The organism is Labrys sp. KB_33_2 (assembly GCF_052114505.1).
Classification (GTDB): Bacteria; Pseudomonadota; Alphaproteobacteria; order Rhizobiales; family Labraceae; genus Labrys.
On sequence record NZ_JBFREW010000009.1, the window covers coordinates 1 to 57,671 of the forward strand.

At 62.0% G+C, this 57,671-nt stretch carries 46 protein-coding genes, 3 tRNA genes and 1 pseudogene (1 of these 50 running past the window's edge); 9 read left to right on the forward strand and 41 right to left on the reverse strand.

The window, feature by feature from the left end; all coding sequences use genetic code 11:
* The 3 genes from AB4037_RS16685 to AB4037_RS16695 all read right to left on the reverse strand — a co-directional run.
* Positions 1-152, reverse strand: a 152-nt coding sequence (locus tag AB4037_RS16685) for a GTP-binding protein (RefSeq protein ID WP_441772415.1), incomplete at its 3' end; no start/stop codon positions are given.
* Between the two features lie 139 nt (positions 153-291).
* Positions 292-365: transfer RNA gene (locus tag AB4037_RS16690), tRNA-Gly, on the reverse strand.
* A 27-nt stretch (positions 366-392) separates the two neighbouring features.
* A tRNA-Tyr gene (locus tag AB4037_RS16695) sits at positions 393-477 on the reverse strand.
* A gap of 214 nt (positions 478-691) precedes the next feature.
* Here AB4037_RS16695 and AB4037_RS16700 point away from each other — a divergent pair.
* Complete coding sequence (locus AB4037_RS16700; protein ID WP_434956981.1) at positions 692-1,465, forward strand: TrmH family RNA methyltransferase; 774 nt, start codon at positions 692-694, stop codon at positions 1,463-1,465.
* A gap of 51 nt (positions 1,466-1,516) precedes the next feature.
* On the opposite strand, the gene AB4037_RS16705 is transcribed toward AB4037_RS16700, so the two are convergent.
* From AB4037_RS16705 to pyrE, 9 genes are all read right to left on the reverse strand, one after another.
* A complete protein-coding gene (locus AB4037_RS16705) occupies positions 1,517-2,038 on the reverse strand; it encodes a hypothetical protein (protein WP_434956982.1) in 522 nt (173 codons plus the stop codon).
* 65 nt (positions 2,039-2,103) lie between these two features.
* Positions 2,104-2,835: a DNA repair protein RecO gene (gene recO, locus AB4037_RS16710; protein WP_434956983.1), complete on the reverse strand. Its 732-nt coding sequence runs from the start codon at positions 2,833-2,835 to the stop codon at positions 2,104-2,106.
* A gap of 49 nt (positions 2,836-2,884) precedes the next feature.
* Positions 2,885-3,799, reverse strand: a complete 915-nt coding sequence (gene era / locus AB4037_RS16715; protein WP_441772277.1) for a GTPase Era — start codon at positions 3,797-3,799, stop codon at positions 2,885-2,887.
* A gap of 396 nt (positions 3,800-4,195) precedes the next feature.
* Positions 4,196-4,909 (reverse strand): ribonuclease III, encoded by a 714-nt coding sequence (gene rnc / locus AB4037_RS16720; RefSeq protein WP_434956985.1) that lies wholly within the window; start codon positions 4,907-4,909, stop codon positions 4,196-4,198.
* The gene (lepB, locus tag AB4037_RS16725; protein ID WP_441772278.1) at positions 4,906-5,577 is read right to left on the reverse strand and encodes a signal peptidase I; all 672 of its coding nucleotides are present in this window, start codon (positions 5,575-5,577) and stop codon (positions 4,906-4,908) included. Before lepB (AB4037_RS16725) ends, rnc begins: the two co-directional genes overlap by 4 nt.
* Positions 5,577-6,377: a signal peptidase I gene (gene lepB, locus AB4037_RS16730; RefSeq protein ID WP_434956987.1), complete on the reverse strand. Its 801-nt coding sequence runs from the start codon at positions 6,375-6,377 to the stop codon at positions 5,577-5,579. Before lepB (AB4037_RS16730) ends, lepB (AB4037_RS16725) begins: the two co-directional genes overlap by 1 nt.
* A gap of 297 nt (positions 6,378-6,674) precedes the next feature.
* The gene (gene acpS, locus AB4037_RS16735; RefSeq protein ID WP_441772279.1) at positions 6,675-7,073 is read right to left on the reverse strand and encodes a holo-ACP synthase; all 399 of its coding nucleotides are present in this window, start codon (positions 7,071-7,073) and stop codon (positions 6,675-6,677) included.
* A complete protein-coding gene (locus AB4037_RS16740) occupies positions 7,070-7,837 on the reverse strand; it encodes a pyridoxine 5'-phosphate synthase (protein ID WP_441772280.1) in 768 nt (255 codons plus the stop codon). The genes acpS and AB4037_RS16740 overlap by 4 nt, the downstream gene beginning before the upstream one ends.
* A gap of 2 nt (positions 7,838-7,839) precedes the next feature.
* On the reverse strand, positions 7,840-8,430 hold the full coding sequence (gene pyrE, locus AB4037_RS16745; RefSeq protein WP_434959657.1) for an orotate phosphoribosyltransferase: 591 nt from the start codon (positions 8,428-8,430) through the stop codon (positions 7,840-7,842).
* 234 nt (positions 8,431-8,664) lie between these two features.
* Here pyrE and AB4037_RS16750 point away from each other — a divergent pair, with 234 nt between their 5' ends.
* Positions 8,665-9,009 carry a hypothetical protein gene (locus tag AB4037_RS16750; RefSeq protein ID WP_441772281.1) on the forward strand — a complete coding sequence of 115 codons (345 nt, stop codon included), beginning with the start codon at positions 8,665-8,667 and terminating at the stop codon, positions 9,007-9,009.
* A 55-nt stretch (positions 9,010-9,064) separates the two neighbouring features.
* On the opposite strand, the gene AB4037_RS16755 is transcribed toward AB4037_RS16750, so the two are convergent.
* The gene (locus AB4037_RS16755) at positions 9,065-11,257 is read right to left on the reverse strand and encodes a RelA/SpoT family protein (protein WP_434959658.1); all 2,193 of its coding nucleotides are present in this window, start codon (positions 11,255-11,257) and stop codon (positions 9,065-9,067) included.
* Between the two features lie 177 nt (positions 11,258-11,434).
* The gene (rpoZ, locus tag AB4037_RS16760; protein ID WP_434956991.1) at positions 11,435-11,812 is read right to left on the reverse strand and encodes a DNA-directed RNA polymerase subunit omega; all 378 of its coding nucleotides are present in this window, start codon (positions 11,810-11,812) and stop codon (positions 11,435-11,437) included.
* A gap of 433 nt (positions 11,813-12,245) precedes the next feature.
* On the opposite strand from rpoZ, the gene AB4037_RS16765 reads away from it, so the two are divergent.
* Positions 12,246-12,914 carry an NYN domain-containing protein gene (locus AB4037_RS16765; protein WP_434956992.1) on the forward strand — a complete coding sequence of 223 codons (669 nt, stop codon included), beginning with the start codon at positions 12,246-12,248 and terminating at the stop codon, positions 12,912-12,914.
* 212 nt (positions 12,915-13,126) lie between these two features.
* Complete coding sequence (locus AB4037_RS16770; protein ID WP_441772282.1) at positions 13,127-13,771, forward strand: uracil-DNA glycosylase; 645 nt, start codon at positions 13,127-13,129, stop codon at positions 13,769-13,771.
* A 32-nt stretch (positions 13,772-13,803) separates the two neighbouring features.
* On the opposite strand, the gene smpB is transcribed toward AB4037_RS16770, so the two are convergent.
* Both smpB and dapA read right to left on the reverse strand, forming a co-directional pair.
* Positions 13,804-14,277: an SsrA-binding protein SmpB gene (smpB, locus tag AB4037_RS16775; protein ID WP_434956994.1), complete on the reverse strand. Its 474-nt coding sequence runs from the start codon at positions 14,275-14,277 to the stop codon at positions 13,804-13,806.
* Between the two features lie 134 nt (positions 14,278-14,411).
* Positions 14,412-15,302, reverse strand: coding sequence for a 4-hydroxy-tetrahydrodipicolinate synthase (dapA, locus tag AB4037_RS16780; protein ID WP_441772283.1), 891 nt, complete (start codon positions 15,300-15,302; stop codon positions 14,412-14,414).
* Positions 15,303-15,808: 506 nt separating this feature from the next.
* Here dapA and AB4037_RS16785 point away from each other — a divergent pair.
* Entirely contained in the window at positions 15,809-17,887 is a 2,079-nt protein-coding gene (locus AB4037_RS16785; protein WP_441772284.1) for a transglycosylase SLT domain-containing protein, read from the forward strand.
* A 9-nt stretch (positions 17,888-17,896) separates the two neighbouring features.
* Here AB4037_RS16785 and AB4037_RS16790 read toward each other — a convergent pair whose 3' ends face one another.
* From AB4037_RS16790 to AB4037_RS16835, 10 genes are all read right to left on the reverse strand, one after another.
* Positions 17,897-19,087 (reverse strand): porin, encoded by a 1,191-nt coding sequence (locus tag AB4037_RS16790; protein WP_441772285.1) that lies wholly within the window; start codon positions 19,085-19,087, stop codon positions 17,897-17,899.
* A gap of 301 nt (positions 19,088-19,388) precedes the next feature.
* The gene (locus tag AB4037_RS16795) at positions 19,389-20,702 is read right to left on the reverse strand and encodes a porin (RefSeq protein ID WP_441772286.1); all 1,314 of its coding nucleotides are present in this window, start codon (positions 20,700-20,702) and stop codon (positions 19,389-19,391) included.
* A 930-nt stretch (positions 20,703-21,632) separates the two neighbouring features.
* Entirely contained in the window at positions 21,633-22,931 is a 1,299-nt protein-coding gene (locus AB4037_RS16800) for a porin (protein ID WP_441772287.1), read from the reverse strand.
* Between the two features lie 809 nt (positions 22,932-23,740).
* The gene (locus AB4037_RS16805) at positions 23,741-24,454 is read right to left on the reverse strand and encodes a glycosyltransferase family 2 protein (RefSeq protein WP_441772288.1); all 714 of its coding nucleotides are present in this window, start codon (positions 24,452-24,454) and stop codon (positions 23,741-23,743) included.
* Positions 24,455-24,836: 382 nt separating this feature from the next.
* Positions 24,837-25,814, reverse strand: a complete 978-nt coding sequence (locus AB4037_RS16810) for a phosphotransferase (protein WP_441772289.1) — start codon at positions 25,812-25,814, stop codon at positions 24,837-24,839.
* Between the two features lie 21 nt (positions 25,815-25,835).
* Positions 25,836-27,002 (reverse strand): iron-containing alcohol dehydrogenase, encoded by a 1,167-nt coding sequence (locus AB4037_RS16815; RefSeq protein ID WP_441772290.1) that lies wholly within the window; start codon positions 27,000-27,002, stop codon positions 25,836-25,838.
* 81 nt (positions 27,003-27,083) lie between these two features.
* Positions 27,084-28,469: an aldehyde dehydrogenase family protein gene (locus AB4037_RS16820; RefSeq protein ID WP_441772291.1), complete on the reverse strand. Its 1,386-nt coding sequence runs from the start codon at positions 28,467-28,469 to the stop codon at positions 27,084-27,086.
* A gap of 195 nt (positions 28,470-28,664) precedes the next feature.
* Positions 28,665-30,038, reverse strand: coding sequence for a glutamine synthetase family protein (locus AB4037_RS16825; RefSeq protein WP_434957006.1), 1,374 nt, complete (start codon positions 30,036-30,038; stop codon positions 28,665-28,667).
* 98 nt (positions 30,039-30,136) lie between these two features.
* Entirely contained in the window at positions 30,137-31,729 is a 1,593-nt protein-coding gene (locus AB4037_RS16830) for an amino acid permease (RefSeq protein WP_441772292.1), read from the reverse strand.
* A gap of 114 nt (positions 31,730-31,843) precedes the next feature.
* Positions 31,844-32,647 (reverse strand): N-formylglutamate amidohydrolase, encoded by an 804-nt coding sequence (locus AB4037_RS16835; protein WP_434957008.1) that lies wholly within the window; start codon positions 32,645-32,647, stop codon positions 31,844-31,846.
* Between the two features lie 119 nt (positions 32,648-32,766).
* Between AB4037_RS16835 and AB4037_RS16840 the strand changes: the two genes are divergently transcribed.
* Entirely contained in the window at positions 32,767-33,639 is an 873-nt protein-coding gene (locus tag AB4037_RS16840; RefSeq protein ID WP_434957009.1) for a MurR/RpiR family transcriptional regulator, read from the forward strand.
* Positions 33,640-33,659: 20 nt separating this feature from the next.
* Here the strand turns inward: AB4037_RS16840 and AB4037_RS16845 are convergent, their stop codons facing one another.
* The 9 genes and pseudogenes from AB4037_RS16845 to AB4037_RS16885 form a co-directional block, all read right to left on the reverse strand.
* Entirely contained in the window at positions 33,660-34,490 is an 831-nt protein-coding gene (locus AB4037_RS16845) for a carbohydrate ABC transporter permease (RefSeq protein ID WP_434957010.1), read from the reverse strand.
* Positions 34,487-35,350, reverse strand: a complete 864-nt coding sequence (locus AB4037_RS16850) for a carbohydrate ABC transporter permease (RefSeq protein ID WP_441772293.1) — start codon at positions 35,348-35,350, stop codon at positions 34,487-34,489. Before AB4037_RS16850 ends, AB4037_RS16845 begins: the two co-directional genes overlap by 4 nt.
* A 155-nt stretch (positions 35,351-35,505) precedes the next feature.
* Positions 35,506-36,840, reverse strand: coding sequence for an extracellular solute-binding protein (locus AB4037_RS16855; RefSeq protein WP_441772416.1), 1,335 nt, complete (start codon positions 36,838-36,840; stop codon positions 35,506-35,508).
* A 34-nt stretch (positions 36,841-36,874) separates the two neighbouring features.
* Positions 36,875-38,352: pseudogene (locus AB4037_RS16860) on the reverse strand (putative N-acetylmannosamine-6-phosphate 2-epimerase).
* A gap of 159 nt (positions 38,353-38,511) precedes the next feature.
* Complete coding sequence (locus AB4037_RS16865; RefSeq protein WP_441772294.1) at positions 38,512-39,327, reverse strand: GntR family transcriptional regulator; 816 nt, start codon at positions 39,325-39,327, stop codon at positions 38,512-38,514.
* Positions 39,328-39,398: 71 nt separating this feature from the next.
* Positions 39,399-39,542, reverse strand: a complete 144-nt coding sequence (locus AB4037_RS16870) for a hypothetical protein (RefSeq protein WP_434957014.1) — start codon at positions 39,540-39,542, stop codon at positions 39,399-39,401.
* 14 nt (positions 39,543-39,556) lie between these two features.
* A complete protein-coding gene (locus AB4037_RS16875) occupies positions 39,557-40,708 on the reverse strand; it encodes a LysM peptidoglycan-binding domain-containing protein (protein ID WP_441772295.1) in 1,152 nt (383 codons plus the stop codon).
* A gap of 141 nt (positions 40,709-40,849) precedes the next feature.
* Complete coding sequence (pbpC, locus tag AB4037_RS16880) at positions 40,850-42,970, reverse strand: penicillin-binding protein 1C (RefSeq protein ID WP_441772296.1); 2,121 nt, start codon at positions 42,968-42,970, stop codon at positions 40,850-40,852.
* Between the two features lie 11 nt (positions 42,971-42,981).
* A complete protein-coding gene (locus tag AB4037_RS16885) occupies positions 42,982-48,207 on the reverse strand; it encodes an MG2 domain-containing protein (protein ID WP_441772297.1) in 5,226 nt (1,741 codons plus the stop codon).
* 352 nt (positions 48,208-48,559) lie between these two features.
* Here AB4037_RS16885 and AB4037_RS16890 point away from each other — a divergent pair.
* A tRNA-Phe gene (locus AB4037_RS16890) sits at positions 48,560-48,635 on the forward strand.
* 290 nt (positions 48,636-48,925) lie between these two features.
* Here AB4037_RS16890 and AB4037_RS16895 read toward each other — a convergent pair.
* From AB4037_RS16895 to AB4037_RS16920, 6 genes are all read right to left on the reverse strand, one after another.
* The gene (locus AB4037_RS16895) at positions 48,926-49,684 is read right to left on the reverse strand and encodes a hypothetical protein (protein ID WP_441772298.1); all 759 of its coding nucleotides are present in this window, start codon (positions 49,682-49,684) and stop codon (positions 48,926-48,928) included.
* A gap of 324 nt (positions 49,685-50,008) precedes the next feature.
* A complete protein-coding gene (locus AB4037_RS16900; RefSeq protein WP_434957019.1) occupies positions 50,009-51,058 on the reverse strand; it encodes an ABC transporter permease in 1,050 nt (349 codons plus the stop codon).
* Positions 51,059-51,196: 138 nt separating this feature from the next.
* The gene (locus tag AB4037_RS16905; RefSeq protein ID WP_441772299.1) at positions 51,197-52,729 is read right to left on the reverse strand and encodes a sugar ABC transporter ATP-binding protein; all 1,533 of its coding nucleotides are present in this window, start codon (positions 52,727-52,729) and stop codon (positions 51,197-51,199) included.
* A 142-nt stretch (positions 52,730-52,871) separates the two neighbouring features.
* On the reverse strand, positions 52,872-53,801 hold the full coding sequence (locus AB4037_RS16910) for a sugar ABC transporter substrate-binding protein (protein WP_434957021.1): 930 nt from the start codon (positions 53,799-53,801) through the stop codon (positions 52,872-52,874).
* A gap of 178 nt (positions 53,802-53,979) precedes the next feature.
* Positions 53,980-54,810 carry a TIM barrel protein gene (locus AB4037_RS16915; protein ID WP_441772300.1) on the reverse strand — a complete coding sequence of 277 codons (831 nt, stop codon included), beginning with the start codon at positions 54,808-54,810 and terminating at the stop codon, positions 53,980-53,982.
* A gap of 291 nt (positions 54,811-55,101) precedes the next feature.
* Positions 55,102-56,127 carry a LacI family DNA-binding transcriptional regulator gene (locus AB4037_RS16920; protein ID WP_441772301.1) on the reverse strand — a complete coding sequence of 342 codons (1,026 nt, stop codon included), beginning with the start codon at positions 56,125-56,127 and terminating at the stop codon, positions 55,102-55,104.
* A 155-nt stretch (positions 56,128-56,282) separates the two neighbouring features.
* Here AB4037_RS16920 and AB4037_RS16925 point away from each other — a divergent pair, with 155 nt between their 5' ends.
* Together AB4037_RS16925 and AB4037_RS16930 are read left to right on the forward strand one after the other, a co-directional pair.
* Entirely contained in the window at positions 56,283-57,398 is a 1,116-nt protein-coding gene (locus tag AB4037_RS16925) for a fatty acid desaturase family protein (RefSeq protein WP_441772302.1), read from the forward strand.
* 36 nt (positions 57,399-57,434) lie between these two features.
* On the forward strand, positions 57,435-57,671 hold the 5' portion of the coding sequence (locus AB4037_RS16930; protein WP_434957025.1) for a MocE family 2Fe-2S type ferredoxin. It continues 78 nt past the right edge of the window; the window shows 237 of its 315 coding nt (coding positions 1-237); the start codon lies at positions 57,435-57,437; its stop codon lies beyond the right edge, outside the window.

The window sequence follows — 57,671 nt, forward strand, 5'->3', positions numbered from 1 at the left end:
ATCATCTGGTCATACGCCGTGAACGTCGCACCGCCCGTCTCGGCAAGCACCTTCGTGATCGCCGCTGTCAGCGACGTCTTGCCATGGTCAACGTGACCAATCGTGCCGATGTTGCAGTGCGGCTTGTTGCGTTCAAATTTCTCTTTGGCCATAGCCCCGTTTCCAGCATTGGAGGATTGGGTATTTCGCCGGTGCGAAATATCGGGCGGCTCGATAGGGGTTTTTGCGGCAACGCGCAAGAAGAGAATGGAGCACGGCGCGTGTGCGGCCCAAAATCCGACCGGAAGGGAGTGGAGCGGGTGAAGGGAATCGAACCCTCGTATTCAGCTTGGAAGGCTGCTGCTCTACCATTGAGCTACACCCGCGACCAAGCACAGTATTCTTTGGACGTTTGGTGGAGGGGGTTGGATTCGAACCAACGTAGGCTGAGCCAACGGATTTACAGTCCGTCCCCTTTAACCACTCGGGCACCCCTCCAAAACGTCCTTCCGCAACGCTGTGACACCGCTGCGAAATCGAAGCGGCCAAGTGGCGCGACCGCTTCGTTCAGAGGGCGCCGTTATGGTGAGGGGATCGGTGCCTGTCAACCTAAAAGGCGAAGATTGACGACGAGTTTTTACACTTAATCGCGGACGGGGCTTTTTTTGGCGCGCCGGGCATGTCATGGGCAGTCTCCGGAACGGAGAAAAACATGAAGGACAGGGACCGCAGAGGCCATCGCGGCCACCATCGGGGCTACGCTGGCGAAGCGACGCCGGAAACCGTGGTGATCTATGGCTGGCACCCGGTGCGTGAAGCGCTGCAGAACCCCAACCGCAAGCTCAAGCGGCTACTCGCCACCGAAAATGCCCTGAAAAGGCTGGCCGACGAGAAGGTCGAGACGAGAATCAAGCCAGAAACCGTCCGTCCCGGCGACATCGACCGTCTGCTCACGCCCGATTCGATTCACCAGGGCCTCTATCTGGAGGCGGCTCCCCTGCCCGCTCCCGCCTTCGGCGAGCTCGGCGCGCAAGATATCGTCCTGGTGCTCGACCAGATCACCGATCCCCATAATGTCGGCGCCATCATCCGCTCGGCCGCCGCCTTCAAGGTGGCTGCGATCATCACGACCGAGCGCCATTCACCAGCCGCCACCGGCGTGCTCGCCAAATCGGCCTCGGGCGGCCTCGAACATGTGCCGGTCGTTTCCGTACGCAATCTCGGCGACACGCTGGATGAAATGGAAGCGAGCGGCGTGACGCGAATCGGTCTCGACTCGGAAGGACCGGCAACATTGGAAGGCACCGTGTTCGCCGGGCCGCTGGCCCTCGTGCTCGGCGCCGAGGGCAAGGGCCTGCGTCAGCGCACCCGTTCGCTCTGCGATGCCTTGGCCCGGCTCGACATGCCCGGCGAGATCAAAAGCCTCAACGTCTCGAATGCCGCCGCCCTCGCACTCTATGTGGCTCGAACGAAGATACCGGCCTGAACGCTTTTACTATTTGACCGATCACCGGGAGCCGTAAGGACGAGCGCTGTTCTATTTCGCGGGCTCGAAATCCATACTTTCGAGATTCGGCCGCGGCACCGGCAGGGCTCTTGCCTCCTGAACCGGCTCGGGGCGCGGTTTGGGCGCAGCAGCGAGCGGCAGAGTTTTGGCCGGTTCGAGCTTTTTCGGTGCAGACAGGGCTGCGCTGCGCGGTTTGGGCAGAGCCGGACGCGGCAGGCTTTGCGGCGTCCCGACAAGACGGCGGGGCGGCCGCAGCGGTCGCATCGCCGGGCCACGCTCCTCCGGCAGGACGTCATAGGGGGCGTCGAGATCCGGAGCATAGGCCGGCCCCCTCACCCACGGGCGCGGATAGAAGCTGCGGGTCTCGTAGCCTCCATCATCCTCGCGATAGATGGGCCGCGGGTGATAGGGGCGCATGGGCGCCTCGAACTCGCCGCCCCATCCTCCGTCGTCGTAAAAGGGAGCGTCACGCCAGCCCGCCTGGGCCTGTGTCATCGGCAGAGTGACGAGACAGAACGTAATCGCCAACAAGGAAACAGGACGGATCGTCACGGCGGCATCCTCGAGAACTTCATCCCGGCGGTCGTAGCCAACGACTTTGGCGGAATAAGGATTGGTTAACCTTTTTCTTTCGCCACCACCAGGTCTTCCAGCAGCACACGCCTACCCTCGGGCATGGCAAGACCGCGCGGCGCAAAGACATCGCGCTCCAGGAAATATTGGGTGAGGCGCAAGCCATCCGCGATGTCGCCAGCGCCAGGCACGCCTTCCTCTCCGCGCAGAAAGGCTGGCAAGCGCAACAGCCTGTCATGCCAGGGAGTTCCAGCTTCCCGGCAGACCGCCCGCCCACTCTTGGGCGAGACATAGATCAGGTCGTCCCGCCGGCCGGTGACGGCGCAGGCGGCCAGATCGAGGCCGAAGCCGAGGTCCGACAGGATTTCAAGTTCGAATCTTGCGATCAGCGCCGGCGCCAAGGCGGGGTCTCCAAGCACCTCTATGAGGTGGCCGAAGGCCTCGTGGAGCCCTGGATGTGGATCGCGCTCGGGCAGCAGGCGGACCAGGGCCGCCACATGGGTCATGGCGAACAAGGCCAGCCGGGAGGACAGGAACCGAGCAGCATGCAAGGTCAGTCCCTCGACGGCGAAATGACCGAGATGACCTTCGATCCGGGCGCGCCAGGTGAGTTGCACCTCGTTGCCAGGCTGCAGCACAGGCTGCAAAGTCCGCGAGCGCCCTCCCCGCACCATGCCGAGATGACGGCCGTGATCCCGGGTCATAGCCTCCAGGATCACGCTGGATTCGCCGTGGCGGCGCACGCCCAATATGTAACCGCTGTCGATCCATTCCATCGGGTTGGTATTTTCGTCAAATCGCAAAACGCATTGGAAGGCGCCTGCCTCAGGGTTTCTCCACCGGGAAGTCCAGGCCCATTTCACGATAGCGCTCGGGGTCGTCAGACCAGTTCTCGCGCACCTTCACGAACAGGAACAGATGCACCGGCGCCTCGGCCATGGCCGCGATTTCCTTGCGTGCCGCCATCGAGATCGCCTTGATGGTTTCGCCACCCTTGCCGATGACAATCTTCTTGTGTCCCTCGCGCGTGACATAGATCGTCTGCTCGATGCGGGCGGAACCATCCTTCATCGACGTCCACGCCGTGGTTTCCACCGTCGATTCGTAGGGCAGTTCATCATGCAGTCGCAGGAACAGCTTCTCGCGCGTGATCTCGGCCGCCAGCGAACGCAGGGGCGCATCCGAGATCTGGTCCTCGGGATAGAGCCAGGGTCCGGCTGGCATGATGGAGCCGAGATGACGGGTGAGATCTTCCACGCCGCTGCCGGTCAGCGCCGATAGCATGAAGGTCTGTTCGAAGGGCAGCCGCGCATTGACGGCCTGGGCAAGCTCCAGCAGCTTTTCGCGCTTCACCGCATCGATCTTGTTGAGGATGAGGATGCGCTTCTGCTTGGTTGCCGAAAGCTTTTGCAGGATGGCCTCATTGCCTTCGTCGAGCCCGCGCTGGGCATCGACCAGCAGGCAGACGGCATCGGCATCGGCCGCTCCGCTCCATGCGGTAGTGACCATGGCCCGATCGAGCCGGCGCCTGGGCTGGAAGATGCCAGGCGTGTCGACGAAGATGATCTGTGCTTCGCCTGTGATGGCGATGCCGCGCACGATCGCACGCGTCGTCTGCACCTTATGGGTCACGATCGACAGCTTGGCGCCGACGATGGCGTTCATCAGCGTGGACTTGCCGGCATTGGGTGCGCCGATCAGGGCGACGAAGCCGCATCTTGTTTGCGTAGTCTCGTTCATTTGCTCTTTCTAGGGAAAACTGCGATTTCTTCGCATCGCAATTTTCCCTAACTCTTTGTTTTAACGCATTTTCTCAATCGAACAGTCTATCGACTCTTCCGGAAAATGCTCTTGGATCAATCCGGCTCAAGCAGAATGTCCGAACGCGTCCGCGAGGAACGGGCTCGGACATTCTACCATTGTCGACGTTCTAGCAGACATTCGCGCTCCGAAATACGGCGCGATACGCCCTGGAACAAAGTTCGATTTTACCGAATCGCACTTTGCTCCAACTCATCGTTTCGACGCGTCTTTGTGGTTTGACCCGTTTCCGACAAACCACAAAACGCTCCGGGCCGCCGCAAGCCGGTTTTGTTCATGTCCCGGGCAGGCCAGTCGGCCATATCCGCCGAAAGTTCAGCTCCGCCGCCCCTCCAGAGAGATGCCTTCGCGTGCCATGAAGGCGGTGGCGGCGGCCTGCTCGGCCAGGCGCTTGGACTTGCCTTCGCCCTCGGCCGAGGCCAGCGTCTCGATATCGACGGCGATTACGAAACGTGGATTGTGATCGGGCCCGGTACGCGAAACCAAGCGATAGGTCGGGGCCTTCAACGCACGGCCCTGCGCCCATTCCTGCAAGGCGGTCTTGGCATCGCTCGGCGGCCTGACCGGAGCGTGAAGCCGCTCGCGCCAGGCGTTCTCGACCACGGCGCGCGCTTTATCATAGCCGGCGTCGACGAAGACGCCGCCGATCAAGGCCTCGCAGACATCGCCAAGCGTGGTGACACGCTTGCGCCCGCCCGAATGGGCCTCGCCAAGGCCGAGCTTGACATGCGGGCCTACCCCCCAGTCGTTTGCGACGGCAGCGCAGGTCTCCTTGCGCACGAGGTCGGAAAGCCGGCGCGACATTGCGCCCTCCTCGTCATCGGGGAAGACGCTGTAAAGCATGTCGGCAACCGCCAGCCCGAGCACACGGTCGCCGAGAAACTCCAGGCGCTGATAACTCTCCAGCCTAGCCGGCCCGTCGAGAAAGCTGATATGCGTCAACGCTCGCTCCAAGACAGAGCGATCGGCAAAGACATGGCCGAGCGCGGCTTCCAGAGTTTCAAGCGGAGGTTTCTTCTTCGAGCTCATTGTACGATCTTAAACAGGCGCATTTGTCCCTTGGCCGTCGAGAACAGGACCCGCCAGGGTTTGCCCACGAAATTCTCAAGCGGAATATAGCCGACACCGGCGAGATCGCGCGAGTCATCGGAATTGTCGCGATTGTCGCCCATCGTGAAATAATGGCCGGCCGGAACGACATATTCATCGGTATTGTCGTAAAAGCCAATGTCTTCACTGACCTCGATGACTTCATAATTCCGTCCGTTCGACAAGGTCTCCCGATATTTCGGCACCTGTTTGTCGACGCTAAACGCCATCTCCGCTTTGTAGCTGCCGGCCGGCTCGCGCGGCACCCTGCTTCCGTTGATGAACAGACGGCCATCGCGCATCCGGATGCGATCTCCCGGCAGGCCGATCACCCGCTTGATGAAATAGGTGGAGCGATCCTTGGGCAATCGGAATACCGCCATGTCACCACGAGCGGGGGCCCCGACTAAAGGTCCCTCGCCGAAGGGCAACACCATCACGACGTCACCCACGAGCAGCGTAGGAATGTTGGAACCACTCGGCACCGAGAAATTGCGGCAAGAGGCGAGCAGCAGCAAAGCGCCACCAGCAAACAGCAATCCGCTGGAGCGGCTCGCATGAGGCCAAATTCGGCGCAACACTCCGTCAGACGTGGTCTGATCCGCCATTATCGAATGAGCGAGAACAAACGGCTGCCGCGCACGGTCCACGGCCACTGCCAGAAAGCGAGAGGCGAGGCGTCATCGGCGACGGAGAAGAAGATGATCTGGCCCTTGCCGACGAAATTATCGAGCGGCACGTAACCGACGGCGGCAAGATCGCGCGAATCATCGGAATTGTCGCGGTTGTCACCCATCATGAAGTAGTTGCCCGGCGGCACGACATATTCATCGGTGTTGTCGTAATAACCGCTGTCGCCCTGGATTTCGATGACCTCGTGCTTCACGCCATTGGGCAGGGTTTCGATATACTTCGGCACCTGCTTGTCGCGCCCGAATTCGTCCTTGACCAGATAGGTGCCCGCCTGTTCGCGCTGAACCATGGTGCCGTTGATGAACAGTCGGCCCTGGCGCACCTGGATCCGATCGCCGGGCAGGCCGATGACGCGCTTGATGAAATCGGTCGAATTGTCCTTGGGCAGCTTGAACACGGCGATGTCGCCGCGCTTCGGCCCCTCGCCCGCCCACAAGCGGCCGGAGGGCAGGAAGCCGGAAATCACCGGCACCGAATAGCGCGACCAGCCATAGCTGTATTTCGAGACCATGACGTAGTCGCCGACCAGAAGCGTCGGGATCAGCGAACCGGACGGAATGTTGAACGGCTGGAACAGGGCCGTGCGGACCACCAGCGCAATGATAAGGGCGTGAATGATGATCTTGATCAGTTCGCCGATACCGCCATCCTTCGACGTCTTCTTGGCGGCGCCGCTGGTGTCGGGCGTCTTGTTCGGTTGGCTGGCCACGCTCATCGGTCTTCCATCTTTGGAGGCGGTCCTTGGCGGGACCGGAGCCTCGGAATATCGCTCCGGTCCAAGATTCCACAAGAACCTTGAAATTACGCAAAGCTTCCGGAGTCGGCCTTGAGGCAAGCTCCGGAAGCTTTGTAACGAAACAACTCTGTTGCGGCTGCTATAACCCCTGCGGATTGAGGGTGCAACGCCGGAGCCTGCCTTCGAGATGCCCTGACGAGGTCAATCATTCACAGGCCACGTCCGCCACAAACAGCATGATTTCGGCAATTGCGCGGCAAACGGCCAGCCCCGCGTTCAAACACGCAGTCGGGCCTCGATCACCACGAAGGCCTGCGCCAGAGGATGCTCGTCGGTCAGGCTAAGATGAATATGGGCTTCATGTCCTGCCGGCAGCAGGCTGTCGAGCAGTTGCAAAGCCGCGCCGGTCAGCCGCAATTCGGGCCGGCCGCTCTCCGCATTGAGGATTTCCATGTCATGCCAATGGATTCCGCTGATGCCGGTCCCCAGCGCTTTCGAGCATGCCTCCTTGGCAGCGAAGCGTTTGGCCAGCGTGCCGGCCTTGTCGGCACGGCCGGCCGCCTTGGCGCGCTCGCCCTCGGTGAAGCAGCGCTGTTGAAAACGCTCGCCATAGCGCGCGAGGGCAGCCTCGATCCGTCTGATGTCGCAAAGATCGCTGCCGATGCCGATGATCATCCGGCCCGGCTCCGTCCGGCCGCCATCGCCGCCTTGACGGTACGGATGCTCTCCGCGAGCCCGACGAATATAGCCTCTCCGATGAGGAAATGCCCGGTATTGAACTCGGCGAATTCGGGCACCGCAGCCAGGATTTCGGAGGTCTCGAAATCAAGCCCGTGCCCGGCATGCACTTCCAGCCCGAGCCCGGCAGCGATGGACGCACCAAGCTTCAGACGCTCGAACTCCGCGGCGGCGTGGCCGGTCTCCCCCGAGGCGACCGCTTCGCACCAGGTTCCCGTATGCAGTTCCACGATATCGGCACCCAGAGCGGCGCAGGCCTCCAGTACCGCCCTGTCCGGTTCGACAAACAGGGAGACGCGGATGCCGCTTTCCTTGAGCTGTGGGATCGCCGCTCTCAGATTGGCTTCGGCCGCTCTGACGTCCAGTCCTCCCTCGGTGGTGCGCTCCTCACGCTTTTCCGGCACCAGGCAAACAGCGTGGGGCTTCACCTCCAGCGCGATTGCCAGCATTTCGTCGGTCACCGCCATTTCGAAATTCAGCGGTGCCTTCACCTCGGTGCGGATGCGGCGGATGTCGGCATCGCGGATATGGCGCCTATCCTCGCGCAGATGCGCGGTAATGCCGTCAGCACCAGCCTCGACCGCCAGATGCGCGGCGCGGACGGGATCGGGCCAGGGGCCGCCGCGCGCATTGCGCACGGTGGCGACGTGGTCGACATTGACGCCGAGACGAAGAATCTTGGGCAGAGCGGCGGAGGTCATTTTCAAGCCTGTCCCGCAAGAGCGCGGCTGCCGGGCTTGACGGCCGGCTGGTTGGCGAGTTCCGGCGGCAGCTTGTCGGCCTCGAAGGTCGGGATGTCGAGGGTCGCCAGGGCCACCAAGGGTTTGCCGAGATCGGCCTTGCCGCCCGAGCGGTCGATCAGGCAGGCCGCGCCCACGATCTCGCCGGGCTGGTTGGCGATGGATGCCAGGCATTCGCGCGAGGACAGGCCGGTGGTGATGATGTCCTCCACCATCACAACGCGCGCACCCTTGGGAATGGCGAAGCCGCGCCGCAACTGGAATTGGCCGTTCTCGCGTTCCACGAACACCGTCTTGGCGCCGAGCGCACGCGCGGTCTCGTAGCCCGGCACGATGCCGCCCACGGCCGGCGACACCACCATGTCGATGGGCCCGAAGGCGGCACGGATGCGCTCGGCCAGGGCGCGGCACAGACGCTCGGTGCGGGGGGGATCCATGAAGACGAGATTCTTCTGCAGGTAGACCGCCGAATGGCGCCCCGACGTCAGGATGAAATGTCCTTCGAGCAATGCTCCCGCCGCCCGGAATTCCGCCAGCACCTCATCCTGCGTCATCATCATCTCCTGGTTTTTCCGGCTGTACGGGCTACGCTTCCAGGGCGTGCAGATCAATGGCCGATACTGGTCGGAGGGCGAAAATTTCGCGAAAAGTCAACAACGGTGCCCCCGCCTTTCGGTTGCTGACGGGAGATCTTAGACGTGGCTTTGCGATTCCGAGAGACTTCATCTAATCGCAACACGGTTTAGCCGCCAATTTCCCGTTTTCTCGAGGTATGGAGTGCGAGTGCTGTGAGAAAGTTGATCTTCTGCCTATCGCTGCTGCTCAGCGGATGCGCGATCGGCGATGGCGGAATCCGGCCGCTGTTCTCGATGGGCTCGTCGGAACAGGCCTTCGTCGAGCGCTACGGCAAGCCGGATTTTCGCGCAGAGGAAGGTGGCACCATTCGTCTGGTCTATCTGGGCAATCGCCTCGACTTCCGCCAGCGCGGCGACACGCCACCCATCCCGCTGCCCGAGCAGAAGCGGATCCTGGCTCGCTACGGCCTTGCCTACGACCGCACCTGCGCCGTCCTCGTCAGCCTAATGTTCGGGCGCGTAATCGGGATGACCAGCATCGGTGGGCAATGCAGATGATCGCGTAGCGCCGAACGCCCGCAGATGAAGGTCCTATCAAAGGTCGAGCCGGCCGTCAGATCACCCGTTGCACCTCGCTCACCACCTTGCGGGCCCGCAAGCCGTCGATGATGGCCAGCAGATGCTTGAGGTCGTAGACCTCGAGATCGATGATCATCTCGGTCATGTCGAAGGAGCGGCGCTGCATGGCGAGATTGTCGATGTTGCCGTCGGTCTCGGCGACAACCTGGGCGATCTGGGCAAGCGTGCCGGGCTCATTGATCGACACCACCTGGACCCGGGCGGGATAGCGCTCGGCGCGGGCCGCTTCCAGATCCCAACGCACGTCGAGCCAAAGCTCGGGCCTGTCTTCGAAATCGGCCAGCGCCTGCGACTGAATCGGATAGATGGTGATCGCCTCGCCCGGGGTGAGGATGGCCACGATACGGTCACCCGGCACCGCCCCGCCTTCGGCAAAACGCACCGGCAGATCACCCATCAGGCCACGCACGGGGATGGCGGCCTTGGCGGGATCACCGCCACCTTGCAGCTTGAAGCGCAGATTCTGTCCGCCCTGCAGGCCGAACCAGGTCTCGTCGAGCCCGGCAGCGGCATGGCTCGACTGTTCGAGCTTGAAGTCGGGGAACACCGCCCGCACCACATCCTGCGAACGCATTTCGCCACGGCCGACGGCTGTGAGCACATCGTCCACGCTTTTGCGGGCGAGGCGCTTGAGCGCTCCCTGCAAGGCATCGGGGCTGTAGGTCTTCTCCAACCGCTCGAAGGCGCGTTCGATGATGCGTTGGCCGAGCCCGGCATATTGCGCCCGCACCGCCGTGCGCGTGGCACGGCGAATGGCGGCGCGCGCCCGGCCCGTGACCACCAGCGTTTCCCAGGCCGCCGGGGGCGTCTGCTGCTTGGCGGTGATGATGGCGACCTCGTCGCCATTGTAGAGTTCGGAGACCAGCGGCGTAGTACGGCCGTTGACGCGGCAGCCCACCGCCGTGTTGCCGACGTCGGTATGCACGGCATAGGCGAAATCGATGGCATTGGCCCCGCGTGGCAAGGTGATCAGCTTGCCCTTCGGCGTGAAGCAGAACACCTGGTCCTGGAACAGCTCAAGCTTGGTATGCTCGAGGAATTCTTCGGGGTTGTCGCCCTCGGCAAGCATCGCCATGGTCCGGCGCAACCAGGCAAAGGCCCGGCTCTCTCCTTCCAGGCGCAGACTGTCACCAGCCTTGTTCTCCTTGTAGAGCGCATGGGCGGCAATGCCGAGTTCGGCGATGCGGTGCATCTCCTCGGTTCGGATCTGCAACTCGACGCGCTGATGACCCGGTCCGATCACCGTGGTGTGCAGGGACCGGTAATCGTTCTGCTTGGGTGTGGAGATGTAGTCCTTGAAGCGCCCAGGCACGAGCGGCCATTTGGTGTGGACGAGCCCGAGGGCGCGATAGCAATCCTCCACCTTGTTCACCAGCACGCGGAAGGCGAAGATATCGGAGAGCTGCTCGAAGGCGACCTGCTTCTGCTCGGTCTTCTTGAAGATCGAATAGGGCCGCTTCTCCCGTCCTTTCACCGTCGCTTCGATGCCGCGCTCCTGCAGCCTCTCGCGCAGATCGTTCTCGATCTCGGCAATCAGCGCGCCATTGCGGCGCTTCAAGCCTTCCAAGCGGCGTACGATGGTTTCGTAATGGGCCGGTTGCAATTCGTGGAAGGACAGGTCCTCCAACTCCTCGCGCATATCCTGCATGCCCATGCGCCCGGCCAGCGGTGCATAAATGTCCAGCGTCTCCTGGGCAATGCGGGCGCGCTTTTCCGCCCTCATGAAGTTGAGCGTGCGCATGTTGTGCAAGCGATCCGCCAGCTTGACGAGGAGAACGCGAACGTCCTCGACGATGGCCAGCAAGAGCTTGCGCAGGTTTTCGGCCTGCTTGGCTTCCTTGGAAACCAAATCGAGCTTCTTGATCTTGGTCAGCCCGTCGACGAGAGCCGCAATTTCCTTGCCGAAGCGACGTTCGATCTCGCCGCGCGTGGCATCGGTATCCTCGATGGTGTCATGCAACAAAGCGGCTGCGATGGTGGCATCGTCGAGCTTCAGATCGGTAAGAAGCGAGGCTACCTGAAGGGGATGGGAAAAATAGGGATCACCAGAGGCACGAAATTGCGCGCCGTGCTGCTGCATGGCGTAGACATAGGCAGCGTTGAGCAGATCCTCGTTAACAGCAGGGTTATACGCCCGCACCTTGTCCACGAGTTCATATTGCCGCATCAGGCGAAATGGCGCCGTCACTCACAGTCTCCCGCCGGCCGCCTTCAAGCGCCCGGCTTCATCATTGCCAGCTCCCGGCCAAACCGAAGCATGGCGCTATTCAATACGTCCGCGGCACAAAAGAAAAGCGGGCCGGCAATGCCGACCCGCTGAAATCTTCGGGATCGATGGAGGAGTTTATTCCTCGTCGTCCGAACCGTTGTTGGCTGGCGGAACCAGGCCTTCCAGGCCGCGCAGCAGATCCTCTTCCGACATGCGGTCAAAGGCGACGTTGTCGTCGGAATCACCGGAAGCAAGAGCCGCCGGATCCGATTCGGGCTCGTCCACCTCGACGTATTTCTGCATCGAGTGGATCAGGTCTTCCTTGAGGTCATCCGGGGTCAGGGTCTCGTCCGCGATCTCACGCAGAGCCACCACCGGGTTTTTGTCACGATCGCGATCAATTGTCAGTGCAGCGCCGCCGGCAATCATGCGGGCGCGATGGCTGGCCAGCAGAACCAGCTCGAAGCGGTTCTCGACCTTGTCGATGCAATCTTCCACCGTGACGCGGGCCATGGCGACGCCTTTCTGTACCGTGTTTTGGGATCAAGCGCGCCAACTACACCGCCAAGCGAGTTTGTGCAACCCTAAAAGACCGAACCGTGGTATCCTTCCGCCTCCGAGGCAGAGAGATTGACCGCAAGTTCTACCTCATTCGACTTACATATCGAGGCTGCTCGTCTCGATATTGCAATAATCCTGTAAACACTCTCATTGGAATACGCTCAATCTAATGATAATGCAGACGAACTTGACATTCTATACCGCGATGGGCACAAGCTAGTTGCATCGGACCTAAACTTGTCGTTGCTACCATTCCGCTGACGTTACACAGAGAGGCCTTTCTCGATGTGGTCCTTGGGATTAATATTAGACTGTAATTTAGACCGATTTCAATCGTATTCAAACAGACCGATCATCAGCAGAACGAACCCTAACTGGCAGAAGAATGAACAACACCCAGGAACGCATCGCTCTTTTTATTGATGGCGCCAATCTTTACGCAACGGCGAAAAGCTTGGGGTTTGATATCGACTATCGGAAAATGCTCAAGGAGTACCACAGCCGCGGCTATCTGGTGCGAGCGTTCTATTATACCGCCCTTGTGGAGGATCAGGAGTATTCCTCGATCCGCCCGCTGATCGACTGGCTGGATTATAACGGCTATGCCGTCGTCACCAAGCCGACCAAGGAATTCGTCGACTCCACCGGCCGCCGTAAGGTGAAGGGCAATATGGACATCGAGCTCGCCATCGATGCCATGGAGCTGGCCGATCACATCTCGCACATGATCCTGTTTTCCGGCGACGGTGATTTTCGCTCCCTGGTCGAAGCCATGCAGCGCAAGGGGGTGCGCGTTTCCGTCGTGTCCACCATATCGACCCAGCCTCCGATGGTCGCCGACGAATTGCGGCGCCAGGCGGATGAGTTCGTGGACCTCGTCACGCTTCAAAGCAAGATCGGCCGTGATCCGTCCGAACGCGCCGTGCGCTCGCAGGCCGGCGGCAACTTTCCGGCCGGTCCCGGGCCAACCCGCCAGCCGCCCCAGCAGGGTTTCGCCGGCCAGACCCCCGGCTTCATGTCGGCGAGCCCAAGCGGCCAGGCCGACGATCAATAGATCAAGAACGTTGCCTCGAACGATCGGGTCGTTCTATTGACGGAGCCTTCACGACAGCTCCGTCCGAACCACTTTTCGTTCCAAGCAGATTTTTGTTGATCGGGCCACGGGCATGATCAACAGAAATCTGCAGGATATCAAACATTTGCAGAGTTTCCCGGCGAAGCCCGTCCGTGGGACTCGCCAGAAAACTCTGCTTAGGCCCAATATTCATGATCGTCAGCCAATTCCAAGAACCCGGACGCGATTGCCCGCTTTGCGAGAGGCTCGTCGCCTTTCGCCTGCAGGCGCGCGCCAAGCATCCCGATTGGCACAATGCCCCGGTTTCCAGTTTCGGTCCGGCCTCGGCCCGCTTGCTGATCGGCGGCCTGGCGCCCGGGCTCCAGGGCGCCAATCGCACCGGCAGGCCTTTTACGGGCGATTGGGCCGGCGATCTGCTTTACGAAACATTGGGCGATTTCGGCTTCGCCACCGGCACCTATGACGAGCGCCCCGATGACGGTCTCGAACTCGTCGATTGCCGCATCACCAATGCGGTGCGCTGCGTGCCGCCCGAGAACAAGCCTGTTGGCAGCGAGATCGCCGCTTGCCGCCCCTTCCTGGCCAACACCGTGAAGGAAATGCCGAATCTCAAGGTGATATTGGCGCTGGGCAAGATCGGGCATGACAGCGTGGTCACGGCCCTCGGCCGCAGGCCCGCCCACTATCCTTTCGCCCACCATGCGCGCCATGAAATCGGCGGCCTGACGCTCGTCGATAGCTACCACTGCTCGCGCTACAACACCAATACAGGCCGCCTGACCACACCGATGTTCCGGGCAGTCTTCCAGACGATCCGAGATATTCTCGACCGCTGAAACCCGCCTTGCGGGGGTTTATCTTGTAGGCGTCAGCCCTTGTCCCGCAGCAGACGACCTTTTTCGCGCTGCCAATCGCGCTTCTTTTCCGTGTCCCGTTTGTCGCCCAAAGTTTTGCCGCGGGCGAGAGCAAGCTCGATCTTGGCCCTGCCCTGCTCATTGAAATAGAGCTTGGTCGGCACGATCGTCAGGCCGTCGCGCTGCACGGCACCGATCAGCTTGCTGATCTGGCGTTTATGCAAAAGTAGTTTGCGCGGACGCTTACGCTCATGGTTGAAGCGGTTGGCCTGCAGATATTCGGGAATGTCCGCGTTGAACAGCAGCAACTCGTCGCCCGACGGCCCGGCATAGGATTCGCCGATCGTTGCCTTGCCCAGGCGCAGCGATTTCACCTCCGTTCCGGCCAGCACGATCCCGGCCTCGAAGGTATCGATCAATTCATAATTGAACCGAGCCTTGCGGTTGTCGGCAACCAGCTTGCGAGCACCGTCCTTCTTGTCCGCCACGTCATCACCCAAAGAGAGCCTTCGAGCGAAACACTCGAAGTAGACTCTACCTTCTTGTTTTCGAAGCGTTTCCCGAGACAGGCAAGATACCCGTGCTTCAGATGGAGAGGCTTTACCTCCCCCGCTTCAGCGTTTCAATTGAGCAGCCCGGCATGCACCATCGCCTGCTGGATCTGCGTACGCGCCACGTCCGTCACCGGCAGCAGCGGCAGGCGCACCTCTTCCTTGAGGCGCCCGAGCATGGCCAGACCGCATTTTGCTCCGGCGAGCCCCGGCTCCAGGAAGGTTGCCCCATGAAGTGGGATCAGACGGTCCTGAATTTCAAGGGCCGAGGCATAATCTCCACGCAGCGTCGCTTCCTGCAAGTCCGCGCACAGGCGCGGTGCGATGTTGGAAACCACCGAGATGCAGCCCTGCCCGCCTGCGGCGTTGAAGGCGAGCGCCGTCATGTCTTCACCGGAGAGCTGGATGAAATCAGCCCCGAGTTGCTGGCGCTGCTGCGACACACGGGCGAGATTGCCGGTGGCATCCTTCACCCCGACGATGTTCTTGAGTTCGTAGAGGCGCTTCATCGTCTCCACCGACATGTCGACCACCGAGCGCGGCGGGATGTTGTAGATGAAGATCGGAATGCCGATAGCGTCATTGACGGCCTTGAAATGCTGGTAGAGGCCTTCCTGCGTCGGCTTGTTGTAATAGGGCGTCACCACCAGCACGGCGTCGGCACCCGCCTTCTCGGCATGAACAGCCAGATCGATGGCCTCGACAGTGTTGTTCGAGCCGGCACCGGCAATCACGGGAACCCGGCCATTGGCCTGGGAGATGCAGATCTCCACCGCCTTGTGATGCTCGGCATGGCTGAGCGTCGGGCTTTCACCGGTGGTCCCCACTGGTACCAGACCGCTCGTCCCTTCGGCGATCTGCCAGTCGATCAGATCACGAAAACCTTTCTCGTCGATGGCGCCGTCGCGGAACGGCGTCACCAAAGCGGTGAGCGACCCTCTGAACTTTGCCTTCGACATCATCTCAACTCCACGATCCCTGGAGCAAAGCGCGTTCTGGTGAAACCGCACTTTTGCTCTCGCTCTTTGGTTCCAAGCCAATCCAGCCGATTGGCTTGAGCATCTTTGCGTCTCTTGGTGATTCCACCAAATCGCAAAACGCTTTGCCGGACGGCCGCCTCGGTGCATGCGGCCGGGCGCCAGACATATACGAGCCACCCGGTCACGAAAAGAGCATCAACGGCGATTTGCGGCCGAAAACACCCCATTTCAACGGGATGATCTTCGCATCGCTCAGGTTAATGGAATGAGTCGGGCCTTCATTGCCGCTTTTTAAGGCAACAGCCGCGAATCCGCCGCCTTCGGGCCTTGAAAATCACCTTTTCCTCGTGCCTCACTGATGGCGAGAATGCGGCATTCCAACGTCGCCATTCACGCTTCGTCAATCAGAGGACGCGACAATCGCCAAACCGGATCACCTGGCAAATCAGGTTATCTGGATTGGCGTGGCGGCAATGCTCTTGCGGTTCATGACGGGTACATCCCTCTTCGTGGCGGTGCTGACCGGCGCTCTTGCCGCGCCGGTCACGCGCCCGGGCGATGCCACCCTCAAGCATCCCTCCCGCACGGTGGCTCTGCGTACGGATGCCGATACCGCGACGACCTCGACGCGTTCCGACACGGAAATCACCGGCTCCATCATCGTCCCCTCGCCGCTGGTGAACCAGCTCGACACCCTGCGCCAGGCGATCACGGCCTATGAAAGCAGCGACCGCTCTGGCGGCGACAGCCTCGCCCGTTCGCTGACCGATCCGGCCAGCCAGGCCGCGGCGGAGTGGATCGCCATCCGCAGCGCCGCACGCCATATCGGCCTCACCCGAATCAAGGCCTTCCTCGCCGCTTATCCAAGTTGGCCCGGTAACGGCCTGATCCGCCGGCGCGGCGAAGAGGCTCTTTACAATGAGAAGGCCGACGCCGACACGGTGCGAGCCTTCTTTGCCTCGTCCCAGCCAGAGACCGACGAAGGCAAGGTCGCTCTTGCCGCCGTGCTGCAGCGCGACGGCAACCAGGACGGAGCCACAGCCCTCATTCGCGACGCCTATCGCAATGACAGCCTGTCGGGTCAGCTCGAAGGCGATATCCTGCGCGACTACGGCGCCCTTCTTTCACCAGCGGACCACAAATATCGGGCCGATCGTCTGATCTATGATGGCAATTATGACGATGGCTTGCGTGTCGCGGCCCGTGCCGATCCGGCTGCGGTGACGCTTGCCAAGCTGCGCATTGCCGTCGCCAGGCAACCCAAGAACGCCGGCGCCCTGCTGGCTGCCAACGTGTCGACCGACCCGGCCTACATCTTTGCCCGTATCTCCTATCTCAGGCGCCAGAAGAAGCCGCGCGATGCCGCCGCCCTGTTGCTGAAAGCACCGCGCGACGCCGCTGCGCTGGTGCGCCCCGACCAGTGGTGGACGGAACGTCGCCTGGTGGCTCGCGCCTTGCTCGATCAAGGGGATGCGCGGACTGCCTATGCGGTCGTTGCCGGCTATACCGCCGAGAGCGATACGACCCGGATGGAAGCCGAGTTCCATTGCGGCTGGATCGCCTTGCGCTTCCTGAAGGAGCCTCGCAGTGCGGCCCGGCATTTTGCCAATCTGAGTGCCGAATCCCAGCGGCCGATTTCAGTGGCGCGTGGCGCCTATTGGCAGGGCCGCGCCGCCGAAGCGGCCGGCGACAAGGCCGGGGCGACGGGGTTCTACCAGGCGGCCGCGCGCTATCCGATCACCTATTATGGCCAGATCGCCCGGGCGCGCCTGGGCATGCGCACGCTCGACCTGAACGCTCTGCCCGAAGCCACGCCGGCCAGCCGCGCAGCCTTCGACGAACTCCTGGCGGTGCGTGCCATCCATCAGCTCTACACGCTCGGCAAGCGTGACTATGCCCGCATCCTGGTTTCCGATATGGGCCGGCAGCTCCAGGACAGCCAGCAATTGGCCCTGCTCGGCCAGATCGCTCTCGACAATCTCGACGCCAAGACGGCACTCACGGTCGGCAAGTCGGCGACGCAGCGCGGCCTGCCGCTCGATGCGATCGCCTTTCCGATCGGCGCCATTCCCGGCTTTGAGAGTTCCGGCACGGTCGAACGGGCGGTCGTTTACGGCATTGCCCGGCAGGAAAGCGAATTCGGCCATGAGGTGATCAGCACGGCCGGCGCCCGCGGGCTGATGCAGGTGATGCCTTCGACCGCCAAGGCAACCGCCCGTCTGGCCGGCATCGCTTTCGACGCCAAGAAGCTGACCAGCGACCCGCTCTACAATGCGCGTTTGGGCGAGGCCCATCTGGGCGATCTGATCGGCCGCTTCCGCGGCTCCTATGTCATGACCTTCGCCGCCTATAATGCCGGTCCGGGCAAGGTGGCCGACTGGGTCAAGGCCTATGGCGACCCGCGCGACCCCAAGGTTGATCCGATCGACTGGGTGGAGCGCATCCCCTACACCGAGACACGCAACTACGTGCAGCGCGTGCTGGAGAATGTGCAGGTCTATCGCTCGCGCCTCGATACCAAGAGCATTTTGCTGATCGAAGCCGACATGCGCGGCAAGAGCCGTTAGGACCGAACCTCAAAAGGTGCGTCGAATTCGCATCACGCCCGTCCAGCCCCTCACCTCTTCCTCATAGGGGAAGAAATCCTGTCCGCCCTTGGCCCGATAGGATGAATAGAAGGCTTCCAGGCCAAAGGAGAGACCGCGGGTGATCGTGTAGACGGCATTGCCTCCGGCAATCCAGCCCCTGACATCGGGCGCCGCTGGATTGACGAAATCCCGCGTGGTCGCGCCGCTATAGTCGAGATAGGAACCAAGCAGATTCAAGGTCAGCGCCGGGGTGACGTTCATGCCCACCTCGCCGGTAACAGTCCAGCCACGGCCGAGATCCTTGCGTCCGCTGAAATTCTCATAGGCGGCGTCGATCTGCTGCCAGCCGAGATAGGCCGATGCACCATCGGCATAGGTACCCTCCACCGCGACATGGGCGCCGGAACGGATAGGCAGATTAAGGCCGAATGCCCCGCCGATGGCATATCCATAGGACGAACCGCCGATCTGTGGCGGCCCGGAATAGCGAATCTGGTGGCCGGCACCGAACACGGCCAGGGTTCCCCAGTCACGGTCGAGGCGGAGATTGCCGACGATGTCGGGCATGACGGCACCGCCAGCCGGTTGCGGCTCGAAAGGAAAGCCGAACCGCAATACATTGCTGCGTGTAGCACGGGCGTCTTCGAGCGAAAGCGTGACCGAAAAGCCGGCGCCGAAATCCTGCGTATAAGCGATCAGATTGGTGGTGGCGGCATACCCGAAATAGGGTTGCAGAAGGTCGTTGCCATAGTCGAGGTCGTAGATGCCGAAGAAACTATGGGCATAGCCGGCCGTCAGTCCGCCAAACTGCAGAAAGGCCTTATCGACCACGAATTCCGTCTTCGCCCCCGGACCGACATAGGCATCGATCAGGAAGAAGGAGCGCAGCAGGCCGTAATCGGTCTCGGTGCGGGCATCGAAGCCGATCTGGCCGCGCGTGGTGAAGCCGGTGAAGTCATCCTCACGGGTTCTCTGGGGGGTGACCACATAATCGGCCCGCACTTCGCCGCTGATTTTCACGCAGGTATCGCTGCCCGGCAGTTGCCAGAAGCCCACGCCCATGGCGACGCAAGCCTGAAGATAGGTGTCCGGCGCGCCCTTGCTGGCCGGCAGATCCTGCGCATGGGCGATGCTACCCGCCAGTAACGCACCGGTCAGGCCGATCACGACTGCCTTCATCTCTTTTTCCCGGCGTCAAGCTGCAATTTTCATGCACCGCAACCCGACACTGCAGGGTGCCGCAAAAACCACGCCAACTCAATGAAATGCCACACGCATGGCCCACACAGACAAACGATTGAGGCGGCACGTTGCAAAAAAAGCACGCTATAAGGCCAATATTCTCCAGGCGATCCAGCTTCGCGTCACTTGCCATCAAGCTGATCGGGGGACTCGTAACTTCAAGGAGAGGCTGTGCCGGACAGAACAAAAAAGGGCCCGGCTCGCGCCGGACCCTCAAATTTGCATCTATCAGACAGGATCAGAATGTGCGCGTGATGCGCATGCCGGCCAGCCAGTTGTTGTAGTTGTCACGCCCGTCCACCCTCGGGTTGCCGGTGTTCCCAATGACGCCGTTATCGATCTTCCCGTGCGTATAGGCAACTTCACCCGCAACCTTCAGACCCTTGACGATCGTATAGGTCAGATTGCCGCTGATGGTGAATTCCTTGATGCCCAGATCGCCACCGCCAACGCCAAAATTATCGTAGCTGGTGTCGATATAGCTGCCGACCAAGACGGCCTGCCATTGCGGCGTAAAGCGCGCGCCGAACTCAGCCGTGATCGACCAACCCTTACCGTCATCGATCCGCCCCAACCCATTCACATAGCGATCGGACTGAGCGAGGAAGGTGCTGCCAGCACCGAGATAATCCAGGGCGCCGTCGGCATACTGGCCTTCGACAACGAACCAGCCATCGATCGACGGGATCTTGATGACGCCGGACGCACCAACGGCATAGCCATACTTGTTTTCACGGCGAACGGTAACCGGCACGACGTTCGGCACGGCCGGAGTCCCAATGTCAACCGTATAGTTCTCACCCGAGCGGCTCTGATGACCGGCTGCCTGCACGGCGAGCCCGCCCCATGCCTGATCCCAGCGGATCTGGGCGACGACATCGGGAATCTGCTGACCACCCTGCGAATACCCATACCGGTTTGCACCGATCACCACCGGCCCATAGTAGTCCGCGCTGCCAACCCGATGATCACGGCCGTCTTCGAACGACAGCGTCGCCTGCAGGCCACCACCGAAGTCGAAGGTGTAGGCGAGCAGATTGACCGTCTGAGACGAGTTGTAATAAGAGGCCTCGAGCGTATCGCCGTAGTCGTTGTCGTAGATGCCGAAGAACGTATGGGCATAACCAGCGGTCAGGCCACCGAACTGGATGAAGGCCTTATCGATGCTGAAGGCATTCCGCGAGCCATCGCCGCCGCCACGACCCTTGAGCTTATTGGAGTCGGCGTTGATCTGGAAGTAGGAGCGCAGCAGACCCCAGTCAGTCTCGGTGCGGGCGTCGAACCAGATACGAGCCTGGGTGTTGAACGCCGAACGATTGTCGTTGCGGTTATAGCCGGTGCCGCCAAAGCCATAATACTTGGCACGAACCTCACCGCCGATCTTGAGGCAGGTGTCGGAGCCGGGGATGTAGAAGAAGCCGGGACCGAAGGCCGAGCAGACCTTCACATATTCAACGGCTTCGCCCTTGGTCATGGGCAGATCGGCAGCCTGGGCAGTGCCGATGGCGGCAATACCAGCAGCGGCGCCGAGGAGAAGGGACTTCATCGTCATTAGATGACCTCCAAGACAGTTATTATTTGATCGAAAGCGCCGCTTGGTGCTTCGATCGACTCGCGAGACCCCGATCACACGTTAAACTTGCAATCTGGACACGACCCATCGAGTGAATCGTTGTCATGACATTGCTTCACTGCCTTGGGTTGTACAATAGCGATTGCACTCAACAACCCAGGGTCGTGACATTTTGGCAAAGCTGTGTAGCAAAAAGGACACACGCAGCATTTTCGCCACAATTTGGACGATTCTCGGCAAAATCCTCGGATTTCCGGACCTCCCTCTCGCCTAATGACATAATTTCACTGCACCAGACCAAGGCCAGCTGGTGGCCCACGACGAGCGGCGTTTGCTGAAGCCGAAAGAGGACAAGAACCGCTCCGCGGCTTTTAGCGCGGACATTCAGATTGATTCCTCCCGTTCAGGAGCGCCGATCTGGGATCACCATTGTCAAATTGCCGACCCACGCGATCTCGCAGAAGCACGATTCCGGCAGCTCTCACTCAGAAAAATCGGATCCCACACCGCGCGTCACGTCGAGTGGGCAAACATCGGACCGCACATATCTGCTCTCTCCTTGCCGAACACGCCAGGCTTTCCGAGGGCGCGGGTACGCCCTTCTTCGTCCAGTGCTCATGCTCTTCTGGTGCGCGAGAAGACACCTGAGGAGGCGTTGGAGCTGGTTCGGTCGATGATCAAGTGGCAAGGATGTTTGGCGTTTGGCGGCCACCAAAGGGAAGAGTGACCGACATTGCCCATTCACAAGGCGCCCAATCGGCTATCTTCACAAGCCCTTCGGTCTTTGCTGCCGCTCTCAGAATGGTCAGCGATTAGCCGAACCATGCCGAAAATGCCCCGCAACGTGTAATTCCCATAAAAAAGGCCCGGCTTTCGCCGGGCCTCTCGTCAAATAGTCGAGCTGGATGATCAGAACGTGCGCGTGATGCGCATGCCGGCCAGCCAGTTGTTGTAGCTGTCGCGACCCGACAGAGTATCAATCGCGCCATGATCGACCTTACCGTGGGTATAGCCAACCTCACCGGCCACCTTCAGACCCTTGACAACCGTGTAGGTCAGGTTGCCGCTGATGGTGAACTCCTTGATGCCGTAATCGCCCAGGGCCGAGTACCGATCGAAGGAGGTGTCGATATAGCTGCCGACCAGAACAGCCTGCAGTTGCGGCGTGATGTGACCGCCCAATTCACCGGTGATCGACCAACCCTTGCCGGAATCCACCCGCCCTGCGGCGTTCACGAAGCGGTCGGACTGAGCAAGAAAGGTGTTGTAGGCGCCGAGATAATCCAGAGCGCCGTCAGCATACTGGCCTTCCACGACGAACCAGCCATCGATCGCAGGGATCTTGATCAAGCCGGTCGCACCGACAGCGTAGCCATATTTGTTGCTGCGGCGAACGGCGATCGGCGCTCCCACCGGCGGTTCGTTGGCATTACCGGGAACAACGGCGTTGATGTAACTTTCACCCGAGCGGGCCTGGTGGCCTGCCGCCTGCACGGCGAGCGAACCCCAGGACTGATCCCAACGCAGCTGAGCGACGACGTCGGGAATTTGCTGGCCGCCAGCCCTGTAACCATACCAAGTTCCATTGTTGAGAACCGGGCTAGAGTACCCTTCAACGCGATGATCGCGACCATCTTCGATCGACAGCGTAGCGCTCAAGCCGCCACCAAACTGGGCGGTGTAAGCGAGCAAGTTAACGGTCTTGGACTGACCGTAATAGTTACCCTCGAGGGTATCGCCATATTCGTTGTCGTAGAAGCCGAAGAACGAATGGGCATAACCAGCCGTCAGGCCACCGAACTGGATGAAAGCCTTGTCGATGGTGAAGTCGTTGCGCTTGCCATCACCACCACCACGGCCGGTCAACCGGTTGGAGTCGGCATTGATCTGGAAATAGGAGCGCAGCAGACCCCAATCCGTCTCGGTGCGGGCATCGAACCAGATACGAGCCTGGGTGTCGAAAGCCGAACGGTTGTCGTTGCGGTTATAGCCCGTGCCGCCGAAAGCATAATACTTGGCGCGGATTTCACCACCGATCTTCAGGCAGGTGTCGGTGCCGGGGATATAGAAGAAGCCCGGACCGAAGGCCGAGCAGACCTTCACATATTCAACGGCTTCGCCCTTGGTCATGGGCAGATCGGCGGCCTGGGCAGCGCCGATGGCGGCGATACCGGCGGCGGCGCCGAGAAGAACTGACTTCATCGTCATGAGATGACCTCCAAGACATTTTTACTCGGTCGGTAGACTTGACCTCTCCGACCGGCTCGCGAGACCCCGGCCCCAACCTCTGGCGGCGGCCCGGAGACGACCCATTGCGTGAATCGTTGAATGTGACAGTGCGGCAGGGAGTGGTTTTTCACAATCTCAAATTGCCACAATTGAGCGTATTCACATCGCTTTGCGCAGTACATGTCACCCAAAAGACACAGGAACGCCACAGGCACAGAGTCTATATAGAGGAATTTCAATTCATAGTTGCATTTAATTTCCAAAATCAACCGCAAATTTCGGAAATCAGCCGAACATTTTTTATATTGAAAACACTAAGAACTACACGTATAAGTTTGGTTGCTAAAAACTCTAAAATTATTACTTAAAGTTGATAAAAATATATATTACAACTTTTAAGAGCGTCGATTATCAAGCCAAACAAAAGGCGTGCTCGATCTCTCCAGATAGGATGGCATGATGAAGCCTGGGATGGCGTGTTTCGGCTTAGATATTCGGCGCCGAAATGCAATGATCGTCGCGGCAGTCGCTTGAAGAGCTTGGTGGCGCAAACGCAGCACGAAATGCGACCGGTAAAGCCACTGCCAGCCTGAGGCCATCGCAGAGGGCAATCTGCACGCGCCTTCCGAACGACAATCTTGTATTCGACAATCTTTTATTCGAAGGGGCATCACTGCTGCGCCGCCCTGCTTATCAGCGCGATGGTTTCAGGGCTTGAACGCTATAGTGCCAACGCCATGAGCCGGATGGGGAGAAGGCAGGCCACCAGCCTCGGCGTGTTTTTAGGCTCAAGCCTCGCCTTGGCTCAGGGCGCGTCGCCGTAGATCCAGGGTTTCAGCGAGATTACCGCGATAGGAATGGTGGCCGTTGTGGCGGATCGTTGCCGTGGTATCGACCCACAACTCGCCGCCACATTCACGCCATCGGTCGCAAAACGCATAATCCTCGCCAACCGCCTCGCCATTCACCACGGGGATGTTGAACAGCGGAAACAAGCGAAACGGGACGTTATGGTAGAAGTAGCCTTCGTCCCTATAGTGTGCGGCCATGGTCTCGAGCATGTCGCGGCGGCAGAGCATGGCCCCCGCCCCCACTCTGACGGCGCGCGCAAACCCGTTGCGCATGTCGAGCCGCCCCTGTCCCGTTAATGCCGTCGGGTCCTCGAAGACCACGTTCCAGCGAGATGTGACGGCATGAAAATCATCGAGATCGCGAGCGAAAACCTTGCTGGTCTTCTCATTGTCATAGCCCTTCGAGACATAGGGCGCCGCTGTGAAGGGCTTGTCGTGGAGTTGGCTGAACTGCAGCAAGCGCCCGATCGTCTTGGGCGACACCTCCATATCGGAATCCAGGCACAGGAGATAATCGCCCCGTTTTTCCAGGAAATAGCTGACGACCGCGTTCCGTGCATGCTCCAGGTGGGGAATGCCGGATTGACCGAGAAAGTCGACCTCGATCTTTCGCTCTTTCAAATCCAGCGCAATGCCGAGAAAGGAGCGCACAGCATCGATATCGACAAAACGGTTTCCACATACACAAGCGATAAGGACACTGGCTCTTTTCATCTCAACACCGAATAAGTAATTATTTCAATACAGCTCAAATATTTCATTTTACAATGATCAACCAACCCAGAGTTGCATAAGCAATTAGATCGATATTAATCGTAAAAAGGTCAGAATCGTAGATCTACTTGGGATAATAACTGACGAAATCCACCACGTGCAACATAGGCGTAGCCACGCGACTAGCGTCTCACTTAAAATTGAAATGATGTGAACACTCAAATCTCTCGGTGAACTATCATCGTACCTATCGTATCGACTTCAATAGTCTTTGGGCGCTGGAGCCTCGCCAGGCTCGTTGCATCCGTTTGATAGATCTTCAGATCAGAGCGGCAGCTGCGTTCACCCGCCCTTCGTTGATCGATATGTAGTCATCGAGCTTGCCCGGCTGATCGGCCACCAACCCATCCTGGGCATAGCCCCAGAATAGGTCACGCATGGCTGCAGCGAGCCGCATGGCAGCAAAGTCTTCTCCGTCGCTGTGCGTGGGTGCATGGCCGAGCCAGTCGGCCAAGCCGATCTCAATGGCCTCATCCCCCAGGCCGGCATTGTTGACGAGGCTGGCGAGATCGACGAGAGGTTGGCCATACCCCGCATATTCCCAATCGAGCAGCCAAAGGCGCTTGCCATCATCGATGATGTTATCGCCATGAACATCATTGTGGGCAAAGCCGGATGGCAACAGCTCCAACCGCGCGCGCAGGCGTTCGACAAGCGGCCGGTAGCGATCAATGGCTTGCTGCCAGCGATTGGGCTCTGCTGCGAGACGTTTGGCATAACCGGTGAGGAGCGCAATCGGGCTCCGGTCTCGCCGCGCCCCATCATAGCGAGCGGGCATCTCCCGACGGACCCGGCCCAGCAAAGCCAGGCTCCGGCGAAGCTTAGCAGCACCGGCAAGATCGGCCGAACGAAGCGTTTTTCCATCAACGTATCGCAGGATCATCAATCCTGGCTCCGCCCAAACGAGTTCCGGGCCGAGCCCGCATTCGGCCGCCGCCCGCGTCGCCGCCTGTTCGGCCGCGCGATCGATGTCATGCGCAGCATTGTCATCGGAGATGCGCGCAACGAAGCGGCCCGTCCTCGCGGTAATCAGCAGATTGCGGTTGGTTAGGCCACCGGTCATGGCCTCGATGGCGACGGAACCGCCCCACAAGGGCAAGGCTGCAAGGCGATCCTGATAGTGGCGCATAGCTGGCATCGTGCAATCGAACGTGGCGTTCCGATCGATGACCGACACGCCACGTTTTCGGCTCCGGCATCGTGTTGCTTTTGCCAAAACTGGCACCCGCTTTTGCACGACACCCTAGAGCAGTACGCTCTAAAGAGCACCCTCCAGTGTCTTGCGATAGAGTTTCAGCGCACCGGCCTTGGTGAGCGTGACGGGATTGCCGCCGGCGGTCGGATCCTTCGGGGCCATCTTCGACATCAGGTCGAATTTCTGGTCGTCGACCTTGAGGCCCGCGAGCGTATGCGGCACGCCGAGTTCCTCGCGCAACGCCAGCGTCCAGTCGAGAAATGCCGCATAGCGTGGCTTCAATCCGATATAGGCCGCCAGCCGCTCGATCTTCTCCTTCACCGCTTTTTTGTTGAAGGCGATGACATAGGGCATGAACACCGCATTGGTCAGGCCGTGATGGGTGTCGTAGAGCGCCCCGACCGGATGGGAGAGCGCATGGATGGCGCCAAGGCCCTTCTGGAAGGCGGTGGCGCCGATGGCCGCGGCCGACATCATGTGGGCCCGGGCTTCGAGATCCGTGCCGTCCTTGTAGGCGCGCGGCAGGAATTCCTTGACCAGGCGCACGCCCTCGACCGCCATGCCTTCAGCCATCGGATGGTAGAAGGGCGAGCAATAGGCTTCCAGGCAGTGTGCCAGCGCATCGAGCCCGGTGCCGGCGGTGATGTGCTTGGGCATGCCGACGGTGAGTTCGGGATCGCAGATCACCACCTTGGGCATCATCAGGGGATGGAAGATCACCTTCTTGGTGTGGGTCTTTTCCTGGGTGATCACCCCTGCCCGGCCGACTTCCGAGCCGGTGCCGGCCGTGGTCGGCACGGCTACGATCGGCACGATGCCGTTGGGATCGGCCCGGGTCCACCAGTCGCCGATGTCCTCGAAGTCCCACATCGGCCGCTTCTGGCCCGCCATGAAGGCGATGACCTTGCCGGCGTCGAGCCCGGAGCCACCACCGAAGGCGACGACGCCGTCATGTCCGCCCTTACGCAGGACTTCCAGGCCTGCATAGACGTTGGACTCGATCGGGTTGGGCTTCACGTCCGAAAAGATGGCGGCATGCAGCCCGGCCGCCTTGAGGCTTTCCAGTGCATCCTTGGTCATTTTCTGGGTGGCGAGGAAAGGATCCGTCACCAGCAGCGGCGCGGTGATGCCGGCGCTCTTGCAGGCTTCTGCCAGTTCCGAGATGCGGCCGGCGCCGAAGCGGATGGCGGTGGGGTAGCTCCAATTGGCGCGGGGAGAGGTCGTGGTCATGGTTGGGTTCCGAAAATGGGGGCGGGTCTTCAGACCCGCTATGGGCGTTGTGAAGGCGGGTCTGAAGACCCGCCCCCCAATTCACAGGCTGCGCAGGTGATAGCTCTTGGGTTGGGTCAGCGAGTCGTAACCAAGCCGTGACAAGCCCGTACCGCGGCCGGTATCCTTCACGCCGGTCCAGGTCAGGCCGGGATCGAGATAGTCGCAGCGGTTCATGAAGATGGTGCCCGTCTCGATCTCCCCGCCGATGCGCTCGGCTGCATCGAGATCCTGGGTCCAGATCGCGGCCGTGAGGCCATAGGGCGAGTCGTTCATCAGAGCGATCGCCTCTTCGTCCGACTTCACCTTCATGATGCCGACGACAGGGCCGAAGCTTTCTTCCATCATCACGGACATGGAATGGTCGACATTGGTGAGGATCTGCGGGGCGAGATAGGCCGTGCCGGCCACGTCAGCCGCAAATTTCGACGTATCGATGTGAGCCTTGGCTCCCTTGGCGAGGGCTTCGGCCGTCTGCTTGCGCACCCAGTCGGCAAAGCGGACATTGGCCATCGGGCCGAGCGTCGTCGTCTCCTCGAGCGGGTTGCCGAGCACATATTGGCTGGTGAGATTGGTAAAGCCGTCGATGAAGCGGTCGTAATGGCTCTCATGCACATAGATGCGCTCGATGCCGCAGCAGCACTGGCCCGAATTGAAGAACGCGCCGTCCACCAGGTTTTCGATGGCATGCTCGACATTGGCGTCGGCCCGCACATAGGCTGGGTCCTTGCCGCCGAGTTCGAGTGCAAGCGTCATGAAAGTGCCGGCAGCCGCCTTCTCGATGGCCCGCCCGCCCGCGACCGAGCCGGTGAAATTGGTGTGGTCGACCAGTCCCTTGGCCAGGATGTCGCTGGTCTGCTCGTGGGTGAGCACCAGATTCTGGAACACGCCCTTGGGCAGGCCGGCGGCATCCATCGCCTTCTGGAAGCGCTCGCCGACCAGGATGGTCTGCGCCGCATGCTTGAGGATCACGGCGTTGCCGGCGATCAGGGCTGGGGCAACCGTGTTGACCGCTGTCATGAACGGGTAGTTCCAGGGCGCCACCACGAAGACCACGCCGAGCGGCTCGCGCTTGATCATGCGCTTGAAGCCGGGACGGTCGTCGTCCGGAATGGTCGGAGCCAGACTGTCCTTAGCAATGCGCGCCATATAGCGCACGCGCTCCTCGAAACCGCGGAATTCGCCGCCATAGCGCACCGGCCGGCCCATCTGCTGGGCAAGTTCCGGCACCACTTCCTGGTTCATCGCCAGCATGGCGTCGAGGAACTTCAGGACATAGGCGCTACGCTCCTCGATGGAGAGCCGGCGCCATTCCTTCTGGGCCTTGCGGGCCGCGGCCAGGGCCGCGTCGATCTCGGCAGCACTGGCGGCCGGGCGACGTACCAGCTCCTTGCCGTCGATGGGAGAGATACAGACGATATCGGACATGATTGAGAACCTCGGACGGCTTGGCGCACCGTCATTGCGAGCGCAGCGAAGCAAGCCGGCTTCGCCCCGCATGAAGAACCGAGTTGCTTCGCCAGGCCAATCCTGCCGATTGGTAGGGCTCGCGACGACGAAACATCCCTGTAATACGCAGGAATGATCGCGGGTCGACCCGGCCCATTCCCTTTGTGATCACATCTAGATGATTTCGAAATAGCGTTCCAGCTGCCAATCCGAAATCGTGCGGCGGAATTCACGCTCCTCCCACTCGCGCGTCGCGGCGTAGTGTTCGACGAAGGCATCGCCGAACAGCGAACGCGCCGCCTTGGAGGCCTTCAGGCGCTGAGCCGCGTCCCACAGCGAGCGTGGCAAATGGCGCGCCTTGGGGAATTTCTTATCGTAGGCCGAGCCCTCGACCGGCGCATCGGGCTCGATGCGGTTTTCGATGCCCCACAGGCCCGAGCCGATCGCCGCGGCCAGGGCGATGTAGGGATTGATGTCGGCGGCAGCCACGCGATACTCGACCCGCTGGGATTTTTCCGAGCCGGGAATGACGCGCAAGGCGCAGGTGCGGTTCTCCACGCCCCAGCTCGCATCCGTCGGTGCCCAGAAGCCCGGGATCAGGCGGGTATAGGAGTTCACCGTGCAGGCAATCATCGCCAGCAATTCGGGCATCAGCGCCTGCTGGCCGCCGACGAACCAACGCATCTCGTCCGACATAGCATGTGGCTTGGAGGGGTCGTGGAAGATCCCCTTGCCGGTCTTGAGATCCGAGAGTGAGGCATGCAGATGCCCGGACTGGCCCGGCCAGTCATGCGACCACTTGGCCATGAAGGTGGCCATCCAGCCGCGCTTCTGCGCGAGGATCTTGGTGTAGGTCTTGAACAGCGCGGCCTTGTCGGCCATGGCCAGGGCTTCGTCGACCTTGAGTGCCGCTTCGAGCACGCCAGGGCCGGTTTCGGTGTGCAGGCCTTCGATCTCCATGTCCATATCGCGACACATCTGCAGGAGATCCTGGTAGAAATCGGCATGCACGCCGGCCCGCAGCATGGAGTAGCCAAAAAAGCCCGGCGTAATGTTCTTCAGATTGCGAAAACGCTTCTCGCGCACGCTATGAGGCGTTTCGTCGAAGACGAAGAACTCAAACTCCGCCGCAGCGGAGACCTTGTAACCCATGTCGGCGGCGCGCTTGAGCACCCGACGCAGCGTGCCGCGCGGACAATAGGCCTCCGCCTCGCCGGCGAACTCGCCGATGAAGAGCGGCATGCCGTCTTCGAGCGGGATGACGCGCATGGTTTCAGGCAGGAACCGGGCCTCGGCGTCGCGATAGCCATTGTGCCAGCCGGCGAAACTGGTGTTGTCGTAGAGCTGATCGTTCGAATCCCAGCCCAACACCACATTGCAGAAGCCGAAGCCCTTTTCGAGGGTACTCTCGAATTTCTCGCGAGCCATGTATTTGCCGCGGAAGACGCCGTCTATGTCGAAGACACCGACTTTCACATCGGAAAATCCGTGCTCACGCACATAGGCGATCGCCTCGGCTGCATTGGTTGGTCTCGCTGGGTTCGCCATGATCCGCTAGTTCCGTCTCTCTAGGTCTGTTTTTGGTGGATGGTTCAATGCCCTGGAATGGCCGGCCCCGGCGACACCGGGGCCGGCCGTCGTCACGATCAGGAGCTCTGGCCGACGGCCTTTTCGGCTTCTGCGATCTCGCTGGCCCGCTTGGCGATGTCACCACCGATTGGCGGTCCCTTGAACCGGCGCGCCTCGATGCCGAACCACAACACCAGCAGCAGCACCAGCAAGCCGATGGCGTAGTTGATCAGGATGTCAAAGGGCGGCTGGATGCCGGCATACATCAGGACGAGCACGCCGAGCACGGCGATCACGCCGAGAGGCTTGGACCAGATACCGAGGCGGAAGGGGCCGAACTCGGTCCAAGTCTTGCCCTCCGCCAGCAATCCGGCTGCGATCGGCATCGCATAGGAGACATAGAGGAACAGCGCGCAGCCCGCCGCCAGGGCCGCGAAGGCGGGCGAATAGAGCGTGGCGGCAATCGAGAGCACCGCTCCGAGCCAGATCGCTGCCACAGGCGTGCGCCAGGTCGGGCTCACGCCCTTCCAGATGCCGGAAGCCGGCAGGCCGCCGTCACGGGCAAACGCATAGATCATGCGCGAGGTCGAGGTCAGACCAGCCAGGGCGCAGATGAAATTGGCCAGCACGATGCCGATGGCCAGCACATCCTTGAGCAAGCCCGGCGCGGGCAGGTTGTTGAACAAATTGAACCAGCCTGCACCCCCGTCCTTGGCGGTCTGGGCCAGGTCGGGGCTGGCCAGTACGAAGGATACTGCCATGGCAAAACCGAATACCAGCGACCAGAACACCGAATGGATCATGCCGCGCGGCACCGCGACGCGGGCATTCTGAGTTTCCTCGGAGGTGTGCGCAGAGGCATCGAACCCGGTGATGGTGTAGAGTGGATAGAGCAGGCCGACCAGGAAAGCGATAAAGGCGGGCCGTGCTTCAGGCACATAGTTGCCACCCGGATCACCGGTGTTGTTCACGAAAGTGGTGAGACGCGAGAAGTCCCAGCCGGCTCCCCAACCCAGGAAGGTCAGGGTCAGCACCACGGCAATCACCAGAATGAGATAGCCCGAAAAGTCAGTCAGCAGCGTAGTGAGCTTGATGCCGAAATGGTTGATCAAGGCCTGGGCCAGCGTGATCAGGCAGACAGCAACGACCTGTGCGGCATAGGCGGAATTGTTGATCGACGTTGCCTGTTCGGCCGTCATGCCTGATGGCAACGGGTCGGTGGTCACGGCGGTCCACGCCGTTACGTCAACATGGAAGACGCCCGACAGCACCAGATCCCTGAAGAGCAGCCAGACGCCGACATTGACCGAGGCGACGACGAAGATCAGGCCGAGCAGGTTGATCCACGCCGTTGCCCAGCCCCAGCCGCGCCCACCGAGGATCGAGGACCAGTGATAGAGACCGCCCGCCGTCGGGTAAGCCGAACCGATCTGCCCGAGACAGGCGGCGACCACGAGGGCGAATACGCCGCCGATGACCCAGCCGATCGTCGCTTCGAAGCCAGAACCGGTCCCCATCGCCAGCGGAAACGAGGTGATGCCGCCTGCGAGGATGCAGATGATGGAAAAGGAGATCGCAAAATTCGAAAAACCGCCCATGCGGCGCGCCAATTCCTGCGCGTAGCCCATGGAATGGAGGACTTTGACGTCCTCGTCAGTCGATCCGCTCATAGAAAGTCCCCCGACTTATGGTCCAGGATCGGTCGACATTGGACCGATAGACATTGGACCGATGGATGTTACCTTTCACGCAGCTATCGTTTTCGGCCGGTCGTTCCGGCTCTCTCATTTTGGCGAATCGCCTTCCGGCAGGCCGATCCGCTTCAGGATGGTAGCAAGTTTCATGCCCCATTCTTCCTGCTGATTCGGCGCTGCCAGAAGATCGTTGCGGATTTCGATCATCACGCTGGGAAGGCCTTGGCTTTGGCCATGGCGATCGAGCGTGTGATAGACGCGGTCTCCCGGGCTGTAGGGCTCATTGACCCCGACCACCAGACTCGGATCTTCGCGCAGGGCGGCGACCATCGGCGCGGACAGGCTCTCGTCGCGGTCGAAGAGAATGCCGACATGCCAGGGGCGCCGGGTGCCGTTATAGACCGGGGTGAAGCTGTGAATGCCGATGACAGCCACCGGTCCGGCCAGTCGCTTGGCCGACACGACGTCGGCAACCTCGGCGTGGAAAGGCTCGTAGACCTCGCGAACCCGCCGTGCCCGCTCCGCATCGCTGACATCCGTATTGCCAGGAATGACAGTGCCCTCGCTCCTGAGCGTGATGGCATCGAATACCGCAGGGTCGCGGTTGCAATCGATCACGAGGCGACTGACGGCACAGGACACCAGCGGCGCATCGAGTTCGCGCGCCATCACACGCGCCACGCCAAGGGCACCCGGATCCCAGGCGATATGGCGCTGCAGGTCGGCATCGGACAGGCCGAGCTGGCCATATCGCGCAGGAACGAAGTTGGATGCGTGCTCACAAACGAGGACGTGAGCTCCCCTGCCCCGCCCATTATCCAGGATAGCGGTTTCGGGCTGGGTTTCCCCATCCGAGGTTCCTCTAGCGGCTCTCTCGGTGAGTGATTCTAACATTCATTACGTCCGAGCTTATTTTTGTATTGAGTGTTATTTTGAGTACAGCCGTAGCCGACTTGTCAATTGTGAAAATTGTGTCCACCTTCCACTCTCGCTTTTCCAGAGGGAGTCGCCTGATGACCAAACGCCCGGACACGGCGACCACGGCAAGCGATGAGACCTTGGCGACGACCATCCGCAGCAGGCTCGGTTCGCTGACCCCTACCGAGCGGCGCGCCGCCCATGTTCTTTTGTCGAACTACCCGTTCGCGGGCCTTGAGACCGTTGCGCAATTTGCCTCTCGAGCCGGTATTTCGGCGCCCTCGATCCTGCGCTTCATCGCCCGGCTCGGCTTCGGGGCCTATGCCGATTTCCAACGTCATCTGAAGGACGAACTTGAGGCGCAGTTGCAGTCGCCGCTGATGAAGCAGGCACCGGAACAAGCGAATACAACGCCGTTCTCCGCCTTCGCTGCCGCCGTGGTCGCCAACATTACACACAGCTTCGAGGCCATGGCGCCGACCGAGTTCGACGCGATTCTCGCTATCATCGTCGACACCAAGCGTCGGCTGCATATCGTCGGGGGGCGCCTCACGGAAGCCGTGGCGCTCTATACCGTGCGCCATCTCAGGGTCATCCGTCCCGACGTCACGCTGGTCGAGGGACAGGCGGCAACCTGGCGTGACCAGGTCATCGATTTCGGAAAGCGCGACGTCCTGATCGTCTTCGACATCAGGCGCTACCAGGACGATGTGATCCTCCTAGCGCAGGAAGCCTCCGAGCGCGGCGCCACCATCGTGCTGTTCACCGACCAGTGGCTGTCGCCGATCGCCCGCTTTGCGCGCCATGTCATTTCCGCACGCACGGGCGTGCCGTCGAACTGGGATTCGAACGCGGCGATCCTGGCCATCATAGAAGCCCTGATGGCGGCGGCCACCAAGACGCTATGGGACCTTTCCAAGGCCCGCATGGAGGCCCTGGAGGTCCTGCGCAAGAACGCACCGCGATAAGCGTCTTGGCGGGGCCACGCTTATCCCTTGACGGCTCCGGCGGTCAGGGAGCGGCCGATATAGCGATAGGCCAGCAGGCTCATGAGCAATGGCGGCAGCACGGAAAGGATCATCACCGCCGCCGCCGTGCCCCATTGTACCCCACCTCCGCTTGCCGCGAAGAAGAACGAGGCTCCGACGGTGATCGGCACGGCGCTCTGTGTCGTCAGCATCAAGCCGAACAGGAACTCGTTCCAGGCATAGATGAAAGCGAGGATTGCAGAGGAAGCCATCGCCGGCGCTGTCAGGGGCAGCACCACCCGCCACAGCACATAGAACGTGCTGGCGCCATCGACCAGAGCCGCCTCCTCGATCTCGAGCGGCAGGTCCCTGATGGCATTGGCGATCAGCACCAGCACCAAGGGCAGGTTGACGAGGCAGAGGATCAAGGCGAGCCCGAAACGGGTATCGAGCAGTGCAAGACGCTGATAGATCAGATAGATCGGGATGGAGAAGATAATCAGCGGAATGGCACGTAGATTGGTCACCCCGGGCAGCAGCCAGCGCTGCCCGACGCCATGGCGCACGATGGCGTAGGCTGCCGGAAAACTGAGCACGATCGCGAACAAGGAGCCCAGCGAGGCGGCAATCAAGCTGTTGACGAGATAATGCGTGATGTCGAAGCGATCGGAGATCTCCAGCACCTTGGCGAAATTCTCCAGCGTCGGCGCCTCGATCAGCAGAGACGGGTTCTCAGCGATTTCCGCTTCGCTCTTGAACGCGGCGATCAGGGTGGCGATCAGCGGAAAATTCAGGGCGAAGGCCGCGACGAGAAAGACGATCCAGCGCAGGATGGTGAGAAGCCGTGTCATGCGCGCCGCTCCGCCAGCGTCATCAGCCCAGCCACCACGACATAGGACATCACGAGCAGGATCAACGATGCAGCGACGGCAACCCCGATGTTGCTGCCACGGAAGAAGGCTTCGTAGATATAGATGCTGATGGTGGTCGTGCTGCCGCCGGAACCGCTGCCGGTGAGCACATAGACATTGTCGAAGACCCGGAAACTGTCGATGAAGCGGAAGAAGAAGGTGATGGCGATGGCCGGCGCCATATAGGGCAGGTCGATCCAGCGCAGCCGGCGGAAATAGCCGGCACCGTCAATGGCCGCCGCCTCCCTGATTTCGAGGGGGATCGACTGGTAGGCCGAATAGAGGATCAGCAGGGCAAAGGGCGTCCACTGCAGGACCTCGATGGTGACGAGCGTGGCGAAAGCATTGTCCGGGCTGAGGAAAGCCGGGCTGTCCCCGGTGAAAAGCAGGAAATAATAGGGGATCACGCCGACGAACTCCTGCAGCACCAGGCGATACATCAGGCCGACCAAGGCCGGGGCCAGCATCATCGGCAGCATCAGAGCCGCCATCAGCCAGGGCCGCTTAGCCAGGAGCGGGCTGAGAAAGATGGCAAGGAACAGGCCGAGCAGGATTTGCGCAATCGAGGCGGCAACGGCGAACTTCAGCGAGAAGCCCATGGCCCTCCAGAACGCGCCATCCTGGAGCACAGTGACGAAATTGCCAAAGCCCTGCAGGCTCGGGCTGCGCAAGGTTTCGAAGGTCACTTTCGAGAGCGAGTAGACGATGTCGATGCAAAGCGGCAGCGCCACCAAAAAGATCAGGAATCCGGTGATCGGGGCGATGAGCAGATAGGGTGTCTTGCTCTTGGCGGGCGCCATCAGGCTGTCTCCGGGCAGGAGCCGCTCGATAGGGCGGCCGTAACGGCAGGCGGCATGCAAGAGCCCTCCGCCTGTTGCGGCCGCCTTGCCCCACCCGCACAGAGTCCTCATGCGGAACGATGACCAAAGCCACCGCTCCGCTACAGGAAGACCGATTATTTCTTCAACAATTCCTGCATCTTGGCAGCGGTATCCTTCAGCGCCGCGTCAAGATCGGTCTGTCCCGCCCAATAGCCGGTGAAGTCCTTGGCCTGGGTCTCGTAGACCTGCAGCGCGCCGGCCGAGGTGCCGCCTGTCATCACGAAGCCGTACTGGCCGGCAAAGTCGCCGATCTTGGCGAGGTCCGGCCGCTTCGGCAGGGACGCGGTGAGACTGGCGTCGAGCGCCGGCGAACCGCCCGCATCGGCGTAGATCTTCATCGCCTCCGCGCCTGCGAGCCAGTTCAGGAATTTGACGGCCCCCTCCTTATGGGGCGAGGCCTTGTTGAGGCCGAAGCCGAGGCCGTGAATATGGGTGGTGCGTCCCTCCGGCCCCTTGGGCGGAGCCAGCGTGTCGATCTTCCCCGCCACGACGGCGTTCTTGGCCGGGTTGTCGAGATCGGCCGCGGCGGCATTCCATTGCAGCATGGTGGCGACCTGCCCGGCACCGAAGGCGGCATTGGCCTCGGCATATTCGTAGGAGAGCGAATCCTTGGGGCTGGCCCCGGCGTCGTAAAGCTTCTTGTAAAGCTCCAGGCTGGTGCGGTAGGCGGGCGAATCCACCGTGATCTTGCCGGCGGCGTCCTGCCAATCCGCGCCATAGGACCGCGCCATGGTCTGGAACACCATCATGTTGAACAACAGGTTCTTCATCTGCAGCACGGTGCCGTACCGCGTCGGGCTGGCGTGATTGATGCTCTTGGTGAAGAACAGGGCCGTCGCCGCATAATCGTCCCAGGTCCACGCCTCCGGTTTCACCGGCTGCAGCGGCCTGCCGAGATATTTCTGGGCGATCTCGCCATAGGTCTTCTTCCAGCCGTCATCGGCCAGGAGCTTGGCCATCAGGTCCTTGCGCACATACATGAAATGCAAGGACAGATCCGTCGGCACACCATATTGCTTGCCGTCGAACTGCATGGTCTTCAGCACCTTCTCGCCGAAGACCTTGGCGCTGTCGGCCGGCAGATCCACCGGCTGCATGAAGGGTGCATATTTGCCCAGTGAATAGGTAGCGATCAGATTGAGATCGAATTCGGTCGAACCCGCCGCGAGATCGGCCTGCAGCTTGTCCCAGAACCCTTCGCGGTTGAAGAAGATCAGCTTGACCTTGTCGGCATCGGCCAGGCCCGAGCGCTCGTTATAGGCTTTGGCCGTCGCGCGCAGGGCCGTCTCTTCCGGCCCACCCGGCCAGCCGAGAACGGTGACCTCGGCCAAGGCGCTGGTACTGCCCGCCAGCGCCAGAGCCAGACCGGCCAGCAACGCCCTGCATCTGTTCCTTCGACCTCGCTTCATCTCAAACATGATCCACCTCCGGTGCGCTTTCTGGTTATGGGTCGACGAGATCGGCCACGCCGATCAGTCCCGCTTCGGCGCCGAGCGCGGCAGCGCGGAATTCGGGACGGTATTGGGGAGGAAGCGCGGCGGCGTGGCTGCGCAGCCGATCGAGGAAGCTTTCGGCCAAACCGAGGCCTCCGCCAATGACGAAGCAATCCGGATCGATCAGCATCTGCAAGGAGCGGGCGGCACGAACCAGCGGGAGCACGGCACCGCCGATCAGGGCTTCGGCGCCAGCATCCCCGGCCCTGGCCCCCGCCAGCAGGGCCGGCGGGTCGGGCCACCGCCCGCTGCCGGCCGCCAATCGCGCCAAGGCAGAACCGGCTGCGATATCCTCCAATCGCTGCTCGCCTGCCGTGAGATCGGTAAGGATCTGGCCAACATGTCCTGCCAGACCGCTGCGGCCGATCAGCAGGCGCCCGCCCAGGACCAGGCCCCCACCCACGCCCGTCGAGACCGTCATGAAGACCATGTCGGCCCCCTGCCCCGCGCCGAAGCGATATTCGCCCCAGGCGGCGGCCTGGGCGTCATTGACGGCGGTGATGGGCACGCCGAGGCGCTCGGTGAGAACTTCCACGAGAGGATAACCATCCGGCACCGGCAGGATGGCTTGATTCAGCGCCGACCAGCGACCTCCTGCTATCCGGCCGGTGACGGCGATGCCGGCCGCGGCATAGCGCCCGCGCCAATCGGCTATGCTCGCGACGACGGCATCCAGCCAGGCTTGCGGGCCGCTCTCGCGCGCGGTTTCGACACGGCGCTGCTCCAGTACCCTTTCACCATCGACCAAGGCTGAAAGCGTCTTGGTGCCGCCGATATCGATCGCAAGGACAGGCCGCGGCTGCATGAGCATTCCTAGGAGGATGGGGCAGAGGACGACTTCACCGCCTCGACGAACCAACTCGTGATGTGCTCGGGCCGGGTGATGGCGGATCCGACCACCACGGCATCGGCGCCGGCCTGACGAGCGGCCTGCACCTGTGCGAGCGTGCGATAGCGCCCCTCGGCGAAAACTGGCCGCCCGAGAGCGGCGACCCGGCGTACGAGGTCGACATCCGGATCCTCCGGCACCGGCCCACCAACATAGCCGGACAGGGTGGTGCCGATCACGGATGCCCCCGCCTCTGCCGCAGCGACGGCATCCGCGAGCTCGGCGCAATCGGCCATAGATTGGCGTCCGGCGGCATGAATGGCCCCGATCAAGGCAGGCACAGAAACCGGGCGGGGCCGCTGTGTGGCATCGAAGGCGATGATGTCGGCACCGGCTTCCGCCAGATCGGCGACGTCCTGCAGCAGGGGTGTGATGAAAACGGGTGTGTTTGCTTCGGCCCGCTTGACCAGGCCGATGACCGGCAGCGATGTTGCCGCACGCACGGCCCTGACATTGGCCAGGCCCTCGATACGCAAGGCAGCAGCCCCCCCTGCCACGGCGGCCAGTGCGAAGCCGACGACGATCTCGGTCCGGTCCATCGCGCCACCGATTACCGGCTGGCATGACACGATCAATCCGTCGAGCGCTCGTTCAACTGCAGATGCCACCCCATGCTCCTCGCTTGCTGATGAGGAAGCCTGACACCGACAGGACCAGAATGCAACCTGTTTAATACCAGTTGCAAAATCACTTGCGATTCAGCCGCGGCGGGCCAGTTCGACCATGAAATCATAGGCATCCCCGCGGTAGCGGCTGCGGGTCAGTTCGACCACGCGTCCGTTTTCCAACGAGCAGCGGCGCTCCATTTCAAGGATGGGCGCACCCGTTTCGATCTCGAGCAGGCGCGCCTCATGGGCGGTCGCCACATCGGCCCTCACTCGCTGGAGGGCCCGCACCGGCTGACAGCCACGCTGATCGAGCGTCACATAGAGCGAACCTTCGATCAGGTCGGGGCTCGGCAGGAACTCGGCCGGCAGCACCGAATACTCGATCGCCATCGGCACGCGATCCGCCAGCCGGAGCCGATGCAGGCGGCAAACCCCAGCACCCGGCGACAGGCCCAGCGCCATGGCTTCGGCCGTGTCGGCCATGCCGACCTCGCGACGTAGCCAAGTGGTGCCGGGCACACGGCCCCGCGCCTCCATGTCCTCGGAAAAGCTGGTGAACACCGTCATCGGCTTTTCCAGGCGCAGCGCCACGCTGGTTCGTGCGCCGTGGCGCTGGACCAGCAACCGTTCCTCGACCAGCCCCTTGATGGCATTGCGCACGGTCACGCGCGACAGATCAAGGCGTTGGGCCAGTTCACGTTCGCCCGGGATCATGGCGCCCGCCGGAACGATGCCCTCCGAAATGGCGCTCCGCAGGGCATCCTGCAGGCGCCGATAGAGAGCCGTCGGGCTTTCGGTTTCCAAGCGTCCCTTGCGCTGCAGATAATCGATCAGCAGCCCGACTTCAGCGCTCTCCGCCGGCTCTGAGCGATCGGCGGTCTGGTCGGGCGAGAAAGATGAAGGCATGCATACACCGATATTTTCAGGCGAGGACACACGGCGATGCCGCGGAGCGGCCGTCAATTATTCGGCTTTGTCTAACACGCAATCTCGATTGACGCATCGGCGACAAGAAAAGGCCGGCCAGCGTTGCTGACCGGCCTGTAAAACTCTGAAACCGCATCGAAGAACAAATTTCGTGCTGAAAGAGCGAAAGAGGCGATGAAGAAGCGTTCAGTCATGAACGCACTTTGCTCTAGTAGGCCAGCGCCGGCGCCAGTCTCGGCGCTGCCTGTACGGCTGCCCGGCGCAAACCCCAGCGCAGCAGGGCGCCCGCCGCCGCGAAGCTCGCCGGATCGTCGGCCACGCCGCCACCGGCAGTAGCGGCATCCTCGAGCAGGGTCAGTCCCACAATGACCACGGCCCCGACGATGGCCACCGTTGCCTTGCCCCAATGGATACCTGACGAGGGCTCCGGGGAAGGCGCGGGCCTGCGATTGGAGAGCACGGGCTCGGGACGCCAAACCCGTGTTGCATCCGGGACGGGACGATAGCTGGGTACGAGAACCGGCTCAGGCAGGGGCGGACGCAGGTGCTGATCCGGCTTCAGCTCGATCTCGACCTTGAACTCGCTGGCGACATAGACGTAGTCGCGGATTCGCCCGGTCATGCGTGGATAGGTCAGCGTGGCCTTGAGCACCGGCTCTCCCGTGCTCGATATGCCGGCGGAAAACTGGGCCCCCGGCGAATGGGCATTCGCGCGCAAGGTGAGCTGGCATTCATAGGTGACGCTGTTGGACTTGCGGTCCCAGCTCAATTTGCCGCCGGACACCAGTTCGCCGAGCACGGTTGAGGTCTGCCGGCGCGCCTGCGACTCCAGTCCGCGGTTGCTGTAGACGAGTAGCGGCACCTTGTCGGTCGGCTGCAGGAAGATCGCCCCCTTCAGCTTGACCCTGGCCGAAAAACCATTGCCCTTGATCTCGATGATCGACAGGTCGTCAAGCTGATAGCCGAAACCGAAATTGTTCGCGAGCGTCCTGGCCGCAGGATTGCTGCCGGCATCGGGCTGCACATGCGTGTGAGAAGGGGTCGAGCTGCCCCTCGGGGCGGGTACGGAGGCAGGCGAGTTGGGCGCAGGCGGATTGGCTGACTGGGCGGTCGCTGTCGCCGCCGGAGTGCCTGCCGGGGCGCCGCGCAGCACCACGCGACGGTGCTGCCTCGGCAGGTAGATCACCGCTCCTGCCCTGATGAGGTCGGGATTGACGATGCCGTGTCCCGTCTTGGCGACGATAGCCGGCTCATTGTTGTAGGCATAGATCTCCGGCCAGCGCACCGGATTGCCATAGTAACGGCCGGCGATTCCCCACAAGGTATCGCCTTGCTTGATCACGTAACGCCCTGCCTGCACGATGCGTTCTCCCGGAAAAATGGATTTCAGCCAATGAATGGAATGCCGTTACCTGAGGCTAGGCTCGCTTCTTGACAGGAATATTATGGTTCCGGCCGAAAAAACTCGTACTGGGTCATCGAGGCGCCGCGCAAACCGCCGTCAATCCAGCCTGATCTGCACACTGGCCGTATGTCCCCTGGCGTCGATCACCGAGAGGCGGGCGAAGCCCTTGCCCGGCTTGTCCCAGATGGCCTCGCGACGCTGTTCGCCGATCACGATCGGCAGGCCATCGGCGAGCCAGGTGAAAGGTGGAGCACCGCCCATGGCCTTGAGAGAGAGTGTGGCGTCCGGTTCGTCGGCCGAGACCTCGACCCTCGCGCCATCGGGCGGAAAGGAGATCACCAGCGGTGCATCGCCCGAACCGGCGGCCGCGACTTCGGGCAAAGCGCCCGGGCGGAACCGTTGCAGGGCGGGCGGCAGCTCCGAGGTTCGCGCGAAGACCACACCGGGCGGCGGGGACTTCAGCGGCACGCGCCGCTCGCCGATGCGTTGGAAGGCATCGAACAGGATGGGAGCAGCGGCCTTGCGCCCGACCAGGTCCGAAACGGGCGCACCATCAGGCCGCCCGACCCAGACTGCGACGGTGTTGGCACCGTCGAACCCGACGGCCCAGGCATCGCGATAGCCATAGGAGGTGCCCGTCTTGTAGGCGATCTTGCCGCCCACGGCGTTCTCCGGCGGCGGCGCCCCGATCAGGACATTGCCGACCTGCCAGGCCGCGGCCTTCTCGAACAGGCGATGGGGCTGCGCACCGAGCGCCCGGTCCTGCGCCCGCCAGATCAACGGGAGCGCCTCGCCATCCCGCGCCAGCGCCAGATAAAGGGTGGCAAGATCGGTGAGCTTCACGCCGGCGCCGCCAAGACCGACTGCCAGGCCCGGCACGGCGTCGGGCGGCAAGGACGGCTCGGCACCGGCACTCTTCATGCGGGCAATCAGCCGGTTCGGCCCAACGGAATTGAGCAGCATCACCGCCGGCACGTTGAGGGATTGCTGCAAGGCGCGGCGCATCGTGACGGTGCCCTGGAAGGCATCGTCGAAATTCTCGGGCTTGTAGACCCCGAAGCGCACGGGACGATCGTCCACCAGCGTCTCGGGATGGGCAAGGCCGTCCTCGAAGGCGAGGCCGTAGATGAAGGGCTTGAGGGTGGACCCCGGCGATCGCAGCGATTCGGCGAGATCCATCTGGCCGGCCCGCGCCTTGTCGAAATAGCCGACCCCGCCAACATGCGCCCTCACCTCGCCGGTCGCGTTGTCGACGGCGACGATGGCAATCGAAACCCCGCCGCCCAGAGCCGTCGCCCGCTCACGCGCCAGATTTTCGAGCTGCTCCTGCAGGAAGCGCGCAATCGTGGTTGTTAGCACCGGATTGGGATCGCGCTTGCCGGCCTGGACCTGACGCATAAGGTCCTGGCGCACAAGCCGTTCGGCGACATGAGCCGCCAGGATCGGGAAGGGCTTGCGCCCCTGCGGCGCCGCTTCCAGCGTGGCGGCCTCGGCCTGGTCGGGATGGAGCGCGCCTTTGCCGGCGAGAAGCCGCAATACCCGATTTCGGGCGGCCTTGGCCGCGGCAGGAACTCGGTCCGGCCGACGCGATTCAGGAGCCTGCGGCAAGGCCACAAGCATGGCCGCCTCCGCCGTCGAAAGGCGCTTGGGTTCCTTGCCGAAATAGGCCAGCGAAGCGGCCCGCGTTCCTTCCAGATTGCCGCCATAGGGCGCCAGCGCCAGATAGAGGCCGAGGATCTGCTCCTTGCTCAGCCGGTTCTCGATCTGGACGGCACGGATCATCTCGGCCGCCTTGTCGGCAAAGGTGCGATCCGGTCGCGGCTCGAGCAGGCGGGCAACCTGCATGGTCAGGGTCGAGCCGCCAGAGACGATGCGCCCGCGGCTCAGCATCTGCCAGGCCGCCCGGATCATCGCCACCGGATCGATGCCGTGATGGGAATAGAAGCGCTTGTCCTCATAGGCGACCAGCATCGACAGGAAGCGCCTGTCGACCTCCTCCGGCTTTGCCGGCAGTCGCCAATAGCCGTCCGCGGTGGTGAAGGGGCGCAGCAACCTGCCGTCACGATCCACCACCAGCGGAGAATAGGTCACGCTTTCGCCCAGCGGCACCGGGCCGAGGCGCCGCACTGCCTCCGAAAGCGCAAAGCCGCCGGCGTTCACGGCGATAAGGGCCGTGAACAAGAGCGCGCATAGGATATGGACGCGCCGATTGGTCATCTCAGTCCGTTCTACCTCTCGGTGACGGTGAGCGTGCCGGTGGCAAGCGTGGCATTGCGCTCGGGCTGATACATGTCCTCAACCGTGGTGCCGGGCAGGATGTAGCGGCCAGGCGCTACCGCGCGGACGACATAGGCGACCTTGGCGGCCTGATCGGTGAACGCGGCGACGAAGCGGTCGTCGCGGAACTCCGAATGGGTGACGTCGGTGAGGTCCTTCAGCCAGGCCATGCTGCCCGTCTCGCCGGTGACGACCAGATTCGGATTCTCGATCTCGAAACCAGCCGGAAGCCGGTCCACGAGCAGGAAGTTGCCAGTCTGGTTGTCGCCGCTCCGGCTGGCATTCAGCACCACCACCAACCGGGTGTTCTGCTTCACCTCCGCGGGGTCCACGGCCTTGCCGTCGAGCGAGAAATAGGTGCGCGTCAGGTTCATGCCGTTGTTGGCGGCCGGCTCGGGCACCACGGGCGAGCCGGAGACCGCGACCACGGCTTGCAGAGCCGAGGCGCCGGGATTGGAGACGGAATGCGGGGTCTTGAGCGCCTCGCCGCGATAGACCTTGTAGAAGGCGCCCTGCTGTTCCGAGCCATCGGCGATCAGCCTGACGGAACGGGCCTGGTCGGCGACACTGCGTGCCGCGAGCACCATCCAGGTCATCTCCTGGGTCGAGGCATAGCGGGATCTGGAGCGCGCATCGGTGATGACCTTGAGCGCCGCCTTGATCACCGGCAGGCCTGCATTGCCGTCACCCGCAAGCGCCACCACCGCCGCGGCGTCGCGCAGCGGCGAGCCGTAATTGCGATAGGCTTGGCTGGCATCGACAGTCTCCTTCTGGAGCGCTTCGGCAGCCGAGCCGAATGCCTCGCCGGCCCGCGGCTTGTCGCCGAGCATGCCGAGGGCCGCGGCGATCTGGGCCCGCGCCATGGCGCTGCCGAACTGGCCGATCTTGGTATCGGCGAGATATTTCAGATCACCTGCCGGCGCCCTGCCGGCCCGAGCCAGCGTGTAGAGCGCGTAGGCGATGTCCTCGCCCTTGCCCTCTTCCACGTCGGGCGCATTGCCGACACGGTTGCGCAGATAGTCGACCGCCTGGTTGAGCGCCAGTTCCGGCACGGCGAAACCCTTCTCGCGGGCCCGCAGCAGGAAGTCGGTGACATAGGCCGACAGCCACAACTCGCCGCTGTCGGCATTCCACAGGCCAAAGGCGCCGTTCGAATCCTGGCGTGCGAGCAGGCGCTGAACCGTATCGCCCAGGCGCTCCTTCACCGTGCCGTCGAGATCGATGGCATTGCCGCCGAGCTCACTGAGATAGAGCAAGGGCAGCGCACGGCTGACGAGCTGTTCCGAGCAGCCATAAGGATAGCGATCGAGATCGCGAAGCAGGCCGGGCACGTCGAGTGCGCTGAACGGCCCCACTGAAAGCGAGACCGCGCCGGTGCCGGGTACCATTTCGGCAACCAGGTCGGCATTGACGGTGATGCCGCCGCCATTGGCGGCAATCGTCTGGATCGTGCGGCGTGTCACCGGCGGATTGGCCGGCAGGATGCCGAGCGTGAAGCTCTGGTCGATGGCGACATTGCCGGGACCGGCCAGGGTGGCGACCAGCTTGCCGGTGCCGATACCGTTGGCGGTAATGGGAATGTTCACCGGCGTGCGCGAGCCCGCGGCCCCGATCTTCACGGTCTGGTAGAGAGCTGATGGCTCGGCGCCAACGGGTCCTTCCATAGTGACGGCGAGCGTGTAGTCGCCCGGCGCGGCCTCGGCATTCACGAGGTCCAGGCGGAAGCGCGACTGGTCACCTACCGCAAGGAAGCGCGGCAAGGTGCCGGCGATCACCACCGGATCGCGCACTTTGACGTCCGCCGACGCATGGCCGACCTTGGTTGGCGTCCAGGCCACCGCCATCACGCGCACCAGGCCGTTAAAGGCAGGGATATCGAAGCTGATCTCGGCCGTGCCGTCGGCACCGACTTCGATCATGCCCGAGAACAGCGCCAGGGGTGCCTGAGTCGGCGGCGGACTGTTGAAATTGGCCCCGCCGTCGCCGCCGGTGCGTATCCGCCCCTTCGCTCCTTCCATGCCGTCGATCAACTGGCCATAGAGATCGTGCAGCTCGGCCGAAAGGCGCTTCTGGCTGTAATAGAAAGTCTCGGGCTCCGGCGGCTTGTAGCCCGTCAGGTTGAGGATGCCGACATCGACAGCCGCCACGGTGACATAGGCTTTCTCGCCGGCGAGGCCCTCGACCTTCACCGGCACTTTGAGAGGCTGGCGCGGCTTCATAAGCTCGGTCGGCGTGAGCGTGACCTTGAGCGTGCGCTCATTGCGGTCGATGCCGAACCAGGCGAGGCCGATCGCGCGCGTCGGCATGCGCTTGGCGGCGACGTCCATCGGCCGGAAATGGGTGACCACGATATAGGCGCCCGTGCCCCAATCCTTGCCCACGGTGACGGGAACGGTGGTCCCCTTCTCCGGCACGTCGACCAGCGTGGAGGACAGCAGTTTCTCGCCGACCACCTGCACAGCAGCCTTGCCAGCGAAACGGGCATCGATCTTGACCTGCAGTGTGTCGCCGGTCTTGACGCTGGTCTGGTCGAGGGCGACCGGCAGCATATCGGGCGTGTCGGCCTTCTCGCTGGTGTAATAACCCGCATAGAAGGAGCTGGAGGAAGAAGCCAGTCCATCCGCCGAGATTTCGAGGCGGTACTGGCCCCACTGCACCTGCGCCGAGATCTGAGCGGGCTTGTCGGCCGCGAGGTCGACCGTGCCGCCGCCGACCTTGCGCGCGGTGGTGACGGCTTCATAGTTCCAGCGATTGTTGCTCTTGTACCACTGATAGGTCGTGGTGAGACGCTTGAGCGTCCAGGTCGCGCCCTTGGCCGCTACCTGGTTGCCCTGGGGATCGACGGCAATGGCGTCGAACAGGGCCTGCTGCCCCTCGGGCACCGTGCCCTCGGCGAAGCCGGGCTTCAAGGCCAGCATCGGGCCGGTGGAGGCGATCGGCAGGGAGGCCGAGCGTACGACGCCGCGGCCGCCGCCTTCCTTCATGCGGATGACGAAATTGGCCTTGAGCGGACGAGTGGTCGTCGGCAGTTGCGGCAGCGGCACCGTGAACTCAGCGTGGCCCTTGTCATCGGTCTGGGCGAGATCGTCGACGGTGTTTTGCACCGTATCGACACTCTCGTCCGACAGGCCGAAGGCATAGTTCTTCCATTGCGAGAAGGGCTGGCTGTCGGTCGAGACCGAAACGTCACCCTCGATGTCAAGGCCGGCAGCCGGGGCGCCGAAGAGATAGCGGCCGTCCACCTTCAGATTGGCGCCGCTGGTGCGGTCGATGCGGGTGCCGGAAGTGGCGAGGTCGAACTCGATGCGATCGGGCACATAGTCTTCGACCAGGAAGGTGGTCTCGCCGACCGGTGACGCCTTGGGATCGGTGTAGGCGACGACGCGCCAAGTGCCGCTGGCGGCGGAGGGAATGATGGCGATATCGGCCGTGCGGCCGCCGGCGCCCTGGTCCTTCAGCACGGTGCGGGAATATTCGACGCCGTCGGGGCGCTGAACCACCATGGTCACCGGCACGTCGGCCAGGGCGTTGGCATTGCCGTCGCGCAGCAGGATGGCTGCATGCACCGTCTCGCCACGGCGATAGACGCCGCGCTCGACATAGACGAAGGCATCGGCCGGGCCTGGCGGATCGCGCCCGGTGACGCCGCGATCGGTGAGGTCGAAGGCCTGCTGGGTGAGATCGATGAAGGCGTAGTCGTTCTTCTCGTCGGAAGCCACCACCAGAGCCGGCTCCTGGCCTTCGCTGCCCTTGGTCAGGCCGGCATCGAAGAAGGCGGCGCCATCGGCACCCGTCTTCGCCGAGCCGAGAATCTCGTTGTTGCGGGCTAGCAGGCGCACCGTGACATTGGCGAGCGGATCGGCAGACGCGATCGAACGCAGGAAGACGTGCAGTCCATCCTTGCCCTTGAGAGTGGTCAGACCGAGATCGGAGACCACGAACCATTGCGTGGCGAGCTGGCTGTCTTCGTCCTCCTTCACCTCACCTGGCTGGGCGGTCATCACATAGAGGCCGGGCTCGATCTTGCCGAGCGCCTCGTCAACCGGAAAGGCGGTGGTGACATCCTGATTGGCGGTGCTGGCAAGGTCCATCGTACCCTGCCAGACCTTCTTGCCCTTGGTGCGGGCGATCTCGCCGGCCTGAGAACCGTAGATCTGGTCGAGGAAGTTGGAATCGATCACGGCCGAGATCAGGCTGCGGTCGCCGACCCGATAGAGGGCGAGCCGGGCCTGGGTGGAGTTGACCGAGACCAGCGGAATGCCGGCCTGGCCGGTGCGCGGCAGGACATAGCTCTTGCCGACGAACTGCACAGACGGCAGGCGGTCGCGCACATAGATCTCATAGTCGGCGTTCTTGAGCAGGCTTTCGTCCACGGCTGAAGGCAGGCCCTGGCGCACGGTGACCTTGTAGCGCCCGCCATGCTTCAGTCCTTCGACGCACAGCTTGGTACCGTCGACGGTAACGGCCGAGACAGGGCCAGGCTCCTGGGTGAAATAAGGGGCATAGTCGCTGACCGCGTTGCTCAGCGGATCGGAGAATTGGAAGCACAGGCGCGGTTGCGGCGCATCGCTCTCCACCGTGTAATCGATGATGCGGAAGCCGTGATCCTTGCGCACCTCTTCATAGGTTTCGCGAATCTCCGCGTTATCGACCAGATCGAGGCTCGCCCGATAGGCGTTGAGGGCCGGGCGCCAGTCCTCGCGCTTGACCAGGGCCTGGGCGACATCGTTCAGCGCCTCCGCTTGTTCCTGCGGTGTCCTGGCAAGCTGATAGGCCCGAATCGAGGCACCGAGCGCCTTGTAGGGCAGTTCATACCGGTCCTGGCTGTTGAAGGGCTCGGCCACCAGCAGCAAATCGGCGAGGCGCTTCCACATCGCGCCGTCATTAGGTGTCAGGGCGATGAACTGTTCCACCACCACCGCGGTGTTGCGGGCATTGTCGGAGCTGACGGCGGCCTTCAGCTCCTCCTGAAGCTGCGGCGCGCTCTTCTTCATGGTCTTGGCCAGCTTGGCGATGCTGTCCTTGTAGCTGTCCGCCGCATAGGAATAGCTGTCGGCCTGGAACAGCGGGGCCGCTTGCGCCGGACCAGCAGCCACCCAGCTCAACACGGCGAGCATGAGCACGAACGCTGAGAAAAACCGCACGAAAACGCCGTGGCGCGCTGCCTGCTTGACCATCTTGCCTGTCCTCTTAGCCGCCCCTCGGCCTATGGCGGCGGTCCTTTCCACGCTAGCGTGCCGGCGTGACCGGGACGTGTCGTCAGCTATGGAGGGACGCAATCCATAACTGACGACACGCCCCGGTCACGCGATACGCATGGGGAGCGGGCCACCGAGCCACAAGACTAAGGGCGCCCCGGGTCGGCGGCAATCATGATTCAGAGAGTTTTTACCATCTGTACCGGTGGGAACAGCGCGCGTACCGGTGTTTTTGCAGCCGGCTTATTTTTTCCGCGCGAGAGGGCTGGACAACCTCGGAGGCGCTGGCTATAAGCCCGCTCTCGCTTCGGCCTCGGCTGACGCGCTGGATGCCTAGGTAGCTCAGTTGGTAGAGCATGCGACTGAAAATCGCAGTGTCGGCGGTTCAATTCCGTCCCTAGGCACCATCTCCCCTTTCCAATTTTGGCGACCGACAAGAAAGATGCATGGCTGCTGCCGTTTGCTGGCCGGTGTCGGCGCGATAGCCGCGGTCCATTTCAGCCAATTGGCGCCCGGGCCCGGCAGAACGAGGTCCTGAACCGTCACCGGGGCGACAAGCAAAACCCGGTCAGAAGAAGCCTTGTGCTTCTAACCGGGCAGGAGTCTGAAACGGCCGGGCCAATTCGCACGCATCCGGCCGAATCTCTCACGAGTTCCCGTCCGAATACGCGCCGGCCCTGCCCTCCAGCGGTAAAAGCTATTGCCAGGTCCAACGATTGTTCAGGACCGCTCCGCGCTCCAGTGTCGGATTGCCACCCCATTTGCGCTCGCCCCAGGTCTCGTAGAGGGCCAGATCAAGGGCGTTGTCCTCCCGGATCTTCTGGCGCAATGCCTCGCCGATATCCTGGCTGCGCAGCGCATTGGCAGGCGCGGCATTCTCATGAGGCAGTTTTTCGAATTTCCAGCCGATATCCTGGGTCATCTGCTCCATCACCGCATCGCAGTTGCGATAATCGCCGACGAACCAGAACGTCTCGAACTGCCTGGAGAGGAATTCGAACCTCTGGCGCTGGCTCATCTTGCGGATGCCCAAGGAGGACAAACCGAAATAATGCCTGAAATAGAAGCGGCTGATGCGGTTGTGCTTGTTGGTCGGATACCATTGCTCGAAGGACATGCCCACGATCCGATGTCTCTCGGGCGTCTTCTGCAGGAAATTGTAAAGCGAGACATAGAAGGACACCGGCTCCCTGAGCAGGCCGATCTCGCGAATGATGCGGCCGTCGAAGCCCCTGGCTGCGGCGCGCGGCAATCTATGCCCGAACAGGATGCGGATTTCGTCGCGATCGGCCTGAGGTACACGAGCCTGCGGATCGAGCCAGGGCCGTTGTTCGGGCTTGGAATAGATCACGGCGGAACCGCGCGGCGGGACATCGTGCAGGAGATAATCCCTGACGCTCAAACCGGCGCATTTCAGAATATGCGGAAACAGGTAGACTGTTGTGTTGCTGCTCATCAAGTCTCGCAGGCTCGCTCCTCCCGCCCACAGGCCGGAAGTCTTGAACCGCTCACCCCTCTTTCTTGGCCAGGATGACATTCATCGTGAATGCTCCTGGTGCCATGGAAACCATCGCCCCCGCGACAGTGCCAAGGCTCATCCAGTCAATCGCTTGAAGGACCCGCCGGCGTCCGTCACCGTTGAGATCGAATAGATATAGAAAGTTTCCGGCATGGCAACGGAACTGTCCGGGTAATCGAGCTCGATCGCAACCGACCGTATCTGTGGAAGCAGATTGCAGCCCCTCCTCGCGAAGGAGCTGCTCGATGGTTTCGCCCCGTTTCAGACCTTTCGGCGGCGACGGTACTGATCGATCACCACGGCGGTGACGATAATGGCACCGAGCACGATCTGCTGCAGAGAGGCCGGCACGCCCAGGAAGGTGAAACCCGACTGCACGACGCTGAGGATCAGCAGGCCGATCACGGTGGAGGTGATGCGTCCCACGCCGCCCGACAGGGACGTTCCTCCGATCACCACGGCTGCGATCGCCTGCAGTTCATAGCCCAGGCCTGCACCGGCCTGGCCCGAACCGCCGCGGGCGATCATCACCACGGCCGCCAAGCCCGACAGCAGGCCGGCAATGCCATAGACCTTGACCAGATGCTTCTTCACGTCGATGCCCGACACGCGCGCGGCCTGCATGTTCGAACCGATCGCATAAGTGAACTTGCCGTAACGGGTGTAGCGCATGGCGATGTGGAAGATCAGCGCCACCACCAGGAAGATGGTGATCGGCAAGTTGATCGAGAAATCGCCGAAGATCTTGGTCGACGAACCAATCATGCTGAAGGAGGGCGTGAAAGTGCTGATTGGCGCGCCATTAGTATACCAGGTGGCAAAACCGCGGGCCGAAACCATCATGCCGAGGGTGGCGATGAAGGGCGGCACATTGGCATAGGCGATCAGTGCACCATTGACGACGCCGGCGAACAGCCCGGCCGCCAGCCCTGCCAGCACCGGCACGATGAAGGGCAGGTCGGACAGATGGGGATAGACGATGGAACGGGCCGTCGAGACCTGCGCCAGGCTGGCCGCAATCATCGCCGTTGCCCCCACCACCGAACCGGAAGACAAATCGACGCCGCCGGTGATGATGGTCTGCGCCACCCCGACGGCGATGATGCCCACCACCGCCGTCTGCAGGAAGATGATGCTGAGACGATCCGCATTGAACAGGAAGCTCTGCTGCTTGACCGGCCAGCCCAGTGCCTCGAACAGCAGGCCGATGCCGATCAGCACGACCAGAATGCTGACTTCCTGTGGTATGCGCCGGCGCGGCGACGTCGTGGTGGTTCCCGGTGCCTTGTTCGCAATCTCATTGGTCGACATGACGTCCTCCGTTTCCCCATTCCCGGACTTCGTGCATTTCCATTTCGAAGCCACTGCGCCGATCCATCAGGAATCGACCGGGCAGCGCCTCTTTTCCATGCGCGGCTACCAGCCGTGTCTGTCGTGTTCTTATCCCTCTCATCGCGCTGCCAGCTCCATGATGCGGACCTGGTCGGCTTCCGACCGATCGAGGATACCGGTGACGTGACCCGCATGCATCACGACGACCCTGTCGCTCATGCCCAGAACCTCGGGCAGTTCGGACGAGATCATGATGACTGCGACGCCTTCTCCGGCGAGCTTGCTGATCAGGCGGTGGATCTCCGCCTTGGCGCCGACATCGATGCCGCGCGTCGGCTCGTCAAGGATGAGAATGCGCGGCTTGGTCAGCAGCCAGCGGCCGATCAGAACCTTTTGCTGATTGCCGCCAGAGAGATTTTCGATGCGCTCGTGCATGTTGGGAGTCTTGACCCGCAGGGTCGAACTCATTTCGCTGCAAGCCGGCACCACTTCACTGGAGGCGACGAAGCCAGCCTTGACATAGCGTTGCGTCAAAACCGCCATCTGCATGTTCTCGAGGATATCGAGAATGAGGAAGCAGCCGGTGTCCTTGCGGTCTTCGGTGAGAAAGGCCATCCCGTTGCGCATCGCGACGGAGGGCGACCCGATGCTGACCTGCTTGCCGTTGATCGCGATGGTGCCGCTCGTCGCCGGCGTGACGCCGAAGAGCGTCTCCGCGACATTGCTGCGCCCTGCCCCGACCAGCCCTGCAAAGCCGAGGATCTCGCCGGCGCGCAGGTCGAAGGAGACATCGGAAAAGACCCCTTGGAGCGTCAGATTCTTGACCGACAGCACGACCTCGCCGATCGGAACCGTCTCCTTGGGGAACATCTGCGTGATCTCGCGCCCGACCATGCGCCGGATGATCTCGTCACGGGTGAGGTTCTCAGCCAGGTCGGTTCCGATATATTTTCCGTCCCGGAAAATCGAAACCTCGTCAGAGATCTCGAAGAGCTCGTTCATCTTGTGGGTGATGTAGACGATGCCCTTCCCGGCCGCCTTGAGATCGTGGATGATCTCGAACAGATGCGAGACCTCGGTCTCGGTCAACGCCGAGGTCGGCTCATCCATGATGAGCACGTCGGAGTTGTAGGAGATGGCCTTGGCGATCTCGACCATCTGCCGATTGGCTACGCTGAGCGTGCCGACCTCAGCCGCAGGGTCGATCTTGATCTTCAATTGCTCGAACAGCTTGGAGGTGCGGCGATTGAGTTCGGCATGGTCGACGAAGCCGAGCCGGGTCAGCGGCTCACGCCGGATCCAGACATTCTCCGCCACCGTCATGTACTGCATCAGGTTGAGTTCCTGATGGATCATCGCCACGCCGTTTTCCAAGGCATCGAGCGGTCCTGAAAAACGCACTTCCTGTCCGCGAAGCTTCATCGTGCCGGCATCGGTCTGATAGACGCCGGCGATGATCTTCATCAGCGTCGACTTGCCGGCTCCGTTTTCACCCATCAGGGCGTGCACCGTGCCCGGGCGCAGCTTGAACGAAACATTGTCGAGCGCGAGAACGCCGGGGAACCCCTTGCGAACGCCCTCCACTTCGATCAGGTAATCGGACTTGGCTTGCCCCGCCCTTTCGGGCGCGGTCGATTGTGCGACGGCCATCCTCATTTCCCCTCTGCCAGCGCCATGCTGCCGACGTGCGTTCTGGTCGCCCGAAGCTTGGCTCCGGACCTGCGGCCAGACAGGCGGTGAACATTTCCAGGTCCCTCCGGCATCGACCGGAGGGACTTTGGCGCGATTGCGCTCAGTTCTTCTTGAGGTACTTGTCCATATTGGCAGGCGTCACGAGTTCAAAGGGCACCCACACCATCGGATCGGCGATCTTCTCGCCCTTGGCCAGCTTGAGCGCGGTATCGACGGCGCCCTTGCCCTGTCCTTCGGCATTCTGGAAGACGGTGACTTGGAGATCGCCATCCTTCATCGCGCCGAGGCCGTCCTGCGTCGCGTCCACACCACCGACGATGGTCTTGCCGCCGGCAATCCCTGCCTGCTTCAGCGCCTGAATGGCGCCGATCGCCATTTCGTCATTGTTGGAAACCACGGCCGCCGGCTTGATGCCCGAGGTGATCCAATTGGTCATCAGATCGATGGCCGCGGTCCGGTCCCAATTGGCCGTCTGCTTCTGCAGGATCTTGATGCCGGTGCAGGGTTCCTTGGCGATGACGTCCTCGACGTCCTGCGTGCGCTGGCGGGCCGCTTGGTTCGACAATTCGCCCATGATCACCACGATGTCGCCCTTGCCGCCCATCAGCTTGCAGATCTCCTGCATCTCGAGTGTGCCGGACTGGGCCTCGTCGGAGCCAACGAAGGCGACCTTCTCAGGCAGCTTGGTATCGGACGGCATGCGGTTGACGAACACCAGGGGAATACCCGCCTCGGTGGCGAGCTTGGTCATCTGCGGGGTGGCATCGGTATCGACGGGATTGACGATGATCGCGTCAACCTTCTGGGCGATGAAGTTCTGAATCTGGCTGAGCTGCTTGTTGACGTCGTTCTGGCCGTCCTCGACCTGCAGCTTCACGCTCGGCAGCGTCTTGGCGTAGTCCGTCATGCCATTGCGCAGCACGGTGAGGAAATTGTCGTCGAACTTGGCCATGCTGACGCCCACGCTCTGGGCGGACGCCGTGCCACACAGCAAAGCCGTCGCGGCGAGGGCAAAAAGGGTCCGTTTCATCGTGTCTCCTCCCTGGGTCGGATGTCCGGCAGCACCCGTCATTTTCCGGATAATCCCCTTGCGGGGAATTGGTAGACCGTCAAAACACCTTGCGATTTGCTGGAATCATCCAGAATTACAAAGGCCCGTAGAAACAAAGGCTTGGAGCAAAACGCGTTCATGCTCGAACGCGTTTTGCTCAGGACATCAACCCTGCCGCGATCAGAGCCATGCTCGCGGCGATGCGATCCTGGATCTGCCCGGCATCCATTTTCTGTATGCTTTCGGCGAAAGGCTCGAAGGAGAGCGCACCGGTATAGCCGCCGGCGCGCAGCGCCTTGATCTGAGCGATATTGCCCAGACGATCGTCCGCCCCGACAAGGCCGCGATGGCTGTCCCGCATCTCCTCCACCGCTACGGACGTGTCATCCACGCCGGAGATATGGACCAGCCCAGTGCGGTTCGGGAACAATGCCGCCTCACCGGCAAGATGATGATGGAACGTATCATGCACCAGTTTGAAGGTCCGCGCACCATCGACCGTATCGATACCGGCGACCGCTTCCGATTTCAGGCGCAAGGAGCAGATTTCGAAGCCGAGCGGTTCGACGAGACCGCTCAGCCCGCGTGACGACAGGATCGGCTTGAGCGCCTCCAATGCCTCGATCAAATTGGGAAGGCGCTCGCCATCGCCGCACCCGTCACCGTCATTGCGCGGCACCAGCACGAGGGCCTTGGCGCCTGCACCGGCCGCATAATCGGCAAGCTCTTCCGCTTCCGATGCCCGCGCCGCGGTCCACTCGTTGAAGCGTTGCAGGGCATTGATCGACAGGATTTCGACACCGGCTCGCCGCGCTTCCTCCCGCATCGAAACCGCGGATGTCCCATCGAGTATGGCGTTGCCGGCGAGATCGTTGCGGATCTCGACCTCGGCGATCCCCAGATTGCGGGCGAGCGCGAAGAATTCCGCAGGCCGCAGCTTCGGCGCGGTCATATGGTTGAGAGCGAAGGATTTGGCTCCGCCTGTCATGAAACACTCCTTGCAGGCGCAAGCGCCTGATTTCCAACCTCGCCAGCGCCGGTTTCCGACGCCATGTGCTTTCCGGTACCTGTCATCAAAATAGAATGATTGGACCGTTTTTGATCTTAATTGGAATTAATATTCTATTTTTGCACTGCCCTGTCAAGTGCGCATTTCTTTTGCGCGCTCGCTCGCGCGCGCTGCACCATCGGTCGCCGGGATCGCGCGCACCATTGCTGTTGGCCGGGCCCGGCAACGTGCCCGGCCGCGCTCCGCAAGGCCGAGCAGGCGTCAAACGTTTTAGATATTTTCGGGAAGATAGAGATTGAAGGGCAGGAAAATCTGTCCGGCTCCTTCCACGCTGCCCGTAAGGCAGGCCTGCGCCATGACGCGAATGAGTTCCACGGGCAGTTGCGGCAGCGGTGTCGCGATGACGAAGGAAATCACCTCTTCGCTCAAGGCCAAGCGCGAGCCCGGCGTCAGCTCGGGGCAAACCGCCACCAGCCCTTCCGCCTTTTCCTCGCGCAAGGCGGCAATCACGCCCTCCATGCCGCCGCCGGCCACATAGAGCCCCGCCAGATCCGGATGCCGCCTGATCAGGCCGAAGGTCGCCTCATGGGCGATGCTCGGTTCCTCGAGATTGACACGGCTGTCCAGCACCTCGAAATCGGGCGCATGCTCGCGGAAATAGCTGCGCAGCCCGATTTCCCTGAGTTCATGGCCGTGGAAACGATGGCTGCCGAGAATGATGCCGACCTTGCCGGGTCGGCGTGCCGTCCGCGCGATCAGCCAGCCAGCGGTGCGTCCTGCCTTGCGATTGTCGAGGCCAACATAAGCCGCCCGATGTTCGGCGGCGAAATCGGACAGCAAGGCAAAGACTGGCACGTTGCGGGCCTTTAATTCGGCGACGGCCACGGTGATCTGGGGATGGTCCACTGACACGACGGCCAAGGCCTGGCACCGTTCACCCAACCGGTGCATCCGCTCGGCCACCACGGCCGGCGAGGTGTCGCCATGATGCTCGATGATGGCGGAGATACGATAGCCGGGCGCTGAAGCGGCCGCTTCGGCGATGGATTGGGCCAGCAGGCTGTAGAAGGGCGACTCGGATTTGAGCAGCAGGAAGCCGAGCCGCAAATGCGGCGTATCGCGATCGAGGCGCTGCTGGATCAGCCCGGCGGCGTAGTAGCCGAGTGCCTTGGCCGCCTCAGCCACGCGCCGGGCTGTTTCCGGCCGGACCGGAAGCCTGCCGTTTAGTACACGGTCAACGGTTGCGGGACTGACACCCGCCTCCCTCGCGACATCCTGGATCGTGGGCCTTGCCATGGCTGTCTCTGATGGAATTACATCATGATGATAGTCGTTTTGACGTGTTTTGATAGAAACTGTCAACCGCCCATTGAGCCCCGCACCGGTGCGACATAGCATCGATGTCAAGGATGAGGCCTGATCGGAACCGGGCCGGACAAGGGAGCTCCGCAATGATGCCGACCCGGCGCGACTACAGTCTGATCGGGCGCGATGCCCAGGCCGCCGTCGAGAGTGGCCTGGCCGCCGCCGAATGGTATCGGTGCGATATTCCCCGCAAGCGCATGAAGGAACTCATGCAGCGCAAGGATGCTCCGGCGATCCGCGACACCGCCCTATGGCTGGCCGGGCTGTTGGTGAGCGGCCTTGCCGCCGGAGTGCTGCGGGGAAGCTGGTGGTGCGTGCCGTTCTTCGCACTTTACGGCATTCTCTACGGTTCGGCTTCGGACTCACGCTGGCACGAATGCGGGCATGGCACCGCCTTCCGTACGCGCTGGATGAATGATGTGATCTATCACATCGCCTGCTTCATGATCATGCGCGAGCCGACGATCTGGCGCTGGAGCCATACCCGACACCACACCGATACCATCATCGTCGGCCGCGACCCCGAGATCGCCGCCATGCGGCCGCCGGCACTGCTGCGCCTCGTCTCGAATGTCTTCGCGATCTCCTCGACCTGGGCTGCTCTCAAAAGCCTCGCCCTGCATGCCACCGGCAGGCTCAGCGAGGAGGAAGAGACCTTCGTGCCGGAGATGGAGCGCGGCAAGGTCTATCTGGTCGCCCGCATCTGGCTCGCCATCCATGCCGCTACCGTCGCACTCTCGCTAGCACTGCAATCCTGGCTGCCGATGATGTTCGTGGGTGTGCTGCCTACCATGTATGGTGGCTGGCTCACCCTCTATTTCGGGCTGACGCAGCATGCGGGCCTGGCCGAGAACGTGCTCGACCACCGCCTCAACTCGCGCACCGTCTACATGAACCCGTTTTTCCGCTTCGTGTACTGGAACATGAATTATCACGTCGAGCATCACATGTTCCCGATGGTGCCCTATCACGCGCTCCCGGAACTGCATAAGGCCATGCTTGCCGACACGCCCACGCCCTACCGCAACACGATCGCGGCCTATCGCGAGATCATCCCGGCCCTGTTTCGACAGAGGAGGGATCCCGAATATTTCGTGCGCCGCGTGCTCCCTGCAAGCGCCCAGCCCTATCGCCCCGACCTGCATGGCGAGGTGGTCACGCCCGACGACCCGCGTGCCCGTTTCGCCGGCCAGCACCACTGACAGACACAAGACGCAAAATCACATCGGGAGGAAAAAATGAGCACCTGGATCGACGCCTGCGATAGCGAGGATATCGAGCAGGAAGATGTGCTGCGCTTCGATCATGCCGGCCGCACCTACGCACTTTATCGCAGCCCGGACGATGAATATTTCGCGACGGACGGGCTGTGCACCCATGAACAGATCCACCTCGCCGACGGCCTGGTGATGGACGACATCATCGAATGCCCCAAGCACAATGGGCGCTTCAACTACAAGACCGGAGAGGCCAAG

Excerpts from the sequence above, each read along its gene's own strand:
- AB4037_RS16700 (WP_434956981.1), top strand. The coding sequence starts at position 692 with ATGAAGGACAGGGACCGCAGAGGCCATCGCGGCCACCATCGGGGCTAC.
- recO (WP_434956983.1), bottom strand. The coding sequence starts at position 2,835 with ATGGAATGGATCGACAGCGGTTACATATTGGGCGTGCGCCGCCACGGC.
- era (WP_441772277.1), bottom strand. The coding sequence starts at position 3,799 with ATGAACGAGACTACGCAAACAAGATGCGGCTTCGTCGCCCTGATCGGC.
- rnc (WP_434956985.1), bottom strand. The coding sequence starts at position 4,909 with ATGAGCTCGAAGAAGAAACCTCCGCTTGAAACTCTGGAAGCCGCGCTC.
- lepB (WP_441772278.1), bottom strand. The coding sequence starts at position 5,577 with ATGGCGGATCAGACCACGTCTGACGGAGTGTTGCGCCGAATTTGGCCT.
- lepB (WP_434956987.1), bottom strand. The coding sequence starts at position 6,377 with ATGAGCGTGGCCAGCCAACCGAACAAGACGCCCGACACCAGCGGCGCC.
- acpS (WP_441772279.1), bottom strand. The coding sequence starts at position 7,073 with ATGATCATCGGCATCGGCAGCGATCTTTGCGACATCAGACGGATCGAG.
- AB4037_RS16740 (WP_441772280.1), bottom strand. The coding sequence starts at position 7,837 with ATGACCTCCGCCGCTCTGCCCAAGATTCTTCGTCTCGGCGTCAATGTC.
- pyrE (WP_434959657.1), bottom strand. The coding sequence starts at position 8,430 with ATGACGCAGGATGAGGTGCTGGCGGAATTCCGGGCGGCGGGAGCATTG.
- AB4037_RS16755 (WP_434959658.1), bottom strand. The coding sequence starts at position 11,257 with ATGCGGCAATATGAACTCGTGGACAAGGTGCGGGCGTATAACCCTGCT.
- rpoZ (WP_434956991.1), bottom strand. The coding sequence starts at position 11,812 with ATGGCCCGCGTCACGGTGGAAGATTGCATCGACAAGGTCGAGAACCGC.
- AB4037_RS16765 (WP_434956992.1), top strand. The coding sequence starts at position 12,246 with ATGAACAACACCCAGGAACGCATCGCTCTTTTTATTGATGGCGCCAAT.
- AB4037_RS16770 (WP_441772282.1), top strand. The coding sequence starts at position 13,127 with ATGATCGTCAGCCAATTCCAAGAACCCGGACGCGATTGCCCGCTTTGC.
- dapA (WP_441772283.1), bottom strand. The coding sequence starts at position 15,302 with ATGATGTCGAAGGCAAAGTTCAGAGGGTCGCTCACCGCTTTGGTGACG.
- AB4037_RS16785 (WP_441772284.1), top strand. The coding sequence starts at position 15,809 with ATGACGGGTACATCCCTCTTCGTGGCGGTGCTGACCGGCGCTCTTGCC.
- AB4037_RS16790 (WP_441772285.1), bottom strand. The coding sequence starts at position 19,087 with ATGAAGGCAGTCGTGATCGGCCTGACCGGTGCGTTACTGGCGGGTAGC.
- AB4037_RS16795 (WP_441772286.1), bottom strand. The coding sequence starts at position 20,702 with ATGACGATGAAGTCCCTTCTCCTCGGCGCCGCTGCTGGTATTGCCGCC.
- AB4037_RS16800 (WP_441772287.1), bottom strand. The coding sequence starts at position 22,931 with ATGACGATGAAGTCAGTTCTTCTCGGCGCCGCCGCCGGTATCGCCGCC.
- AB4037_RS16815 (WP_441772290.1), bottom strand. The coding sequence starts at position 27,002 with ATGACCACGACCTCTCCCCGCGCCAATTGGAGCTACCCCACCGCCATC.
- AB4037_RS16820 (WP_441772291.1), bottom strand. The coding sequence starts at position 28,469 with ATGTCCGATATCGTCTGTATCTCTCCCATCGACGGCAAGGAGCTGGTA.
- AB4037_RS16825 (WP_434957006.1), bottom strand. The coding sequence starts at position 30,038 with ATGGCGAACCCAGCGAGACCAACCAATGCAGCCGAGGCGATCGCCTAT.
- AB4037_RS16830 (WP_441772292.1), bottom strand. The coding sequence starts at position 31,729 with ATGAGCGGATCGACTGACGAGGACGTCAAAGTCCTCCATTCCATGGGC.
- AB4037_RS16835 (WP_434957008.1), bottom strand. The coding sequence starts at position 32,647 with ATGTTAGAATCACTCACCGAGAGAGCCGCTAGAGGAACCTCGGATGGG.
- AB4037_RS16840 (WP_434957009.1), top strand. The coding sequence starts at position 32,767 with ATGACCAAACGCCCGGACACGGCGACCACGGCAAGCGATGAGACCTTG.
- AB4037_RS16845 (WP_434957010.1), bottom strand. The coding sequence starts at position 34,490 with ATGACACGGCTTCTCACCATCCTGCGCTGGATCGTCTTTCTCGTCGCG.
- AB4037_RS16850 (WP_441772293.1), bottom strand. The coding sequence starts at position 35,350 with ATGGCGCCCGCCAAGAGCAAGACACCCTATCTGCTCATCGCCCCGATC.
- AB4037_RS16855 (WP_441772416.1), bottom strand. The coding sequence starts at position 36,840 with ATGAAGCGAGGTCGAAGGAACAGATGCAGGGCGTTGCTGGCCGGTCTG.
- AB4037_RS16865 (WP_441772294.1), bottom strand. The coding sequence starts at position 39,327 with ATGCCTTCATCTTTCTCGCCCGACCAGACCGCCGATCGCTCAGAGCCG.
- AB4037_RS16870 (WP_434957014.1), bottom strand. The coding sequence starts at position 39,542 with ATGACTGAACGCTTCTTCATCGCCTCTTTCGCTCTTTCAGCACGAAAT.
- pbpC (WP_441772296.1), bottom strand. The coding sequence starts at position 42,970 with ATGACCAATCGGCGCGTCCATATCCTATGCGCGCTCTTGTTCACGGCC.
- AB4037_RS16885 (WP_441772297.1), bottom strand. The coding sequence starts at position 48,207 with ATGGTCAAGCAGGCAGCGCGCCACGGCGTTTTCGTGCGGTTTTTCTCA.
- AB4037_RS16895 (WP_441772298.1), bottom strand. The coding sequence starts at position 49,684 with ATGAGCAGCAACACAACAGTCTACCTGTTTCCGCATATTCTGAAATGC.
- AB4037_RS16900 (WP_434957019.1), bottom strand. The coding sequence starts at position 51,058 with ATGTCGACCAATGAGATTGCGAACAAGGCACCGGGAACCACCACGACG.
- AB4037_RS16905 (WP_441772299.1), bottom strand. The coding sequence starts at position 52,729 with ATGGCCGTCGCACAATCGACCGCGCCCGAAAGGGCGGGGCAAGCCAAG.
- AB4037_RS16910 (WP_434957021.1), bottom strand. The coding sequence starts at position 53,801 with ATGAAACGGACCCTTTTTGCCCTCGCCGCGACGGCTTTGCTGTGTGGC.
- AB4037_RS16915 (WP_441772300.1), bottom strand. The coding sequence starts at position 54,810 with ATGACAGGCGGAGCCAAATCCTTCGCTCTCAACCATATGACCGCGCCG.
- AB4037_RS16920 (WP_441772301.1), bottom strand. The coding sequence starts at position 56,127 with ATGGCAAGGCCCACGATCCAGGATGTCGCGAGGGAGGCGGGTGTCAGT.
- AB4037_RS16925 (WP_441772302.1), top strand. The coding sequence starts at position 56,283 with ATGATGCCGACCCGGCGCGACTACAGTCTGATCGGGCGCGATGCCCAG.